This is a genomic window from Streptomyces sp. NPDC085927 (assembly GCF_044540975.1).
Classification (GTDB): Bacteria; Actinomycetota; Actinomycetes; order Streptomycetales; family Streptomycetaceae; genus Streptomyces; species Streptomyces hirsutus.
This window is the reverse complement of record NZ_JBITSN010000021.1, coordinates 1-57259: the sequence shown is the minus strand read 5'-3', so window position 1 is coordinate 57259 and position 57259 is coordinate 1. Positions and strand designations below refer to the sequence as shown.

The 57259-nt window shown below is 71.8% G+C and carries 49 protein-coding genes and 2 pseudogenes (1 of these 51 cut by a window edge); 22 read left to right on the top strand and 29 right to left on the bottom strand.

All coding sequences use genetic code 11. The annotated features are described in order from the left end of the window. From ACIF80_RS34140 to ACIF80_RS34075, 14 genes are all read right to left on the bottom strand, one after another. Nucleotides 1-46, bottom strand: partial view of an amino acid adenylation domain-containing protein gene (locus tag ACIF80_RS34140; protein ID WP_399811998.1) — the beginning only. The gene continues 2291 nt to the left of window position 1, outside the view; the window shows 46 of its 2337 coding nt (coding positions 1-46); its start codon is at nt 44-46; its stop codon lies beyond the left edge, outside the window. Between the two features lie 26 nt (nt 47-72). Continuing rightward, nucleotides 73-1161: a 3-deoxy-7-phosphoheptulonate synthase gene (locus ACIF80_RS34135; RefSeq protein ID WP_399811995.1), complete on the bottom strand. Its 1089-nt coding sequence runs from the start codon at nt 1159-1161 to the stop codon at nt 73-75. Between the two features lie 21 nt (nt 1162-1182). After that, a complete protein-coding gene (locus tag ACIF80_RS34130) occupies nt 1183-2211 on the bottom strand; it encodes a 3-oxoacyl-[acyl-carrier-protein] synthase III C-terminal domain-containing protein (protein WP_399811993.1) in 1029 nt (342 codons plus the stop codon). Continuing rightward, nucleotides 2201-2704, bottom strand: a complete 504-nt coding sequence (locus ACIF80_RS34125; protein WP_399811990.1) for an SRPBCC family protein — start codon at nt 2702-2704, stop codon at nt 2201-2203. The genes ACIF80_RS34130 and ACIF80_RS34125 overlap by 11 nt, the downstream gene beginning before the upstream one ends. A 15-nt stretch (nt 2705-2719) precedes the next feature. Beyond that, on the bottom strand, nt 2720-4288 hold the full coding sequence (locus tag ACIF80_RS34120; protein ID WP_399811987.1) for an aldehyde dehydrogenase family protein: 1569 nt from the start codon (nt 4286-4288) through the stop codon (nt 2720-2722). Between the two features lie 126 nt (nt 4289-4414). Further along, the gene (locus tag ACIF80_RS34115; RefSeq protein ID WP_399811985.1) at nt 4415-5479 is read right to left on the bottom strand and encodes a methyltransferase; all 1065 of its coding nucleotides are present in this window, start codon (nt 5477-5479) and stop codon (nt 4415-4417) included. A 170-nt stretch (nt 5480-5649) separates the two neighbouring features. Beyond that, nucleotides 5650-6957 carry a phenylacetate--CoA ligase family protein gene (locus ACIF80_RS34110; protein WP_399811982.1) on the bottom strand — a complete coding sequence of 436 codons (1308 nt, stop codon included), beginning with the start codon at nt 6955-6957 and terminating at the stop codon, nt 5650-5652. 74 nt (nt 6958-7031) lie between these two features. Then, entirely contained in the window at nt 7032-7628 is a 597-nt protein-coding gene (locus ACIF80_RS34105) for a YdeI family protein (protein WP_399811979.1), read from the bottom strand. 89 nt (nt 7629-7717) lie between these two features. Then, entirely contained in the window at nt 7718-9652 is a 1935-nt protein-coding gene (locus ACIF80_RS34100) for an anthranilate synthase family protein (RefSeq protein ID WP_399811976.1), read from the bottom strand. Next, nucleotides 9649-10296 carry an isochorismatase family protein gene (locus tag ACIF80_RS34095; RefSeq protein ID WP_399811974.1) on the bottom strand — a complete coding sequence of 216 codons (648 nt, stop codon included), beginning with the start codon at nt 10294-10296 and terminating at the stop codon, nt 9649-9651. The genes ACIF80_RS34100 and ACIF80_RS34095 overlap by 4 nt, the downstream gene beginning before the upstream one ends. A 31-nt stretch (nt 10297-10327) precedes the next feature. Continuing rightward, entirely contained in the window at nt 10328-11098 is a 771-nt protein-coding gene (locus ACIF80_RS34090) for a 2,3-dihydro-2,3-dihydroxybenzoate dehydrogenase (RefSeq protein ID WP_399811972.1), read from the bottom strand. Nucleotides 11099-11101: 3 nt separating this feature from the next. Continuing rightward, nucleotides 11102-12586 (bottom strand): amidohydrolase family protein, encoded by a 1485-nt coding sequence (locus ACIF80_RS34085; RefSeq protein ID WP_399811970.1) that lies wholly within the window; start codon nt 12584-12586, stop codon nt 11102-11104. Nucleotides 12587-13792: 1206 nt separating this feature from the next. Continuing rightward, nucleotides 13793-14221 carry a VOC family protein gene (locus tag ACIF80_RS34080; RefSeq protein ID WP_399811967.1) on the bottom strand — a complete coding sequence of 143 codons (429 nt, stop codon included), beginning with the start codon at nt 14219-14221 and terminating at the stop codon, nt 13793-13795. A gap of 359 nt (nt 14222-14580) precedes the next feature. Next, a complete protein-coding gene (locus tag ACIF80_RS34075) occupies nt 14581-15447 on the bottom strand; it encodes a polysaccharide deacetylase family protein (RefSeq protein ID WP_399811964.1) in 867 nt (288 codons plus the stop codon). A gap of 145 nt (nt 15448-15592) precedes the next feature. On the opposite strand from ACIF80_RS34075, the gene ACIF80_RS34070 reads away from it, so the two are divergent. Together ACIF80_RS34070 and ACIF80_RS34065 are read left to right on the top strand one after the other, a co-directional pair. Continuing rightward, a complete protein-coding gene (locus ACIF80_RS34070; RefSeq protein ID WP_399811961.1) occupies nt 15593-15991 on the top strand; it encodes an ArsR/SmtB family transcription factor in 399 nt (132 codons plus the stop codon). After that, the gene (locus tag ACIF80_RS34065) at nt 15988-16476 is read left to right on the top strand and encodes an SRPBCC domain-containing protein (RefSeq protein WP_399811959.1); all 489 of its coding nucleotides are present in this window, start codon (nt 15988-15990) and stop codon (nt 16474-16476) included. The genes ACIF80_RS34070 and ACIF80_RS34065 overlap by 4 nt, the downstream gene beginning before the upstream one ends. Before the next feature lie 58 nt (nt 16477-16534). On the opposite strand, the gene ACIF80_RS34060 is transcribed toward ACIF80_RS34065, so the two are convergent. The 3 genes from ACIF80_RS34060 to zapE form a co-directional block, all read right to left on the bottom strand. Continuing rightward, the gene (locus ACIF80_RS34060) at nt 16535-17935 is read right to left on the bottom strand and encodes an alkaline phosphatase PhoX (RefSeq protein WP_399811958.1); all 1401 of its coding nucleotides are present in this window, start codon (nt 17933-17935) and stop codon (nt 16535-16537) included. Nucleotides 17936-18069: 134 nt separating this feature from the next. Next, complete coding sequence (locus tag ACIF80_RS34055) at nt 18070-19077, bottom strand: slipin family protein (RefSeq protein ID WP_399811955.1); 1008 nt, start codon at nt 19075-19077, stop codon at nt 18070-18072. 116 nt (nt 19078-19193) lie between these two features. After that, nucleotides 19194-20297: a cell division protein ZapE gene (gene zapE, locus ACIF80_RS34050; RefSeq protein ID WP_399811952.1), complete on the bottom strand. Its 1104-nt coding sequence runs from the start codon at nt 20295-20297 to the stop codon at nt 19194-19196. A 37-nt stretch (nt 20298-20334) separates the two neighbouring features. On the opposite strand from zapE, the gene ACIF80_RS34045 reads away from it, so the two are divergent. From ACIF80_RS34045 to msrB, 4 genes are all read left to right on the top strand, one after another. Next, a complete protein-coding gene (locus tag ACIF80_RS34045; RefSeq protein ID WP_399811949.1) occupies nt 20335-21204 on the top strand; it encodes a pyrimidine reductase family protein in 870 nt (289 codons plus the stop codon). A 239-nt stretch (nt 21205-21443) separates the two neighbouring features. Then, nucleotides 21444-21917, top strand: coding sequence for an indole-3-glycerol phosphate synthase (locus ACIF80_RS34040; protein WP_399811947.1), 474 nt, complete (start codon nt 21444-21446; stop codon nt 21915-21917). Nucleotides 21918-22018: 101 nt separating this feature from the next. Beyond that, nucleotides 22019-23434: a UDP-N-acetylmuramate--L-alanine ligase gene (gene murC, locus ACIF80_RS34035; protein ID WP_399811944.1), complete on the top strand. Its 1416-nt coding sequence runs from the start codon at nt 22019-22021 to the stop codon at nt 23432-23434. 82 nt (nt 23435-23516) lie between these two features. Further along, complete coding sequence (msrB, locus tag ACIF80_RS34030) at nt 23517-23924, top strand: peptide-methionine (R)-S-oxide reductase MsrB (protein ID WP_399811942.1); 408 nt, start codon at nt 23517-23519, stop codon at nt 23922-23924. Nucleotides 23925-24074: 150 nt separating this feature from the next. Here msrB and ACIF80_RS34025 read toward each other — a convergent pair whose 3' ends face one another. Together ACIF80_RS34025 and ACIF80_RS34020 are read right to left on the bottom strand one after the other, a co-directional pair. Continuing rightward, complete coding sequence (locus ACIF80_RS34025) at nt 24075-25598, bottom strand: sensor histidine kinase (RefSeq protein ID WP_399811939.1); 1524 nt, start codon at nt 25596-25598, stop codon at nt 24075-24077. Next, nucleotides 25595-26287, bottom strand: coding sequence for a response regulator transcription factor (locus tag ACIF80_RS34020; protein ID WP_399811936.1), 693 nt, complete (start codon nt 26285-26287; stop codon nt 25595-25597). Before ACIF80_RS34020 ends, ACIF80_RS34025 begins: the two co-directional genes overlap by 4 nt. A gap of 288 nt (nt 26288-26575) precedes the next feature. Between ACIF80_RS34020 and ACIF80_RS34015 the strand changes: the two genes are divergently transcribed. The 4 genes from ACIF80_RS34015 (at nt 26576) to ACIF80_RS34000 (ending at nt 30127) form a co-directional block, all read left to right on the top strand. Continuing rightward, on the top strand, nt 26576-27700 hold the full coding sequence (locus ACIF80_RS34015) for an ABC transporter ATP-binding protein (protein ID WP_399811934.1): 1125 nt from the start codon (nt 26576-26578) through the stop codon (nt 27698-27700). Beyond that, nucleotides 27697-28404: an ABC transporter permease gene (locus ACIF80_RS34010; RefSeq protein ID WP_399811931.1), complete on the top strand. Its 708-nt coding sequence runs from the start codon at nt 27697-27699 to the stop codon at nt 28402-28404. The genes ACIF80_RS34015 and ACIF80_RS34010 overlap by 4 nt, the downstream gene beginning before the upstream one ends. Then, nucleotides 28401-29066 carry an ABC transporter permease gene (locus ACIF80_RS34005; protein ID WP_399811929.1) on the top strand — a complete coding sequence of 222 codons (666 nt, stop codon included), beginning with the start codon at nt 28401-28403 and terminating at the stop codon, nt 29064-29066. The genes ACIF80_RS34010 and ACIF80_RS34005 overlap by 4 nt, the downstream gene beginning before the upstream one ends. A gap of 104 nt (nt 29067-29170) precedes the next feature. Next, a complete protein-coding gene (locus ACIF80_RS34000) occupies nt 29171-30127 on the top strand; it encodes an ABC transporter substrate-binding protein (protein ID WP_399811927.1) in 957 nt (318 codons plus the stop codon). Nucleotides 30128-30317: 190 nt separating this feature from the next. Here ACIF80_RS34000 and ACIF80_RS33995 read toward each other — a convergent pair whose 3' ends face one another. The 5 genes from ACIF80_RS33995 to ACIF80_RS33975 form a co-directional block, all read right to left on the bottom strand. After that, the gene (locus tag ACIF80_RS33995) at nt 30318-30914 is read right to left on the bottom strand and encodes a GTP-binding protein (RefSeq protein ID WP_399811924.1); all 597 of its coding nucleotides are present in this window, start codon (nt 30912-30914) and stop codon (nt 30318-30320) included. After that, nucleotides 30901-31260 (bottom strand): DUF742 domain-containing protein, encoded by a 360-nt coding sequence (locus ACIF80_RS33990; RefSeq protein WP_399811921.1) that lies wholly within the window; start codon nt 31258-31260, stop codon nt 30901-30903. The genes ACIF80_RS33995 and ACIF80_RS33990 overlap by 14 nt, the downstream gene beginning before the upstream one ends. Nucleotide 31261: 1 nt before the next feature. Beyond that, entirely contained in the window at nt 31262-31690 is a 429-nt protein-coding gene (locus ACIF80_RS33985; RefSeq protein ID WP_042164166.1) for a roadblock/LC7 domain-containing protein, read from the bottom strand. A gap of 36 nt (nt 31691-31726) precedes the next feature. Continuing rightward, nucleotides 31727-34231, bottom strand: a complete 2505-nt coding sequence (locus ACIF80_RS33980; protein WP_399811918.1) for a nitrate- and nitrite sensing domain-containing protein — start codon at nt 34229-34231, stop codon at nt 31727-31729. Between the two features lie 186 nt (nt 34232-34417). Then, nucleotides 34418-35431: a substrate-binding domain-containing protein gene (locus ACIF80_RS33975; protein WP_399811916.1), complete on the bottom strand. Its 1014-nt coding sequence runs from the start codon at nt 35429-35431 to the stop codon at nt 34418-34420. Between the two features lie 689 nt (nt 35432-36120). Between ACIF80_RS33975 and ACIF80_RS33970 the strand changes: the two genes are divergently transcribed. The 5 genes from ACIF80_RS33970 (at nt 36121) to ACIF80_RS33950 (ending at nt 42456) form a co-directional block, all read left to right on the top strand. Further along, nucleotides 36121-36768 carry a ScbR family autoregulator-binding transcription factor gene (locus tag ACIF80_RS33970; protein WP_399811914.1) on the top strand — a complete coding sequence of 216 codons (648 nt, stop codon included), beginning with the start codon at nt 36121-36123 and terminating at the stop codon, nt 36766-36768. A gap of 119 nt (nt 36769-36887) precedes the next feature. Beyond that, on the top strand, nt 36888-38066 hold the full coding sequence (locus tag ACIF80_RS33965) for a damage-control phosphatase ARMT1 family protein (RefSeq protein WP_399811911.1): 1179 nt from the start codon (nt 36888-36890) through the stop codon (nt 38064-38066). A 163-nt stretch (nt 38067-38229) separates the two neighbouring features. Then, a complete protein-coding gene (gene cyc2, locus ACIF80_RS33960) occupies nt 38230-40425 on the top strand; it encodes a germacradienol/geosmin synthase Cyc2 (protein ID WP_399811909.1) in 2196 nt (731 codons plus the stop codon). 75 nt (nt 40426-40500) lie between these two features. Then, on the top strand, nt 40501-41178 hold the full coding sequence (locus tag ACIF80_RS33955) for a PDZ domain-containing protein (RefSeq protein WP_399811907.1): 678 nt from the start codon (nt 40501-40503) through the stop codon (nt 41176-41178). Between the two features lie 333 nt (nt 41179-41511). Continuing rightward, nucleotides 41512-42456, top strand: coding sequence for an aminoglycoside phosphotransferase family protein (locus ACIF80_RS33950; RefSeq protein ID WP_399811904.1), 945 nt, complete (start codon nt 41512-41514; stop codon nt 42454-42456). Between the two features lie 139 nt (nt 42457-42595). On the opposite strand, the gene treZ is transcribed toward ACIF80_RS33950, so the two are convergent. Further along, a complete protein-coding gene (treZ, locus tag ACIF80_RS33945; RefSeq protein WP_399811902.1) occupies nt 42596-44338 on the bottom strand; it encodes a malto-oligosyltrehalose trehalohydrolase in 1743 nt (580 codons plus the stop codon). Nucleotides 44339-44519: 181 nt separating this feature from the next. Between treZ and ACIF80_RS33940 the strand changes: the two genes are divergently transcribed. From ACIF80_RS33940 to ACIF80_RS33925, 4 genes and pseudogenes are all read left to right on the top strand, one after another. After that, a complete protein-coding gene (locus ACIF80_RS33940) occupies nt 44520-45071 on the top strand; it encodes an FHA domain-containing protein (protein WP_399811899.1) in 552 nt (183 codons plus the stop codon). A gap of 135 nt (nt 45072-45206) precedes the next feature. Beyond that, nucleotides 45207-45407: pseudogene (locus ACIF80_RS33935) on the top strand (dehydrogenase); the annotation flags it as partial. Beyond that, a pseudogene (locus tag ACIF80_RS33930) lies at nt 45403-45639 on the top strand (dehydrogenase); the annotation flags it as partial. The pseudogenes ACIF80_RS33935 and ACIF80_RS33930, both read left to right, overlap by 5 nt. Then, nucleotides 45636-46076, top strand: coding sequence for an SSI family serine proteinase inhibitor (locus ACIF80_RS33925; RefSeq protein ID WP_399811897.1), 441 nt, complete (start codon nt 45636-45638; stop codon nt 46074-46076). The pseudogene ACIF80_RS33930 and the gene ACIF80_RS33925, both read left to right, overlap by 4 nt. Nucleotides 46077-46095: 19 nt before the next feature. Here the strand turns inward: ACIF80_RS33925 and ACIF80_RS33920 are convergent, their stop codons facing one another. From ACIF80_RS33920 to glgX, 3 genes are all read right to left on the bottom strand, one after another. Continuing rightward, nucleotides 46096-47382 carry a M14 family zinc carboxypeptidase gene (locus ACIF80_RS33920; protein ID WP_399811895.1) on the bottom strand — a complete coding sequence of 429 codons (1287 nt, stop codon included), beginning with the start codon at nt 47380-47382 and terminating at the stop codon, nt 46096-46098. A gap of 155 nt (nt 47383-47537) precedes the next feature. After that, nucleotides 47538-49952: a malto-oligosyltrehalose synthase gene (gene treY, locus ACIF80_RS33915; RefSeq protein ID WP_399811892.1), complete on the bottom strand. Its 2415-nt coding sequence runs from the start codon at nt 49950-49952 to the stop codon at nt 47538-47540. Between the two features lie 103 nt (nt 49953-50055). After that, nucleotides 50056-52212, bottom strand: a complete 2157-nt coding sequence (glgX, locus tag ACIF80_RS33910; protein WP_399811890.1) for a glycogen debranching protein GlgX — start codon at nt 52210-52212, stop codon at nt 50056-50058. 336 nt (nt 52213-52548) lie between these two features. On the opposite strand from glgX, the gene ACIF80_RS33905 reads away from it, so the two are divergent. Both ACIF80_RS33905 and ACIF80_RS33900 read left to right on the top strand, forming a co-directional pair. After that, a complete protein-coding gene (locus tag ACIF80_RS33905; protein WP_399812054.1) occupies nt 52549-53817 on the top strand; it encodes an SAV2148 family HEPN domain-containing protein in 1269 nt (422 codons plus the stop codon). A 193-nt stretch (nt 53818-54010) separates the two neighbouring features. Then, nucleotides 54011-54814 (top strand): 3'-5' exonuclease, encoded by an 804-nt coding sequence (locus ACIF80_RS33900; protein WP_399811887.1) that lies wholly within the window; start codon nt 54011-54013, stop codon nt 54812-54814. Nucleotides 54815-54913: 99 nt separating this feature from the next. Here ACIF80_RS33900 and ACIF80_RS33895 read toward each other — a convergent pair whose 3' ends face one another. Then, complete coding sequence (locus ACIF80_RS33895; RefSeq protein ID WP_399811885.1) at nt 54914-55780, bottom strand: phosphotransferase enzyme family protein; 867 nt, start codon at nt 55778-55780, stop codon at nt 54914-54916. A gap of 188 nt (nt 55781-55968) precedes the next feature. Here ACIF80_RS33895 and mgt point away from each other — a divergent pair, with 188 nt between their 5' ends. Further along, entirely contained in the window at nt 55969-57168 is a 1200-nt protein-coding gene (mgt, locus tag ACIF80_RS33890) for a macrolide-inactivating glycosyltransferase (RefSeq protein ID WP_399811882.1), read from the top strand. Nucleotides 57169-57259 lie beyond the last annotated feature (91 nt).

Genomic DNA, 57259 nt, shown 5'->3' with positions numbered 1-57259 from the left:
CGGGGGGACGGGCGAGGGGGAGGGTCGGACTTGTGGACGTGGCCACTACGATCGTTCCTCTCGGTGCGGGGCCTATACGACAAGTGCCGGGGGGCGGGCGGCGCGCCGGGTCTCGACCGACTCGGCGAGTTGCTGAACCATGGAGACGGTCGCCTCCCATCCCGCGCAGGCGTCGGTGATGCTCTGTCCGTAGGTGAGGAGGTCCGCACGCCCCGGGACGAGGTCCTGCCGTCCGGGAACCAGGTAGCTCTCGAGCATCACGCCCGCGATTCCCTTCTCCCCGGTGGCGATCCGCCCGCCGATGTCCGCCACGACGTGGGGCTGGCGCTCGTGGTCCTTGCCGCTGTTGCCATGGCTGGCGTCGATGACGAGGTGCTCGGGCAGGCCCGCGGAATCCAGCAGGTCGAGGGCCGCCGCCACGTCGAGCGGCCCGTAGTTCGGTCCGGAGCTGCCCCCGCGCAGAACCACATGGCAGTCAGGGTTGCCGCTGCTGGTGAGGGCGGCCGCGGTGCCGTCGTCGGTGATGCCGGGGAAGACGTGGCCGTGCCCTGCGGCGATGACGGCGTCGACGGCGTCCTCCACCCGGCCGCTCGTCGCGTTCTTGATCCCGACGGGCATGCTCAGCGAACTGCTGAGCTGGCGGTGAATCTGGCTCTGCACGGTCCGTGCGCCGATCGAGGCCCAGGAGACGGCGTCGGAGAGGTAGCGCGGAGTGAGCGGGTCGAGAAACTCGCAGCCGATGGGCAGACCCGTGCCGAGGACCTCCCGGAGCAGCTCGCGCGACATGCGCAGACCGAGGTTGAGGTCGTGCGTTCCGTCGAGGTGCGGGTCGTTGACGAAGCCTTTCCAGCCCAGCCGGGTGCGCGGCTTCTCCACGTACACGCGCATGACGATCAGGAGGGTGTCGCCGAACCGCTGTGCCAGGCCGGCCAGCCGTCTGGCGTACGCCAGGGTCGCGTCGGGGGAGTCCACCGAGCACGGGCCCACGATCACGGCGAGGCGGTCGTCCTCGCCGCGCAGCACGCGGGCGATGTCCTCCCTGGCACGGACGACGACGCCCCGGGCTGCCGCGGAGATCGGGACCGCGGCTCTGAGGGAGGCAGGTGTGATGAGTTCGCCGACCGCGGTGATGCGTGAGTCGGCGGTCCGGAGGAGGGTCATGTGGGATGGAGTCCTTCCCGGTCAGGCGCTGTCCGCCGAGATCACCGCCGCGGAGAACGTGAAGCCCATGCCGGTGCCTATGACGAGCACCCGGGCTCCCGGCTCCAGCAGGTCCCGCTTCAGCAGATGGTCCAGCGCGTAGATTTGGTCGGAGGCACCGAGGTGTCCCCGCGTCAGGCCGAGGTCGAGAAGGTTGTGCCGGGGGGTGAAGCCCAGGGGCAGGACAAAGCTGTCCCGGTAGAGGGTCCGGCCCACGAACGGCGTCACGAGCCAGTCGACCTCGTCTTGGGCCACCTCCGCCTCGGCCAGGGCCCTCGAGACGACGCTGCGGATCCGCTCGGTCGTCCTGTGCTGCACGTCGCGCAGGGACACCCGGCCGCCGGCCAGGAACTCGCGTGTCCGGCGCCGCATGTCCGGCTGCGCTGTGGGGTCGGGAGCGTCGCGGAAGGGCTCGTCACCGCGCGACAGGCCGCCCAGGACGGTGTCCGTCTCCGCGACGCAGGACACCAGGCGCAGCCGGCCGCCGCCGCGGCAGACGACGGCCGCTGCGGCGCCGTCGCCGAAGACCATGCCGGGGGAGGTGTGGAAGCGGTCCGCGGGAGGACCGAACTTGTCCGCGAGTGTGATCAGGGCATTGGGGATGTCGGGCTGGAAGGACAGTTTGCTCGCCGCGATGTCCAGGCAGGCGAGGGACCCGTTCGACCAGGCGGCGACGGTCGTCGGCATGGTGGTCAGCTCGGGCCCCAGGAGCTCTCCCGCGAGCCAGCATGCGGCGGACCACATGTCGATGCCCTGGAAACTGGCGTGGCTGTGCAGGTGCAGCGTGTCCTGGCCGGTCTGCACTCCCCTCTCCTCGGCGGCCTTGAGCGCCTCCTGCGCCGCGGTCAGGGCCATCTCCGCGGGAACCTGGCCGGCTTCGGAGAAGGTGCGCATCCCCGTGCTCTCCATGGCCATGGACGAGTACGAGCCGTCGGCGACCGCCCTGTCGATCGGCACCAGGTCACCATGCGTGCTGCCGGTTCCGGCGATCCAGACGTCGTCAAAGCGCATCGATCGGCGTCCTTCTCGCGAGGAGTTCCTCCGGCAGGTCGCGCAGGTGGTGGCCGCCGGACGTGATGCGGACCGGCCCGCCGACCGCGGTGAGGATCCGGTGCGCGCTGCGCACCAGGACCCGGCCGACCGCCGAGTCGACGGCCCCCGCCAGGTGCGGGACGCTGGTGCGGAAGCGCACCTCGAACGACACCTCGCAGCCGCCGGGGGCGTCGGCGCAGCTCCAGGCCCCGGCGAATTGCTGGAAGTCCCCTTCCACTTGTTCGAAGTCGATGCGGTGTGCGGGGCCGTCCACGGCCCTGCGGCTCCGTTGGACCCACTGGGCGGTGCTCTTCCGGAAGGCCAGGGTCCACCGGTAGAGGTCCTTGCCTCCCGCGTCCTCGACGGAAACGATGTCCGCCGCGTGTGCCGGGAAGGCCCGTTCGTCATGGAGCCGTTCCATCAGCTCGGCGGCCGGGCACGGCAGTGTGCCCTTCAGGATGCGCGTCGTCATGGCAGTCACCTCGGGTCAGTTCGCCGGGCGGATGATGCTGACGCCCTGCAGGTGCGTGGTACGCAGCATGGGGTGGCTCGCCTCACCGAAAACACCACCGGTGAGACCGGTCCCCCCCTGGTTGGGCAGGAACGGGAGGAAGCCGCTGTGGGAGTCGTTGATCTTCAGGTTGCCTCCGTTGGTGACGCCTTCGAGGAAGCGGCGGATCGTCTCAGAACCGGTGGACCACACGGAGTTGCGCAGGCCGTAGGCGTTGCTGTTGACGAAGGCCAGCACTTCGTCCAACAGGTCGCTGTCCGGGGCGGCGTCGGGCACGATGACCGGCAGCAGCGGGAAGAACGTCTCGTCGCGCACCACGGACAGCGCCCGAGCCCCCCTGAGCCCGTCGACGCGAACGACGGTCGGCTCGACGAAGAAGCCGGTGTCGGACGCGGATCCGTCGACCTCGAGGCGGCGCCCGCCGTGCACCAGCTTCGCGCCTTGCGTGAGCGCCTCGCTGAGGCAGCCGAAGAACCAGTCGGCGCCGAGGACCGGGGTGAGCACCACGCCGGGCTCGTCGGGGAAGCCGGGCCGGATGTCCTGCGTTGCGGCGACCAGCCGGTGGAGGAGTTCGTCGGCGACCGCGGGATGGACGACCACCTGGTTGGGCACATTGCATATCTGGCCGGAGTTCATGAAGAACTGCGTGATGGTTTCCACGGCGGCATCCAGATCGGCGTCGTGCCACACCACACAGCAGTCGTTGCCGGCGAGTTCCAGGATCGGCTTCTTGCCGGCCGCGACGCAGTCGCGCTCGAACTCCAGGCCCTTGCGGCTGCCTCCGAAGTAAATGATGTCGTCGACGTTCTCGCTGGCAAGCCAGGCGTCGAGCATCGGAGCTCCGCAGTAGGCGTTGAGTGTCCCCGGGGGCGCCCCCGCCTCCTCCAGGACGGGCGCCACGATCTCCTGCATCGTGTACATGCAACTGAGGGCGACGCCCCTGGGCGCCCGCACCACCGTGGTGTTCCCGGACAGGAGGGCCGTGAGCCCGTTCAGCGCGTTGACGGTCGCCGCGTTCTGGGGCGGGTTGATGCAGACCACACCGTCGGGGACGCGCCGCAGGATCATGTCGCGGCCGCCGCTGTGCCGGCTGAACTCCATCTGCTCGGCGCACCACTCGAGGGTCTCCCGGCTCCAGCCGGTCGACGGGATGCCGTCGACCATGGCCTCGGCCAGCATGCGCGGCTGTCCTTCGGCGACCAGGATGTCGACGAGGGGGGCGCGGTGTTCCTGGAGCCGCCGCGCGATGCGCTGTCCGATGTCCAGCCGCTCGGAGAGCGGCACCCGGGCCCAGAGGGGCGCCGCCCGGGCCGCCGCCTCGAGCGCCTGTGCCGCGAGGCCCTCGTCGGCGACCGCACATGCTCCCACCACGGCGTCCCCGGCTGTGTCCGGCTCGGCCTTCCCCGAGTCGAGGTCGCGCTTGAGCCGCAGAGTCGGAAAGGTGTCCTCGATGATGGCCCGGGCGGTGACGGTGTACACGTACCCCCCGCTGTCGCCGGTGGTGCTTCGGCCCCCGATGTAGGCGGGATAGACCCTGGTCGTCACGTGCTTCCCTTTCGAGCGCTCCGGCATGTTCGACGCTGTTTGCTACCGGTGAAAACGGTATGCAGGTATCCCGCAGGGAGCAACGGACCCTTGATAAGGGTTGCTTTTCGGGTGGGCTGTCCGGGATCACCGCCTGAAGGGAACGGCCTCGATCAGGGAGAATCTGGCCGGCGCCAGGGAGACGACGTCCGCCAGTTCGAAGCCCGCCGAGGCACACAGCGCGGAGAAGTCGTCCCGGGTGCGCTCCCGGCCGCCAAGGTTGACGAGCATGTTGAGGTCGCTCAGATACGCCAGCTCGGACGAGGGGTCCACGACGGCGGGAAGGACCGGCTCGATGATCAGCAGGCGCCCCTGCTCTCCCATCGCGGCGCGGCAGTTGCGGAGGATCAGCTCAGCGCGCTCGTCGTCCCAGTCATGCAGGATGCTCTTCAGGAGGTACGCGTCGGATCCGGCCGGCACCTCCCGGAAGAAGTCGCACTCCCGCGTTGTGCACCGATCGGCCACTCCCGCGGCGGACAGGGTCGGCTCCGCCTGCGCGAGTCCCGCGGCGCTGTCGCAGAGGACACCGTGCAGACCGGGGTGGGTGCGCAGTATCGCCGCGAGCAGCGTGCCGTCGCCGCCCCCGACGTCGGTAACCGTGCTGAACCGGCCGAAGTCGTAGGCCATGGGGAGGGCGCGTGCTGCGAGCCGGGTTCCCTGCCGCATGGCGGCGTTGAACCGCTCGGACAGTGCCGGGTCATTCGCGAGGTGACCGAAGAAGTCGGTGCCGAAGACGTCTGCGAAGACGCTGCGTCCGGTGCGTACCGCCGTGTCCAGGTCGCGCCAGGCATCCAGCATCGCGGCATCCGTGCACATGCCGGCGAAGGAATGCATCGAGCCCGGGTGGTCCGTGCGAAGCAGCGTGCCGGTGGGTGTCAACCGGAAGTGCCCCGGCCGGCACTCGGTCACCAGTTCCAGCGCCGTCAGGGCACGCAGCAGGCGCTCCGTGGCGCCAGGATGGCATCCAGCGGCCTCGGCGATCTCGGCGGCAGGACGCTCGGCGTCACCGAGCAGGTCGGCGATGCCCAGGGAGGCCGCCGCTCCCACCACGCGGGTTGCCATGTGACCGCACACCAGGCGTGCGATCCGGTCCCGGTCCGGTGCCGGGGAGGCGGCCTTCGGGCCGCTGTGGACGCTGTCCGTTGCCGACATGCTTTCCTCCGTCTCGCGGAGCACGACGACTCGCCGCGCCGACCGCTTCGCTTCCTGATTGGCCGGAAGGTCGTGCCGCCCCGGGACGGGCCCGCCGGCCACCGGGCCCGCCGCCGTGGGGTCCGGGCGTGCGGAGGACCCGCCTCTGGTGCGGGCCGGTCCAGGAGCCGTCAGCGGTGCAGTGCGGCCTGGCTCCAGTCCTCGTCCGGTCCCAGGAGGGTGCGTGGCTTGACCACGTCGGGGACCGCGGTCAGTACCTCCCGCGGCACCAGGGTTCCGGGCTCGAGCGGGGTGACCTCGCAGGGAACACCCAGCTCTCGGGTAATCGCAGCGGTGAGTTCCGGGACGGCCCCGGCCCGGTGGGCCTCGGCGACCTCGATGTGGACGTGGAGTGTGGAGGATTCCGCCCTGGCGCGCCAGAACATCACCTCGTACGTGGCTGGAAGGCCGAAGACGATCTCTTCCAGGGCGTACTGGGTGACCGGTCGCCCGCCGACCGTGCGTTCGAGGGCCGGGCGGCCCAGGACCCGGATGGTGGGCAGATGCCAGCCGCAGCCGCACGCCTCGTAGGAGATCTCGACGTCGTCTTCGAGGTTGTAGCGCAGCAGCGGCATCGCCTCGCGAAACAGCGGCGTCACCACGAACTGGCCCCTGCCCTCCGGGCTCAGCCGCCCGGTCCGCGGCGAGTACACCTCGCACAGGAGGCGGTCGGCCCACAGGTGCATGCGCCCCTCCGGGCATTCACCGGCGAGGCTGCCCGTCTCGGTGGAGCCGTACTCCTCCACGACCGGCACTTTCCAGGTGCTGCTGATCCGCTTGCGGCGGGCCGGGGTGAGCGGCTCGCCGCCGAGAAACAGGGCACGCAGGTGGGGGAAGTCCTCCCCGGGCCGGTAGCCGGCCTCCCGGGCGGCGGCGGCCCACATCAGGGGTTCGGTGGGGATCGACCAGGTGAGCGTGACGCCCAGGTCGTGCAGTGCCCGGATCACCCGCGTGTACGGCATGGCGAGCGACCGGTAGTCGCCGGGGACGACCGTGGCGCCGCGCGAACGCGCCGCGGCTTGGGCGAGGTGCCCGGTGATCATCAAGGCGTACGGGGTGCGAACGAAGAGGGTGTCATCGGCCGTCAGCCCGACCCACTTGCGCGCGAACCGGTCGGCCAGGTCGATCCAGTCCTCGGCGGTGTAGTACGACGGTGTGGCCGCGCCGGCGGTGCCGCTGGACTCGTGGTAGGTGGCCAGCCGGCTCCGTTCCACCGCCAGCATGCCGAACGGGTACCGGTCGCGCAGGTCCTGTTTGCCGGTCAGCGGGAGGGAGGCCAGGTCCTCGGGGGTGGACGGTGGCGCGCCGGAGCCGAACCGTTCCCGGTAGAAGGGCGCGCGCGCCGCCCAGGCCAGCACCTGGGGCACCTGTTTGAGCTGGAGGTCGCGCAGCTCGTCGAGACTGTGCCAGTCGCCCAGCTGCGGCAGTGTGTGCTGCATGGTGTCTCCCTGACTCGTGACGTCCGGATGTGTTCTGGCCACTGCCGCGGCGGGGCGTTCCGCCTAGCGGTCGGTCACTTCTCCTTCGTCCTCCGCGGCGGGTGGGGCGGCTCTCCGGCCGCGAGGCGTGACACGTACTCCGCGATCCTGCGCGCCTTGGTCTCGGGCTTCTTGGCCTTCTGAAGGGAGAGCAGGATGAGGTAGCTGCTGCTCTTGGAGAGGGCGGCGTAGGCACTTTCGGCAGCCGGGTTGGCGGCGAGTGCCTTCTGCAGGTCCTCCGGCATCTGGGCCGTGCTCGGCGGGTCGTAGGCGGCGTCCCACCGCCCGTCGGCCTTGGCCAGCTCGATCTGCTCCAGACCGGCCGGCCGCATCCGGCCGGTGCGGATGAGTTCCTCCACCTTCGTGCAGTTGACCTTCGACCACGAACTGCGGGGCCGCCGCGGTGTGAAGCGCTGGGCCCACCAGCCGTCCGGTGTGCCGACCGAGCTGGCCTTTCCGTCGATCCAGCCGTAGCACAGGGCGACGTCCAGGGACTCGGTCCGGGTGACGGAGGGCACGTCCGTGCCCTTCTTCGCCAGGGCGACCCACACCTCGCTCGCGGTCCGGTGATGCTCTTCCATCCATTGTGCGAACTCGTCGACCGTGGCGAAGACGAGGGGCTGATCGGTCATCTGGTGCCAGTGCTCCTTCTGAAACTTTCGGAAACGACGGTAGATCGCCGATCACCCTGGTGGAACGCGCTGCCGATGAAAAGACGTTCTCAGGCCGATAGGCCGGAATCGGCCGCTCCCACCGGCTCCCGGGGCAGGATGCCGTCGATGATGTCGTGGAGGATCTCCACGCCGTTGCGGGTCAGCACCGACTCCGGGTGGAACTGCACCGATGCGAAGCCGGGGCCGCGCAGCGCGTGCACCTCGTGGCTCGTGCTCTCCCGGAAGACCTCCACCGCACCTCCGCGGAACGGACAGGTGAGCAGGTCGGTGGCGCAGACCGCGGCGAAAGTGTTGTAGAACCCCACCAGTTCGGTCCGATCGAGGACGTCCACCTTCCGCTGCATCCCCTGGTGGGGGATCGGCTTGCGCACGATCTCCAGGCCGAGCACCGAACTGAGGACCTGGTGCCCCAGACACACCGACAGGAAGGGGACGTCCAGTCCGAGCAGCCGCAGTGTGATCTCCCGCAAACGGGAGATCTTCGGATGTTCCGGGTCTCGGGGGTCTCCGGGGCCGGGGCCGACGATGACCAGATCATTTCCCTCCAACGGCTCGTCCTCGTCGAACCGTCGTACTGTCACCTCGCATCCCAGGGCGGTCAGGATGTGCCCCATCATCGAGGTGAAGGCGTCCTCGGCGTCGATGATCAGGACGCTCCGGCCCGCAAGCCGCGAGTCGAGGCCTCCGCGTTCCTCCGGGGACCGGAACCAGAAATCGGCCAGCTGGACGTTGCGCTCCGCCAGGGCCCGCCGTATCGGGAGACTCACGCCGAGGTCCGGGATCGCCGTCGGCTCCCCACCGTCTCCACCGGAGGAGGAACCGCGCAGCGCCTCCAGCAGCCCAGCGGCCTTGGCCTCGGTCTCGGCCGCCTCCGAGGCCGGGTCGGAGTCGCGCACCAGTGTGGCGCCGACCGGGAGCCGCAACAGCCCCGAGGCATCCACGTCCGCGGTCCGAATCATGATGGCGGAGTCCAGGGCCCGGCCCCCGGCGGCATCGTGGCCGATCAGGGCGAGCACCCCCGCGTAGTAGCCGCGCCCCTCGGGTTCATAGCGGGCGATCACCTCGCAGGCGCTCTCCAGCGGGCCGCCGGTGACCGTGGGGGCGAACAGCGTCTCCCGGAGGATGTCCCGCACGTCCAGCGAGGTGCGTCCCTCGATCAGGTACTCGGTGTGAGCCAGGCGCGCCATCTGCTTGAGCGCCGGGCCGATCACCCGGCCGCCGAGGCCGCACACGCGGCCCATCATTTTCAGCTCCTCGTCCAGCACCATGGAAAGCTCGTTCGCCTCCTTGGGGTTGGAGAGGAACTCCAGCACCTCGTCCTGGTCCGGGCCTCCCGGGGGGTAACGGTAGGTGCCACTGATCGGGTTCATCACCACGGTGCCGCCGGTGAGGCTGACGTGCCGCTCCGGCGAGGCCCCTATGAAGGTCCGCTCCCCGGTGTGGACCAGAAAGGTCCAGTAGGAGCCGGGGTCGCGGCCCAGCAGCCTCCGGTAGAAGGAAAGCGCGGTGCGGTTCGACCAGTTGGTGATCTCGGCGGTGAAGGAGCGCTTGATGACGAAGTTCGCCCCCGTGCCCCGGCCGATCTCCTCGTCGACCAACCGCCGCACGGTGGCCGCGTACTGTTCGTCGCCGGTCTCGAAACCCGCCTCGCCGAGCTCGGCCGGCACGTCCGGCAGGCTGCCGAGGACGTCCTCCAACGGCAGCACGGCCTGGCCCTCGACCGTCAGCACGACCAGGGGAGCGAAGTCCTCGGGGAAGCTGTAGCCGCGTTCGCCGATCTGGCGGTAGGGAAGCAGCGCAAGCACCTCGTGCTGTTCCCGCAACGGGGCGTCCGGCAGGGGGATGTCGGCGATCCGGTCGACCCGGCCGGTGCTCCCGACGAGCAGGTCGAGACGACCGGGGCCGATGGCGCCGGGACGGTACAGCAAAGCGAAGGGCGGCGGGTCGTCCCTCAGGACGCTCTCGAGCAGTGTGTGGCTCACAGGTCGTCTTTCTCCAACATCGCCAGGGCCGAGCGTGTGGAGACGACCGCCGAGCAGCGGGACGCGGCGTACTCCAGCGTCATGCGGTGGTATTCGGGGGTGAAGTCGGCGATGGCGTCGGCCACCACAAAGGTCTGGATGTCGTGGGAGAAGCCCTCGTGCGCCGTCATCAGAATGCCGACGTGCGCGTATACCCCGCAGATCACCAGTTGGTCGCGGCCCTTCTCACGCAGCAGGTCGAGCAGGCCGGTGCGGTGGAAGGCGCTCGGCCTCCACTTCGTGAACACGGGGTCCGAGGGCGAGGGAGCGACGGGAGCGGCGATCGCCCGGTGTTCCGGGTCCGTGCTCATTCCCGGACCCCAGAAGTCCGCGAGCAGTCCGCGCTCCGCCTTGTTCATCCCACCGGGCTGGGCGGTGTAGGCGACCGGTGCGCCGAGCTCGGTGAAGCGGTCGCGCAGCGAGGCGGCGTTCTCCAGGAGGGTGGTCAGCGGCGCGCGTCCGGTGCCGAAGGGCCGGAGGAAGTAGTGCTGCAGGTCGTGGACCAGGAGCACCGCACGCCGGGGGGAGATCCTCCAGTCCACGACGTTCGCCGGGAGTCCGTCCTCGGTCGGCATGGGATAGGAGTCGATGGCCGGGATTGCCATGGCCCTCTCTTTCTTCGGGGGCAGCGGGAGTTCACGCGCCCAGCGCGGCACCGCCGTCGACCGTGAGGTCGTGCAGGGTGATGTGGGAGGCACGGTCGGAGAGCAGGAACAGCACCGCCGACGCGACGTCCTCGGGCTGGGCGAGGCGCCCCGTCGGGATGCCGAGCCGGAAGTTCTCCAGGACGCCTTCGATGGACGCCCGTCGCGCGTCGCCGTCGGCCCACAGGGACGTCAGCATGGGTGTGTCGGTGGACCCGGGGGCGACGATGTTGCAGCGGATGCCGTGCCGGGCCAGTTCCAGCCCGAGTGTCTTGGTGAAGCTGACGGCCGCTGCTTTGGAGGCGCCGTAGGCGGCCATGCTCCAGCGCGGGGTACGTGCCGCGTTCGAGGCCACGGTCACGATGGCGCCGGACCGGCGCGGGATCATGCGGGCGGCCACGGTCCTGCTGACATGGAACACGCCGGTGGTGTTGACCGCGAACACGGCGTTCCAGTCGTCGTCGCTCAGGGAGACGACCTCTCCCGTGCGCAGCACGCCGGCGGCGTTGACGAGGTGGTCGATCGGCCCCAGTTCACTCTCGATCCGGTCCACCACCGCGTCCACTTCGGCGCTGGAGCACACATCGGCCCGGTAGCCGCTGACCCGGTGGCCGGCCTCCCGCAGGTCCTTGACCACCGGGGCCAGCGCCTCGGTGTTGGAGTCGACGGCGGCGACCGTGGCTCCCTCGGCGAGCAGGGCGCGCACCACCGCGGTCCCGATGCCTCCGGCCGCGCCGGTCACCATGGCTGTCTTGCCGGTCATGTGTCATCCCTCCGAGTTCGCGGATCGCCGGATGCGTGCGGCGACGAGATCGGGATCCACGCCGAGGCAGCGCACCGAGAAAGCTCCGAGCGCCTCCAGGTAGTCGGCCTCGAGCCGGTCCTCGTCCAGGCCCGTGGACCGGCCCCCCTCCAGGACCACCCGGCCGGCGACCAGCACGGTGTCCACATCCATTGAGCCGCCCAGGGCCAGGAAGCCCTCCAGGGGACGGGGGTTGAGCAGGTAGCGCCAGTCGGTGGCCGGAATCAGCAGGAGGTCCGCCTGCTTGCCGGGCTCGATGCTGCCGATCTCGTCGGCCCAGTCCAGACCGCGGGCCGGAAGCCTGGTGGCCATGGCCAAGGCATCGGTGGGGAGAACCTCGGTCGGGTCGGCGTACATCTCGTTGTAGAGCTGCCAGACGATCCGCATGGCCTCGGCCATCCCGCCGACGGGCATCGGTCCGCCATCGGTGGACAGCGACACGTCCACGCCGGCGCGTCTGAACTCCGGCATGGCGCGGGTCTCGGTGAGTGAGGATTCGCCGGCCGGTCCGTACTTCGCGGGCGAGTGGTTGATGTGCGTGTTCGCACCGATGAGGAGCTTGCGCTCCTCGTCGTCGGCGAAAGCACAGTGGATCGCCATGAAACGTTCGGACAGCAGGCCGAGTTCCGCGAACCGGCGGACGGGGGTGGTGCCGTAGTAGGCGCGCATCACCTCCACCTCGTTGCGCAGTGCGCCGACATGGGTGGCGAACGGCACGCCGTACTGGTTGCAGAGTTCGGCGAGGCCCGCTCCGAGCTCGTCGGTCATGTTGGTGCCGTAGACAGCGGTCGGCCGAGCTCGTACCAGGCCGTCCCGGTCCCCGCCGAACTCCTGGAGGACGGATTCGACGCGCAGCAGTTCCGTGTCGGTGTCACGGGTGCGGCGGAACCGCGTCTCGCCGTGGGCGCACACCGCGTCGCAGACCCAGGCGCTGACCACACAGCGCATGCCGAGGTCGTGGGCGGCCCGGGCCATGGCCCGGGGGTGGTTGAAGGAGCCGACGTCCCCGAGCGTGGTCACTCCCGATCGCAGCTGGGTCCACATCGAGTAGCGGGCGATGGCGAGCGCCTCGTCCGGGGTCAGCAGGTCGATTTGCTCGCGGAACGCGTCGAAGGCCGTTGAGATGCCCTGGATGTCGCCGCCCAGAGCCATGAAAGCGGGCTTGTCGCCGCGGTCGGCCGGAGGCCGCAGCGCCCCCTTGAACGGGAACCGCGTGGCGAACATTTCGTGCCAGTGGGGGTTGACGAAGCCGGGCAGGACCAGCTTCCCGCTCGCCTCGATCGTCCGCAGGCCATTCCGCTGTCGGGACGTCAGTCCGGCCTCGATCTCGGCTGTCGGTCCGGCGGCGGAGATCCGCCCGTCCTCGATGAGAACGGCACCGTCGGGGATCACCTGTGCGCGGTCGTCGGCCGGATAGAGGTATCCGTGCCGGATCAGTAGCGCCGTCACGGCGCGGTCCCTCCGAGTGCGGTGGCCGGGGCGGAGGCCGCTGTCGGCGCGTTGTCCGATGACCTCCGTAGAGGTCTACCTGTGTATGAGGTTGACTGGTTGAGAGCATCGGGTGAGAGCTCGGTGGTAAAGCTTCTCATTAGGCTTTCCTTCTCGGTTCTCCAGCAGAACGAGGGCGCGAAGCTTCCGGTGAAAAAGTTACGCAGGTAACTCCGGAGAGGCCATGGGAAAGTGATAAGGGGATCTTTTCGGAACGCGAAGCCCCGTGCCGGCCGTGCGGTCCGGGCGAGGGCGGCCCTTGCCGCAACCGACGCCGAAGCGGGTGTGAGACGCAGGAACCGGAGCATCCGTCCTCGCCATGTCCCGGGGGTGCTCGGTCGGGAGGGTGCCGCGATCGGAGAACCGCTGCCGCGGTGGGCGCGTGCGACCGGGCATGAAGCCGGTCACCGAAGTGCCCGTGGCGGAGCCGTGGCTGATCGTGGTGGAGGCGGCGGCCGCCGATGAGGCACGGCGTCCGCGTTCCGGAAGGTGAACGCCGTGCGGTGGGGACCACGGCTGCGGACCGTAGGACGCGGCATGCCGGCGGGCCTCGTGCGGCTGCGCCGCAGAGGCCGTATGCCACGGCGTGACCGGCCCGGCAGCGGGTCATCGAGGTGCCGAGTCCTTCGGTGGAACGCCGTTGCTGCGGCCTCGCGCCCGGCACTCCCGGTCGCCTCGGTCGATGAATCGCTGAAGGCCGCGTGGGAGGGTGTCGTCGATGTGCGCCGGCCGGGCCGAGAGGACCGTCTCGGCTTGTGGCTCACGCATCCTCGCTCGAGGCCGGGCACGTCTCCGGGGCGGCCGTCCGGCAGGGAGGTGATCACGCCGAAGCAGGCGGTGCCCAGGAGACGGGCCAGGTCCCGTGCTTCCCGGGGCCTGGCCCGCCCAGCCTGGCCGCCGAGCAATCCGGCGACGGCGTGCCCGGGGAGGCACTGTCATCGACAGCGATCCCTTTTCGCGATGGCCTCGTGCCGGTCGTGGTCCGTCGTGTCGAGCGCGCCGTGGTCGCCGCGTATCTACCGGTGGGTGCGCAGGGGCTGTCCGTCGGGAAAGGGTGTGGTGATGGTCACCGGGCCGGCTGCGGTGACCCCCCTGGCGCGGTCGACCGGCCACGCGCGCGCCGTTCCGGGGCAGCGGTGATGTTGTCGAAGCGGGGGCGGCCGCGGATCACGCCGACCGCTCCAGGATCTCCAGGTAGTGCGGGTTGTGCATGATGCCGAGGATGTTGCCGAATGGGTCGACCACGGATGCGGTGACGAAACCCTCGTCGCGTTCGGTCAGCGGCTCGTACACCTCGGCCCCCATGGACATCAGCTTCTCCAGGGTTCCCTGCACGTCGTCGACGTGCCAGAACACCACGGCTCCTCCGGGACCACCCGACGGGCTGCCGGGGGCGTGGCGGGTGTGAATGAGCCCCAGCTCCTGTTCCTGGTCCCCCAGCCGGAACTCCCTGTAGCCAGGCTCACCCCGGTCGTCGAGTACCTCGTAGTAGGGAGGCCTCCCGAGGAACTCGGTGTACCACTCGGTCGCCGCGTCCATGTCGTCCGCGAAGAAGGTGACGGTCGCCATTCCCCGCAGTGTCTGTGTCCTCGCCATGCATCGGTCCTTCCTGGGCTGATTCTCTCCGCGCCGAGCCGGAGCCTTCCGACCGCCCGGGTGTCACTTCGCACACCAGCCGTCCACCGCTTCGAGTGGAACGACGAGCCTCGCCGCCCCGTCCTCGCGGCAGTGCTCCGGACCAGCACGGTCGCCGCCCGCGGCCGCAACGCTTTCCGGGCGGACGGCGACCAGTGCAGGGCATCCCCCGCCAGTGCATTCACACAGCGTGTCAACGAGCCGAAGCGGCAACGGTTTCGGATCAGTCGGATGTTCACGTTCCCGGTGGGCCGCATCCTGCAGCCCGGCGACTGCGTCCAGTTCCGTGGAGGCCGCGGCACCGACCGTGCCCGCGTTCTTCAGGCTCCCGGTCCGTCCGCCAAGGCTCGTCCGTTCGACGTCGCGATCAGGTCGGAGACCTTCACGAAGCGGTAGCCCCGGCGGCGCAGCTCCGGGACGACCGTCCGTACCGCGCGCTCGGTCGCCGGGGCCGCGCTGCGGGTGCAGTGCAGGACGACGACGGAGCCCGGGCGCACTCCGTCCAGGACCTGCCGGGCCACCGCGTCGGCGTCCGTGGCGAAGGCGTCCCCGCCGACCACGTCCCACTGCACGGCGGTGACACCGGCCGGGACGAGTGCCTTCAGCGCCTCGCGGTCGTAGCAGCCGCCGGGGAAGCGGAAGTACGGCATCGGGTGTGCCACCCCCACCTCGCGGAAGGCGGTGTACGCCCGTTCCACGTCCGCGCGCATCCGGTCCCGGCCGACGGCCGGCAGGCCGTAGCAGTCGTCCGTGAACGCGTAGTGGCTGTACGAGTGGTTGGCGACCTCGAAGAGCGGGTCCCGGCCGATGGAACGGGCCTGGTCCGGATACTCCTCGGCCCAGCGCCCCGTCATGAACACGGTGGACGGCACCTTCAGCGCGCGCAGGGTGGCGATCAGCCGGGGGTGGTCGAAGCGTTCGCCCGCCGCCGCACGCGGGCCCTGGCCGGCGGTCATGTCGGCGTCGAAGGTGAGGGCGACGGTCTTCCCGGCGTTTCGGGGGGCGTTCTCGAAGACCGGGGTCAGGCCCGCCGGTCCCGGGGCCAGGGTGGGCAGGCGCGGGGCCGGTGTCGCGGGGGTGGTGGAGGGGGCGGGACGTGGCCGCTGCGCGGGGTGGGGGTCGGCGCAGGCGGCGAGCGCGGTGGTGAGGGCGCAGACGGCTGCTGCCCGGCGTACCGATGTGATCACTGTATGAAGATATGAGTGATGTTGGGGCATTCCTCCGTGTTCGCGGTGGGTGCGCCGTGGTGCCACCCGGACGGCTGAGTCCCGGTGCGGCACTTTCCCGCCCTCCGCTTGCGGCGCGGGGCGGGCGGGGCTAACGTACAACCAAATGGTTGTAGATGGATTGACCGACGAGACCGTGGACCGGTTGTTCCACGCCCTGGCCGACGCGACGCGTCGCGACATACTCCGCCGCTGTGTGCGGAGTGAGCTGTCCGTGTCACGTCTGGCCGAGGCGTACCCGATGAGCTTCGCCGCGGTGCAGAAACACGTCACGGTGTTGGAGCGGGCCGGTCTGGTCACCAAGCAGCGCCGCGGCCGGGAGCAGCTCGTGCGTACCGACCCCGACGCGGTGGACAGGGCCCGGCAGGCCCTCGACGAGCTGGAGACGGCCTGGCGGGCGCGGGTGGACCGGATGTCCGGTCTGCTGGCGGACGACGCCGGAACCGGGGCCGGAACCGGTGCCGGATCCGGCGACAAGGAAACGACGGAAGGACAGGACCGATGACTGTCACGAGCGTGGACAAGGATCTCGACCGGCTGACCCTCACCGTGATCGCGGACTTCACCGCACCGGTCGAGAGGGTCTGGCAGCTGTGGGCCGACCCGCGGCAGCTGGAGCGCTGGTGGGGGCCGCCGACCTACCCGGCGACCGTGGAGGAGCACGACCTCACCCCGGGCGGAGAGGTCAGGTACTTCATGACCGGTCCGGAGGGCGAGAAGTTCGGCGGCTGGTGGCGGGTCGCGACGGTCACCGCGCCCACCGCCCTCGAGTTCACCGACGGCTTCTCCGGCCCGGACGGCACACCGAACCCCGAGATGCCGACCACCTCGGTGCGGATGACCCTCAGCGAGCGCGAGGGCGGGACCAGGATGGAACTGCACTCGGTCTTCGACACCCGGGAGCAGATGGAGCAGCTGGCCGAGATGGGCATGGTCGAGGGGCTGCGGCAGTCGATCGGGCAGATGGACGGCCTGCTGGTGGCCGCCTGAGCCGCGTACGGACCGCCGGGGCCGGCCGGGGCGTCCTGTCCCGGCCGGCCCCGTGCCGTCACCGCCGCCAGGGCCCCGTGACCGCGAACGTCGTGCCCGGGGAGTAGCAGTTGACGTACATCGTCCGGCCGTCGGGGGAGAAGGCGACGCCCGCGAACTCGCCCCACTCCGGTTCCTCGGGTGTCCCCACGTTCTGCCGGTTGCGGGCCAGCGCGTACACCTCGCCGCGCCGGGTCACGCCGTAGACGTGCTGCGCGCCGCCGCCGTCCTCGCAGACCATCAGGCCGCCGCTGGGGGCGAGGCAGATGTTGTCCGGTGACTCGCCGGGAAGCTGTACGTCGGTGTCCGGCCCGAAGACGATCACCAGCGTCAGCCGGCGCCGGTCCGGGTCGTAGCGCCAGATCTGCCCGTAGTGGTCGCCGGCCGAACCCTCCGCGCTGCGGGCGAAGGACGACACGAAGTACACCGACCGGCCGCCCCAGTAGCAGCCCTCCAGCTTCTGCGCGTGCGTGACGCCGCCGGTGCCGAAGTCCTGGAAACGGATGGGCGTCCCGGCGGCCAGCGGGTCCGGTACGTCCACCCACTCGATGCCGTCGAACCGGGCGCCCGTCTCCTGGACCGAGGACAGGTCCGGCACCCCGGGCACCCGCATCGCCTGGAGCCGGCCGCCGGCGCGCAGCGAGCCGGTGCCGCCCAGCGGTTTGTTCGGCAGGAACCGGTAGAAGAGGCCGAAGGGCCGTTCGAAGGCGTCCTCCGTCTCGTAGACGACGCCCCGCTTCGGGTCGACCGCGACCGCCTCGTGCTGGAAGCGGCCCATCGCGGTCAGCGGTACGGCGCCCGTACGGCGCGGATCGGCGCCGTCGACCTCGAAGATGAAACCGTGGTCCTTGGTGTAGCCGTTGGTGCCCGCCTTGTCCTCGGTCTCCTCGCAGGTCAGCCAGGTGTTCCAAGGAGTCGGCCCGCCCGCGCAGTTGACGGCCGTACCGGCGATCGCGACCCGCTCCGAGCGCACCCGGCCCCGGGAGTCCAGGGTCAGCGACGTACAGCCGCCCTTGCCCTCCGGGTCGTAGGTCAGGCCCTTGACCACCGGGACCGGGATTCTGCCGCCGGCGCGGTTCTCGTGGTTGCGGACCAGATGGACGCGGCCCTGACCGCCCGCGAAGGCGGCCATGCCGTCATGGTTGGAGGGGACGGGACCCTCGCCGGAGCGCAGTGCGTCGCCCTCGCGCGACAGCACCTGGTAGCGGAAACCTTTCGGCAGGTCGAGCAGCCCGTCGGGGTCGGGGACGAGGGGGCCGTAGTCGTGATGGCCGAGCTGTTGCGCGGCGGCGGCAGCGGGGGTGAAGAGCTCGGAGAGGGCGCCGGAGAACGCGATCCCGATGCCCAGAGCGCCGGAACGGGCGAGCAGCTGACGTCGTGTCGAGGGCAGGAATCCGGTGTCGGACCCTGTTTCGGGCATGCCTGTTTCTGACATGGAGGAACCTTCCTGCTGGCGGACAGGAACTGTGGTCCCGCCGTGTCTATCACCTGCCGTGAGTCACGGGAACCACGCGCGGAGCACGTGTCCCGCGCCTGCCCGTGGGCGGTCTCACGTCACGCGTCCGGGGTCGCGGGCGGGGCCGGAGCCGGGACCGGAGTCGGTGCGGGACCGGAACCGGAGCCGGTACCGAGGCCCGTGTTGGTGTTCGTGTCCGTGGCCAGACGGCCGAAGTCCGGGACCGGGCGATCGGTTTCCGGGGGCCGGTTCCTGTCCTTGTCCCCGTCCACGGTTGCGGCGAGGCCCTCGCCCCGGCCGGTCTGCGGTCCGGGGTCCTCGAGGGCGCGTTCCTGTTGCGCCGGCGGCTGGGCGGCCCGTTCCAGAAAGCGCAGCAGTTCGACGGGGAAGGGCAGGACCAGTGTGGAGTTCTTCTCGGCGGACACGGCCACGATGGTCTGCAGCAGCCGCAGTTGCAGCGCCGAGGGCGTGTCCGCCATCTGCTGGGCCGCCTCGGCGAGTTTCTTCGACGCCTGGAATTCGGCGTCGGCGTTGATGATCCTGGCGCGGCGCTCGCGGTCGGCCTCGGCCTGGCGGGCCATGGACCGCTTCATGGTGTCGGGCAGCGAGACGTCCTTGATCTCGACGCGGTCGATCTGTACGCCCCAGCCGACCGCCGGGCTGTCGATCATCAGCTCCAGGCCCTGGTTCAGCTTCTCGCGGTCGGACAGCAGGTCGTCGAGATCGCTCTTGCCGATGATCGAACGCAGCGAGGTCTGTGCCATCTGGGAGACGGCGAACCGGTAGTCCTCCACGTTCACGAGCGCCGCCGCCGCGTCCACGACCTTGAAGTAGACCACCGCGTCGACCCGCACCGTCACGTTGTCCCGGGTGATGCCCTCCTGCGCGGGCACCGGCATCGTGACGATCTGCAGATTCACCTTGTGCAGCCGGTCCACGAAGGGGACGATCACCGTGAATCCCGGCTGACGTGCCTCGCCGTACAGCCGGCCGAGGCGGAAGACCACCCCGCGTTCGTACTGCTTGACGACCCGCGCCGCCGCGGAGAGATAGACGACGCCCGCGGCACCGGTGGCGACGGCCGCGGTGAGCAGTTCCTCGACCATGACGACCTCCCGTCAGAGGTCTGCTTCACATGTTTACGGACACTTCTGTCACGATATGCCCGCCGCCCCGGTCGGGGCCACGGGTGAGGCCGCGCGGCCGGTGGGGGAAGAAGCGGCTACGGGGTCTCCGTGAGCCGGCCCGCGTCGCGGGCCAGGGCGGTGAGGCGGGAAATGGCCCGGAAGTACTTCTTCCGGTAGCCGCCCTCCAGCATCTCCTCGCTGAACAGCTGGTCGAACGACAGCCCCGAGGCGAGGACGGGCACCTCGCGGTCGTAGAGCCGGTCGGCGAGGACGACGAGACGCAGCGCCGTCGACTGGTCCGGTACCGGCCGGATACCGGTGAGGCACACGGCGGCGAGTCCGTCGGTCAGGGCGCCGTACCGGCTGGGGTGCACCTTCGCGAGGTGGTCCAGCAGGTCCGCGAAGCCGTCCAGGGAGGCGCCCTCGGTGGCGTACGCCGTCTTGGACACCAGTTCGTCGGTGTACGGCGGCGGCGCCTTCGGCAGGCCGCGGTGACGGTAGTCCTCGCCGTCGATGCGCAGGGCGCGGAAGTGGGCCGACAGGCCCTGGATCTCGCGCAGGAAGTCGGCCGAGGCGAACCGGCCCTCGCCGAGCTTGCCCGGCAGTGTGTTGGAGGTGGCGGCGAGTGCGACGCCCGCCTCGACCAGCTTGCCGAGCAGGGTGGAGACGAGCACGGTGTCGCCGGGGTCGTCCAGCTCGAACTCGTCGATGCACAGGAGCCGGTGGCCGGAGAGGGTCCGCACCGTCTGCTGGAAGCCGAGGGCGCCGACCAGGTTGGTCAGCTCCACGAAGGTGCCGAACGCCTTCAGCGCCGGCTCGGCCGGGGTGGCGTGCCAGAGGGAGGCCAGCAGGTGGGTCTTGCCGACGCCGTACCCGCCGTCGAGGTAGACGCCGCGGGGGCCGGCCGGGGCGGGCTTCGCCGTCTTGCCGAAGCCGAACAGCCTGCGCTTGCCGGAGCCGCCGGCCCCGGGTCCGCCGAGACCCGTCGCGAAGCCTTCGAGGACACGCACGGCCTCGGTCTGGCTGGGCTGGTTCGGGTCCGGTATGTACGTGCCGAAGCGGACCGCGTCGAACCGCGGCGGCGGCACCATCTCGGCGACGAGCCGGTCCGCGGGGACATGCGGCTCACGGGCGCACAGGGACAGCGGGACGGCTTCGGCCGCGGCACCGGGCCGGGAGGCGGGGGAGGAGGACGACACGCTTCCTCATACTACGGGGCGTGGAACACTGCACGTCATGCGACGCCTGTTCCCTGTGACCGACGAAACAGCAGCTCCCGGCGGGAGGCCCGGTACCTCCGGAGGCGGCCGTGGTGGCCCTGGAAGCGGTGGAGGCGAGGACGGGGGCGGCCGGGAGTGGAGCCTGGCCGAACTGGCGGCCGCGTACGCCTACCCGGCGGCGGAGGCGGAGGCCGGGGCGGGCCCGGGGCCCGGCGAGGGCCGGGAGCCGTGGCTGCGGGCCAACATGGTGTCCACGCTCGACGGTGCCGCCCAGCACGAAGGCCGCTCGCAGCCCATCTCCTGCTCCGCCGACATGCGGATCTTCGGCACGCTGCGGGCACTGGCGGACGTCGTGCTCGTCGGTGCGGAAACGGTTCGGCAGGAGGGCTACCGTCCGGCACGCGCACGTGCCGAGTTCGCGGCGGCGCGGGAGGCGGCCGGGCAGGGGCCGGCGCCGGCGGTCGCGGTCGTGTCCGCGCGCCTGGACCTGGACTTCTCCCTGCCGCTGTTCGCCTCCCCGCTGGTGCCCACCCTGATCCTGACCGGCTCCGCCGCGCCCCCGGACCGGGTCGCGGCCGCCGAGGCGGCCGGGGTCCGGGTCGTGACCGCCGGGGAGGGGGCGGGTGTGGACCCGGGGCGTGCGGTGCGGGCCCTCGCGGAGCGGGGGTACACCCGGTTGCTGACCGAGGGCGGCCCGCGACTGCTGGGGCAGCTGGTGGCGGCCGGGGTGCTGGACGAACTCTGTCTGACCGTCTCCCCGATGCTCACCGCGGGTGACGCTCAGCGCATCGCCGGGGGGCCCTCTGTGACACTTCCGCGGCGTTTCACGCTGAAGTCGATGCTGGAGGAGGACGGCTTCCTGTTCACGCGGTACGCGCGGTCCTGATGCCGGTGTGACCGGAGGGGACCGGGCGTGGCCGAGCTTCGCGTCCGGACATATACGGAAACGGGTTCGACGGTTACCGCTGGTCCGGTAATCGGCGGAATGTTCTGTTCCGCTTGATGTCGCGACGGGCAGACTGAATCCGGCAGCGCCCGTGCGAACACGGGGCAGGATGGTTTCCGCAGGGCCTGGCTCGGCCAGGGAAAGAGGGCCCGTGGCCCTCCGAGGAGAAGAGGCGCCTGGTGTTCACAAGCGTACTGATGATCGAGAAGGCCCTGACGTCCGCCGACGTGGACTTCGTCACCACCTTGCACGGCGACGAGGGGGTCACCTTCCGGGTGCTGCTCCAGCCGCGCGGAGAGCAGGCGGACCGGCTGCTGCGGGCCATCGACGACGTGGCCCTCGGCGAGCTCGACGACGCCGTCCGTGAGGGGGAGACCCCCGAGGGCGAGGAGGCCAAGACCATGGGCGAGCGGGCCCTGGAGGTGTCCCTGCAGGCGCTGCGTGCCGCCGGTCACGTGGCCGAGGGCCGGCTGATCGAGAACCACCCGCTGGACGCGCTGAGAACGATGGTCCAGGAGGCCGGAGCCGACGAGGTGATCGTGCTCACCGATCCGCACTACGTGGAGGAGTTCTTCCACCGCGACTGGGCCTCCCGGGCCCGGCACAAGGTGGGGGTGCCGGTGCTGAAACTGTTCTCGCACAGCAAGGCATAGGCTGGGGCGGCGCCTTCGCACGAGGGCGCGTGGACCCTCGTCCCGCTGGTCGCACCACTCGTACGACTCGCACCACTCGTCACCACTGGGGAGAAACACGCATGGCACCCGGCCTTCCTACCGCCATGGACCGACCGCACTTCATCGGCATCGGCGGCGCCGGGATGTCGGGCATCGCGAAGATCCTCGCGCAGCGCGGCGCCAAGGTGGCCGGCAGCGACGCCAAGGAGTCCGCCACCGCCGAGGCGCTGCGCGCGCTGGGTGCCACCGTGCACATCGGACACGCCGCCGGGCACCTGGCCGACGACGCGAGCTGTGTGGTCGTCTCGTCGGCGATCCGCGAGGACAACCCGGAGCTGGTCCGTGCGGCCGAACTGGGCGTGCCCGTGGTCCACCGCTCCGACGCGCTGGCCGCCCTCATGGACGGCCTGCGCCCGATCGCGGTGGCCGGCACCCACGGCAAGACCACCACCACCTCCATGCTGGCCGTCTCCCTGACCGAGCTGGGCCGCCGGCCGTCGTACGCCATCGGCGGCGACCTGGACGTGCCCGGTTCCAACGCGCTGCACGGCGACGGCGAGATCTTCGTCGCCGAGGCGGACGAGTCCGACCGCAGCTTCCACAAGTACGTGCCCGAGGTCGCGATCATCCTCAACGTGGAGCTGGACCACCACGCCAACTACGCGTCCATGGAGGAGATCCACGAGTCCTTCGAGACGTTCGTCGCCCGGATCGTGCCCGGCGGCACACTGGTGATCTCGTCGGACCACGAGGGCGCGCGGGAACTGACCCGGCGCCTGCGCGACGCGGCGGGCTCCGCCGGCGGGGCCGGTTCCGTGCGGACGGTGACGTACGGGGAGTCGCCGGACGCCGACGTGCGGGTGACGTCGGTCGTTCCGCAGGGGCTGAAGAGCGAGGTGACCGTCGAGTTCGAGGGCACTCCGCTCACCTTCACGGTGTCCGTCCCCGGCCGCCACTACGCGCACAACGCCGTGGCCGCGCTCGCCGCGGGCGTCGCGCTCGGCATCCCGGCCGCGGAACTGGCCCCGGCGCTGGCCGCGTACACCGGTGTGAACCGGCGCCTCCAGCTCAAGGGCGAGGCAGCGGGCGTCCAGGTCATCGACTCCTACGCGCACCACCCGACCGAGATGACCGCCGACCTGGAGGCGATGCGCGCCGCCGCGGACGACGCCCGCATCCTGGTCGTCTTCCAGCCGCACCTCTTCTCCCGCACCCGGGAGCTGGGCAAGGAGATGGGCGAGGCCCTGGCCCTGGCCGACTCCTCGGTCGTCCTCGACATCTACCCGGCCCGCGAGGACCCGGTCCCCGGCGTCACCAGCGAGCTGATCATCGACGCGGCGCGGGCGGCCGGCGCGGACGTGACGCCGGTGCACGACAGGACGGAGATCCCGGAGGCCGTCGCGGGAATGGCGAAGCCCGGTGATCTGGTTCTCACCATGGGAGCGGGCGACGTCACCGACCTCGGCCCGCTGATCCTGGACCGTCTGTCGAAGTAGGAACGTCGAAGTAGGAACGTCGAGGCGGGAACGTCGGAGACGTAAGAGAAGCGGCAAGAAGAAGCGGAAGGGCTGGAGGCTCATGTCGTACGACGTGGAGAAGCCGGACGAGCAGTGGCGCGCGGAACTGTCGCCGTCCGAGTACGCCGTGCTGCGCCAGGCGGCCACGGAGCCGGCCTTCACCGGTGAGTACACCGACACCAAGGCCGAGGGCGTGTACGCGTGCCGCGCCTGCGGTGCCGAACTGTTCACCTCGAAGACCAAGTTCGAGTCGCACTGCGGCTGGCCTTCGTTCTACGACCCGCGGGACTCCGAAGCGGTCGAACTGATCGAGGACCGGTCGCACGGCATGGCGCGCACCGAGGTGCGCTGCTCCCGCTGCGGCTCACACCTCGGGCACGTGTTCGAGGGCGAGGGGTATGCGACGCCCACGGACCAGCGGTACTGCATCAACAGCATCTCGCTGAAGCTGCGGCCCGCAGAGGGCTGATCCGCACACTGCTCCGATGCCGGAGGGCCGCAGGGGATGCGTCGTCCCCGGCGGCCCTCCGGCGTCTCCGTGTGCCTGTGTGGTTGTGTGGCCGTGCGCCCGTGAGGGGTGGCTGCCCGCCCCGCCGGCCGGTGCGCCGTCGTGGTGTTCTCAACGGTCCGGGGCGCCCTGCCCGTGGAGGGGGAGCCGCACGGTGAAGACCGTCGGCCCCGGTCCGCCGGTGCTCAGCTCGATGTCGCCGCCGTGCGCCCTGGCCAGGGACCTGGCGACCGCGAGGCCGAGACCGCTGCCGCCCCGGTCGCGGCTGCGGGCCTTGTCGACCCGGTAGAACCGGTCGAACACCCGCTCCCGGTCCTCGGCCGGGACACCGGGTCCGTCGTCGGCGACCCGTATCCGCGCGTCGGTGCCGGTGTCGGTCACGGACACGTCTACGCGGGTGCCGGGCGGGGTGTGCACGGCGGCGTTGGTCAGCAGGTTGTCCAGCACCTGCCGGATGCGCTGCGGATCGCCCCGCAGCCGGAGACGCCGCCGCTGCCCGTCACCGTCGCTCCCCGGGCCCGTCCCGCGCGGCCCGGCCGCGGCCGGCAGCGTCACCGTCAGGGGGTGGTCCGGGTGGCTCGCGCGGAACGCGTCGGCGGCCTGCCGGACCAGCTCCGTCAGATCCGCCTCCGCCGTCCGCGGCGGGGTCTTCGCCTCCGCCGCGTCCAGCCGGGCGAGCAGCAGCAGGTCGTCCAGCAGCACGCCCATCCGGGCGGCCTCGGCCCGCAGCCGGGCCAGATGCCGTTCGCGTTCCCCGGGGGCGTCGGCCGCCGCGTACTGGAACAGGTCCGCGTAGCCCCGTACCGACATCAGCGGGGTGCGCAGCTCGTGCGAGGCGTCCGCGACGAAGCGGCGCAGCCGCTGTTCGGCCTCCGCGCGGACGGCGAGGGCGTCGTCGATGTGCTCCAGCATGCTGTTGAAGGCGGTGCGCAGCTCCGCCACCTCCGCGCCGCCGTCCCGGCCGTCGGCGCGCAGCGGCAGCCGGGACGCCGACTCGGTCAGATCGTGCGAGGCGATGCCGTGCGCGGTGTGCGCCATGTCGCTCAGCGGCTTCAGCCCGCGCCGCAGCATCCGCCGCCCCGCCACCACCAGTGCCAGCAGGGCGAGCGCGAACACCACGACCTGTACGGTGATCAGCCGCTCGACGGTCTCCTCGACCCCCGCCACCGGCGCGGCGCTCACCAGCACCACCCCGGGTTCGACCTCGCAGCCCCGGAGCCGGTAGGTGCCCTCGCCGTCGATGCGGGCGGTGTCCAGCAGCTCGGTGTCCGAGCGGGCCATCCTGCGCGCGAGTTCGGAGAAGGCGCGGATGTCGCCGGGGACGTCGGCGGGCCGGCGCAGGGCGACCGAGCCGTCCGAGACGTCGTACACCGCCGTGTACCAGCCGTAGTAGGGCTTGCGCCGCACCGTGCCGTGCGCGGCCGCGTCCTTGGCCTGCACGGTCTGCACCAGCTTCAGCTGCGTGCCGAGCTGATGCTCCAGATAGTCCTTCATATACATGGTCAGCGTCGCGCCGACGACCGCGAACACGACCAGCGCCAGCACCCCGACGCCCAGCGCCAGCCGGGTGCCCAGCCGCAGCCCCCGGTAGCTCCCCGGCAGCCGCCCGAACGCCTCCCGCGAGCGCCGGATCACTCCGCGGCCCGCCGGATCGCGTAGCCGAAGCCCCGTACGGTCCGGATCAGCGGTTCCCCGGTGTCGTCGAGCTTGCGGCGCAGCCGGCTGACGACCAGCTCCACGACATTGGACCGGCCCCCGAAGCCGTACTCCCAGACGTGGTCGAGGATCTGGGCCTTGGTCAGCACGGTCGGCGAGCGGCGCATGAGATAGCGCAGTACCTCGTACTCGGTCGGGGTGAGCGACAGCAGCCTGCCGTCGCGCCGTACCTCGCGGGTGTCCTCGTCCATCGTCAGGTCCGCCACCCGCAGCACCGGACGGGCGGCGGACTCCGGGCCCGCGGTGCGCCGCAGCACCGTCCGCAGCCGTGCCATCAGCTCCTCCACGGCGAACGGCTTGACCAGGTAGTCGTCCCCGCCCCGGGTCAGCCCCGCCACCCGGTCGGCGACCCCGTCACGGGCGGTGAGGAACACCACCGGCAGCATCGCCCGGGAACCGCGCAGCCGGTCCAGTACGCCGAAGCCGTCGACGTCGGGCAGCATCACGTCGAGCACCACGATGTCCGGCCGGAACGCGGCGGCCCGACGCAGCGCCTCCTCACCGGAGTGGGCGGTGACGGCCTCCCAGCCCTCGTACCGGGCAACGGTCGCCACCAGGTCGGCTATCGGCGGATCATCGTCCACGACGAGCAGTCGTACTTTCTCCACCCGCCCATACTGAGGTACCCGGCTCCGGAGGTGGTTCGAACAGCGGGTCCAAAGAGGGGTTTCCCGTGGTGGGCGCTGGGCAGGTGGCGGCGTGGGACGGCCCGCCGAGCGGTCGGGGCGGCCCGTCCGGCGGCCGGTCGTGCCGGGGGCGAGGGGCGCGAGGACGCCGGAGGCGCGGACGACGCGCTCTCCGGGGGATGTCGGAGCCGCCGTCTACACTCGACCGGCGGCAGACCGCGCGGCCGTCTCGGCCAGAAGTTTCCAGCCACCCGAAGGGCATTCGGCGTCTTGATACGGATCGAATCAGTCACGAAGCGCTATCCGGACGGCACGGTGGCGGTCGACCGGCTCTCCCTGGAGATTCCCGACCGCTCGATCACCGTCCTCGTCGGACCGTCGGGCTGCGGCAAGACGACCACCCTGCGCATGATCAACCGCATGGTCGAACCCACCGAGGGAACGATCCTGCTCGACGGTGCGGACATCCAGCGGCAACCGGTCACCACCCTGCGCCGGTCCATGGGATACGTCATCCAGAACGCCGGACTGTTCCAGCACCGCACCGTCGTCGACAACATCGCCACCGTGCCCCGCATGCTCGGCTGGGGCAAGCAGCGGGCCCGGGAGCGGGCGGCGGAGCTGATGGAGCGGGTGGGCCTCGACACCGCCATGGCCAAGCGGTACCCGTACCAGCTCTCCGGCGGCCAGCAGCAGCGCGTCGGAGTGGCGCGGGCGCTTGCCGCGGACCCGCCGGTGCTGCTGATGGACGAGCCGTTCTCGGCCGTCGACCCGGTGGTCCGCAAGGGCCTCCAGGACGAACTCCTGCGGATCCAGGAGGAGCTGGGCAAGACCATCGTCTTCGTCACCCACGACATCGACGAGGCGGTCAAACTCGGCACGATGGTCGCCGTCCTGCGCGAGGGCGGCCGGCTCGCCCAGTACGCGCCGCCCGCCGAGCTGCTCTCCGCCCCCGCGGACGCGTTCGTCGAGGACTTCCTCGGCGCCGACCGGGGCATCCGGCGGCTCTCCTTCCTCACCACCACCGCGCTGGAACTGGCCACCGACACCGTGATCCCGCCGGACGCCACCGCCGAGCGGATCGGCGCGGCCGACGCCGCCCACCTCCTGGTGACCGACGACGAGGGGCGCCCCCTCGGCTGGTCCGAGCCGCGCCGGCTGACCGCCGGGGACATCCGGCCCGACCAACTCCTTCCGTACGGACGGCCGTTCGTGCCCGGCGTGGACTCGCTGCGGGTCGCGCTCGACTGCGCCGTGCTCTCCCCGACCGGCTGGGCCGTCGCCGTGGACGACACCGGCCGGGTGCGGGGAGTCGTCTCCCAGCAGACCATCGGCGACGCCATCCGCACCGCGCACCGAGGCGGCCGCGCCGGCGACGAGAAGGTCGCCGGATGAGCGGCTTCTTCGACATCCCCAGCGACCTCCAGCACAGCTGGGCCGGCCTGATCGGACTGCACTTGAGGGAGGCGCTGATCCCGGTCGCGGCCGGGCTGCTGCTCGCGCTGCCCGTCGCCCAGCTGTGCGGCCGCTTCCGCTGGCTGTACCCGCCGGTGCTCGGCCTGACGACCGTGCTGTACGCCATCCCGTCACTGGCGTTCTTCGTCATCCTCATCGACTACACCGGCCAGACCGAACTCACCGTGATGATCCCGCTGGCCCTGTACAGCCTGGTGGTGCTGATCCCGGCGATCGTCGACGGCGTGCGCTCGGTACCGGACGAGACCCTGGCCGCCGCCACCGCCATGGGCTTCGGTCCCGTACGGCGCTACACCCAGGTGCAGCTGCCGATCGCCGCGCCCGCCATCATCGCCGGCCTGCGGGTCGCCACCGCGTCCAGCATCTCCCTGGTCAGCGTCGGCGCCCTGATCGGCAACCAGGGCGCCCTCGGCAACCTGCTCGCGGCCGCGCAGAAGTACGACCGGCCCGAGCTCGCGGTCAACGCCGTGCTCACCATGGCCGTACTGGCGATCCTGTGCGACGTCCTGCTGGTCCTGCTCCGGGTCCTGCTCACGCCCTGGATGCCCCGCGGGACGCAGCCCCGGACCAGACCCGCCGTGGTTCCGGTGCCGTTCGAAGAGACGAAGGCCGAGACGCTGTGAACATCTTCGACTTCGCCCACGCGTTCTTCAGCGACAGCGCCCACTGGCAGGGCTACGACGGCATTCCGCAGCGCTTCCTCGAACACCTCCAGTACTCGCTGCTGGCGCTCGCCGTCGCCGCCGCGATCGGCCTGCCCGTCGGCCTGCTGACCGGGCACACCGGCCGCGGCGGGAACGCGCTCGCCTTCATCGCCAACGCCGCCCGCGCCCTGCCCAGCTTCGGCCTGCTGGTCCTGGTGGTCCTGCTGATCGGCTTCGGCCTGCTGCCCGTGATGATCCCGCTGGTCGTCCTGGCCGTCCCGCCGATCCTGGTGACCACCTACGAGGCCGTCCGCACCGTGGACCCCTCCCCGGTGGACGCGGCCCGCGGCATGGGCATGCCCGAGTCACGGATCCTCTTCCAGGTCGAGGTGCCGGTGGCGCTGCCGCTCATCCTCAGCGGACTGCGCTCGGCGGCCATCCAGATCGTGTCGACGGCCACCATCGCCGCGTACGTCAGTCTCGGCGGCCTCGGCCGGTACATCATCGACGGGCTCTACCAGCGCGACTACGAGAAGGTGGTCGGCGGCGCCACGCTGGTGGCGTTCCTGGCGCTCGTCACGCTCGTGCTGTTCTGGGCGGCGGGACGATTCATGGTGTCACCCGGGGTGCGCAGGCGATAGGAGCGGGAGGACCGTGCGAAGGATTCCCGCGCACGGTCCGCCGAGTGACAACCGTGATCCGGCCGCGCTTGACGGAGAGTGAAGCGGCTGGATTGGATCGGTGGATGACTTCTACCGCGAAGAGCAGCTGGTCCAGGACGAGGCACACCGGTGCGGCGGTCGTCGCGCTCACCGCCGCGACGGCCCTGCTCGCGGGCTGTTCGTCCGGCGACACCTCCGACAATCCCCTCGAGGAGGAGAAGGCGGAAGCCGGCACCGTCGTCGTCGGCTCCAACAACTTCGCCGAGAGCACCCTGCTCGCCGACATCTACGGCGAGGCACTCAGGGCCAAGGGCCTCAAGGTCACCTACAAACACAACATCGGCAGCCGGGAGACGACCTACGGTCTGATGAAGAACGGCTCCATCACCGTTCTGCCCGAATACAACGGCTCCCTGCTCGCCTACCTCGACCCCGAGGCCGAGCAGGAGTCCACCGAGGCCGTCAACACCGCCGTCAAGGCCAAGCTCGACAAGAAGCTGACGCTGCTGGACCCGTCGCCGGCCGAGGACAAGGACTCCGTCAGCGTCAACGCCCGGACGGCGAAGAAGTACAGGCTCACCGCGTCGTCCACCCTCGCCGACCTCAAGGACGTCGCACCGGAGCTGGTGATCGGCGGCTCGCCCGAGTTCCAGACCCGGCGCCAGGGACTGGAGGGCCTGAAGTCCGTCTACGGGCTGGAGTTCAAGTCGTTCAAGGCGCTGGACGCGGGCGGTCCGCTGACCCAGGCGGCACTCGCCCAGAACGAGGTGCAGGCGGCGGACATCTTCACCACCGACCCGACGATCGTGAAGGAGAAGTTCGTCGTCCTGGGGGACCCGGAGAACCTCTTCGGTTTCGCCAACGTGACCCCGCTGGTCAACAAGGACGCCCTCTCCCAGGAGGGTGTCGACGCGCTCAACGAGGTCTCCGCCAAGCTGGACACCGAGACCCTGCTCGACCTGGACGCCCAGGTCCAGCTGGACAAGAAGGACCCGCTGGACGTGGCGAAGGCCTGGCTGGAGTCGGCCGGACTGGCCTGACGGGCCGTCCTCCGGACGCTCCGTCAGCCGACGGTTCCTCCGGGGTGACGATTCTTCTCCGAGGAGGCGGGGCGCGGTCCGCGAAGGGCCGCGCCCCACCTGTGTCCCGACCGCACCCACCCGTGTCCCGGCCGCACCCAGCCGCGCCCCGACCGCGCCCGGCCGTGCCCTCTCGCGCCCCGACCGCGTCTCACCCCGCCGGCGTGGCGGCGGCGATCAGCCGGTCCAGCAGGGCGATCAGCACATCCCTGGACGACGTCCGGTCCCGCGCGTCGCACAGCAGCACCGGCACGCCCTCGGGCAGCGTCAGCGACTCCCGGATGTCCTCGACCGGGTACGGGTGCTCCCCGTGGAAGCCGTTCACGGCGATGACGAACGGGATGCCCCGGCGCTCGAAGAAGTCGATCGCGGCGAAACTCGACTCGGGCCTGCGCACGTCGATCAGGACCACCGCCCCCAGCGCACCGAGGGACAGGTCGTTCCACATGAACCAGAACCGCTGCTGGCCCGGCGTGCCGAACAGATACAGCACGAGGTCGTCGGAGACGGAGATCCGGCCGAAGTCCAGTGCCACGGTGGTGGCACGTTTCTCCTCGATGCCGTCGAGGTCGTCGACGCCCAGGCCGGCCATGGTCAGCGGTTCCTCGGTGCGCAGCGGGGCGATCTCGCTGACCGAGCCGACCATGGTGGTCTTGCCCACGCCGAAGCCCCCGGCGATCAGGATCTTGACCGTGTCGGGTGCCGGACGCTCGGTGGGCGCCGGAACGGTGATGTCAGAGCCGGCCAAGGCCGTCCCTCACTTTCTGCAGCAGATCCAGGTCCGGTTTGGTGCGGGTGACGTGATGCGGCGGGCGGACGGTGATCCGGCCCGCTTCCAGCAGGTCGCAGAGCATGATCACGACCACGCTCACCGGGAGGTCGAGGCGCGCCGCGAGTTCCGCCACCGCGAGGGGCTCCGCGCACAGCCGCAGGATGCGGGTGTGCTCGGGCTGCGGCCGGGCGGCCTCCACGGGCTGGGGCTCGACCGTCGTCACCGTCGTGATGAGCGTGAAGTCGGCGCGGCTCGGCCGCGTCCGGCCACCGGTCAGCGTGAACGGCCGGACGAGCCGGCCCGCGAAATCGCCTCCGCCCACCTCACACGCCGGAGTCGGAGGGGCCTGCCGTGCCCCGGGGCGCCGCGCTGAGGTGCTCACCGATCTTCTTCACCAGCATGTTCATCTGGTACGCGACCACACCGACGTCCGCACCCGGGCCGGTGAGCACCACGAGATGGGCGCCGGGCCCGGCCGAGGTGAGGATCAGATAGCTGTTGGCCATCTCGATGAGCGCCTGGCGCACCGGGCCGCCGCGGAAGTCCATGCTGACGCCCTTGCTGAGGCTCATCAGCCCGGACGCGGTGGCCGCCAGACGTTCCGCGTCGTCGCGCAGGAACCCGGTGGACTTGCTGACCACCAGCCCGTCCTCGGACAGGACCACGGCCTGGTTCACGTCGGCGACCCGCTCCACGAGTCCGGTCAGCAGCTGATCGAGCTGGGTGTGAGTGGCGGGTATGGGGCGCGTCATGACTGTGTTCCTTCTTCGGCGTTCGGCGTTCGGTGTTCAGCGGTCGGCGGGCGGTGTCGAGAACTCTCGGGAGGCGGCCGGCACCTCGGCGGGCACCTCTGTGGGTACCCCGGAGGATGCCGTCGTGTCGTCATCGGCGGCCGGCCGCACGGCATCGGTGTCGGCCCCGGCGTCGTCGCGTGCCTCGGACGTGCCGCGCTGGAAGCCGGCGAGGGAGGAGGCGGCGTGCTCCGCCGTGAAGTTCTCGGCGTCCTCCTCGACGGCCGGCGTCGCCTCCTCACGGAGTTCGGCGGCCAGGCTGGTCTGCGGCACGCGGCGGGGGAGCGGGGTGAGCCCGTTCGGCCGGGACGCGGGGGCGGCGGTGGCCGGGCGGGCGGCGGTCCGTGCGGCGGCCCCGGAGCGGGGCGGCAGCGGCGACGGCCCGTCCGAGGGAGCCTGTGTGCGCGGGGCGCTCCCGGTGTCCGGAGCGTCCGGGGCGGTTGCCCTGCCGGCGCCGCCGGCCCCGGCCGCCGTGTTCGCCTCGCTCGTGGCGTGCGGGACGTGCGCCGGGTCGCGGTCCGTGACGCCGGTGGCGTCACCGGCGAGGGCGGGCGCGGCCTCCTGGGGGGCGGGCGCCGCGTCCCGCACCACGATCGCGTGCGGGATCAGCACGATCGCCGCCGTCCCGCCGTACGGCGACGGGCGCAGGGTGACGGTGATGCCGTGCCGGTGGGCCAGCTGGGAGATCACGAACATGCCGAGCCGGAGGTCGTCGGCGAGCGCCACCACGTCGAACTGCGGGGGACTGGCCAACTGGGCGTTGATCGAGGCGTAGTCCTCCTCCGACATGCCCAGGCCCCGGTCCTCGATCTCGACGGCGAGACCCTTGGCCACCAGCGCGGCACGCACCCCGACGGGGCTCGGCGCCGGCGAGTACACCGTCGCGTTGTCGATCAGTTCGGCCAGCAGGTGGATGACGTCGGCCACCGCGGGCGGAGCCAGCGCGACCTCCTCGTCGGTGTGCACGTCCACCCGGTGGTACTCGGCGACTTCACCGACGGCGCTGCGCAGGATGTCGATCAGCGCGACCGGCTCGCTCCACGAACGGCCGGGCCGCTCGCCGCTGATGATGACGAGGTTCTCCTCGTAGCGGCGCAACTGGCTTGCTGTGGAGTCGAGTTCGTACAGTCCCTTGAGGACCTCGGGGTCGGTGTGCGTGCGTTCCAGCAGGTCGAGCTTGCTGAGCTGGAGGTTGACCAGGTTCTGGCTCTGCCGGGCGATGCCCAGGATGACCTTCTGGAAACCGCGCCGGGTGTCGGCGAGTTCGACCGCCGTGTGCACCGCGGTGCGCTGCGCCGTGTTGAACGCCTGGGCTACCTGTCCGAGTTCGTCGTGGCCGTAGTCCAGGGGCGTGGTCGCCGACTCGGCGTCGACCTTCTCGCCCCGCTCCAGCCGGGCCACCACGTCGGGCAGCCGTTCCTCGGCCAGGCTGAGGGTGGCCACCCGCAGACCGCGCAGCCTGCGGGACAGCGAACGGGTGATCCGCCACGACATACCGACGCACAGCAGCAGGGCGACCAGCCCGCCGGCGCTGAGCGACGCCGCGGTCAGCAGCATGCCGCGCGCCTCGTCGGCGCTGCGGGTGAGCAGCGCGCCGGTCTGTTCCTCGATCAGGGCGGCGAACCGGGTGGCGACCTTGTCCAGAGCGGCGTCCCACCGCTTCTGCGCGTCGGGCAGGCCGATGCTCCGGTCCTCGGCCGTGGGGCGGGAGTCGCGGACCTCGTCCTCGATCTCCTGCAGGGTCTGCCACTCGGGGCTCTGCAGGATCTGCTCGGCCTGTGTCTTGGTGCTGCCGCGCAGGGACGGCACGATCTGGTCCTCGATCAGCCAGCGGCGGGTGGTGACCAGCTCCGCGAAGGCGGCCCAGGACTGGTCCTCGAGCTCTCCGGACGGCCAGGCCAGGGTGAGGTGCGCGTTCTCCTGGGAGAGCACTTCGGCCACCTGCTCCAGCGAGACCAGCGGTCCGGCCTGCGAGGTCAGGTCGCCGTCGTCGACCTGCGACAGCTGCTGGAAGGCGTGGATCTGGTCCTGGACGATCGAGGAGTACTGGTCGAGCGCCTGCTCGGCGGTGATGTCGCTCGGCGCGTCCACCTGGTCCCGGTAGTACTCCAGGCTGCCCACCGAGCCGAGCACCGAGTACAGCGGGTCCGACACGCGGGCCGGCGCCTCGGCGATCGCGTCGGCCTGTCCGACCAGCCGTGCCACCGCCTCGTCGGTCTTCTCGCGCTGCGCCTCGAGGGCTGTCCGGGAGCTCTTCGGCGAGGCCAGCCATGCGGCGGTCAGACGCCGCTCACGCTGCAAGGCGAGAGTCGCGTCGGTACCCATCGCGCCGGTCGACCGGCTCAGTTCCGTCTGGGAACGGAGCCGCAGCCCCTCCGAGAACATCTGGATCGTCGTCACGCCCCACATGGCGGTGAGGGTGACGGTGGGCACCAGTGCCAGGAGGACCAGCGAGAGACGTATGGAGCCGAGACGGCGCCGGGCACCTGTCCGTGGAGACATCGTCGTCCTAGAGCGGTCGGATCATCGGAAAAGCGGGCGGAGAGTGGCGGGGGAACGGGCCGGGGGCGCGCAAGGAGGACGTGCGTCCGGTACGTCACAGGTGATGCGCAGGATGCTATCCGTACACATGACCGTACGGCCCGTTCGTAACCGAATCTTTGGGTACGTCCTCACCGGATGGGTCCGTCACCGGGTTCCGTTGGCGGCGAACCCGGCGACCGAGGCGGCGTTGGTCTTCGTGACGAACGCCGGCCCGGTGAGGACGGGCGACACCCCGCCGCCGCTGACGTTGCCGTTGGACCGGTACAACCACAGCGCGTCCACGGAGAGATAGCCCTGGAGGTAGGGCTGCTGGTCCACGGCGAACTGGACGTCACCGCTGCGGACGGCCCCCACCAGTTCCTCGTTGAGGTCGAAGGCGGCGACATGCGCCCCGGTGTCCGCCTCCTCGGCGGCTTCCGCCATGGCGAGGGCGTACTGAGCGCCGTTGGCGACGACCTCGTCGATCGTCGGGTCCTGCCGCAGCGTGGCGGTGACGATGCCGGAGACGGCACGCTGGTCGGAGCCGTCCACGTAGAGGTTCTCGAACTTCCCGTCGAACGTCTTCCGCATACCGGCGCAGCGCGCCTCCAGCCCGACGTTGCCCCGCTCGTGGATGACGCACAGGGCGTTCTTGGCCTTCAGCTCGTTGAGCTTGTTGCCGACGGCCTGCCCCGCGACGCCCTCGTCCTGACCGAAGTACCCCAGCAACCCCGCCGACTTCCAGGCGTCGATGCCGGAGTTGAGGCCGACCACGGGGATTCCCGCCCTGCGGGCCTCGTCCACCGGGCCCTTCATCGCCTGCGGCTTGGCCAGCGTCAGGGCGATGCCGTCCACCTTGTCGCGGACGGCGTTGCGCACGAGTTCGGCCTGTCCCTGCGGGTCCGCGTCGCTCACGTACGTGAGGTCGATGCCGTCCTTCGCGGCGGCGGCCTCGGCACCCTTCCTCACCCGGTCCCAGAAGGAGTCCCCTTCACCGCCGTGCGTGACCATCACGACGCTCATCCTGCCGCCGGCCGCGCCCGCGTTCCCCGAGTCCGAGGAGTCGTCGGCCGCGTCGAGGACGGAACAGCCGGTCACCATCAGGACGACGGCTGACGCCAGGGCTGCGAGGCGGACGGGCCGTCTCGGGAGGCGACGGGCGGGTGGACGAGTGTTCATGAGGAAGCGGACCTCGCTGTACGCCGGGCTGGAGGAGTGCGGAGGGGACGTGAGCAGGGGCGGAGCCGCGGCGTGTACGCCGATCGGATGACTCCCACTGGGACGGGAGCCAATCGCGTCATACCGCCGGTAGTCAAGTGATCAGCCACGTGACGTGAGAGGAAGCTGCCGCATTGTGATGAACGGTGAGTTCCGCGGCGGCGTAGGCGGATGGAGTTCCTGAGCGTCCAACCGCGTGGACGGTACGGAACCGGCTGTGCGACGTACACGCGTGCGTACGGGTCGGCCGAAGGCCAACGTCCGGTGGATTCAGGGGCGTTCGCGGGCGCACGCGGGTGCCACGCGGGCTCCGGGGGCCCGGGCCGGTCGTGCGGGGCCCCGGTGGCTCCGTACCTGCCTCTCTTCGCGGTTCACCGCCCGGTGCCCGCCGCCCGCCGCCGTCCCCAACGGCCCTTCCGTTCGTGACGCGTTCCCCTTCGGGCGGCCCCCGTTCCCTTTCCTCGGCGCGACTGCCACACTCAGATACCGGACGCGCTGTTTTCTTTGGGTGTCCGCACCTGAATTGCCGGATGTGCACCGTGTCGCGGGGTGAATCCGGTGTGATGAGTACGGCCACGGGGTGAGTTATTGTGTACGCGCAGTGAAAACAAACAGCATGACCCGTTCCTTTCCGGCTCAGGAGTCAGTCGATGGCGAGGCAGGTACGCGCCGAGCAGACCCGCGCGACGATCATTACGGCCGCCGCCGATCTGTTCGACCGACAGGGCTATGAATCGACCAGTCTCAGCGACATCGTCGAGCACGCCCACGTCACCAAGGGAGCCCTGTACTTCCACTTCGCGGCGAAGGAGGACCTGGCCCACGCGATCCTGGAGCTCCAGTCCGCCACCTGCCGCAAACTGGCCAGGGACACCGAGATCCGGGGCCATACCTCCCTGGAGGCGCTGATGCGCCTCACCTTCGGCATAGCCCGCCAGTCGGCCGAGGACCCCGTCCTGCGGGCCGGGCTCCGCCTCGCCACCGGTGGCACCCGGCCGCGCCCCCCGCTCAGCCACCCGTTCACCGAGTGGATGGACCTCGTCACCGCCCGACTCGCCGGCGCGGTCAAGGAGTCCGACGTCCACCCCGAGGTCGACATCGACGTCGTGGCCCACTCCCTCGTCTGCTTCTTCATCGGCACCCGGGTCGTGGGCCGCTCCCGGGAGCCCGTCGCCCGGCAGCCCCGCCGCACCGCCGAAATGTGGCAGATCCTCATCCGGGGCCTGGTCCCGGTGACCCGCAGGGCCCGCTATCTCAGCCTGGCCGCCCGGCTGGAGCGGGAGATCGTCCCCGTCTGACACCCGGCCGCCGCTTCCGCCGGCCCGCCGGTGTCCCCGGCCGGGCGGTCCCCCCGGCCCCTCCGTCCCGTCGGCGGGGCCGATCTCGCCGCCCGGCGCCGCGCGTTACGGTGAGCCGCATGCCCGACACCCCCACCGCTCCCGTGATCCTCGGCAACCGGCCCGGCTCGTTCCCGCACAGCGTCCTCGCCGAGCGGCACCCCGCGATCATCCGGCAGGTGCGCGACGCCTTCCCGTACGACCCCGGGCGACAGCACGCGCTCGACGCCCTGCTGGCCAACTGCACCGAGGGCACGATCGAACCCCTCCCCGCCGACGCCCACGACCGGGAGCGCTGGGAGGCCTGGGGGATGGACGCGTACGCCGGACAGTCCTGGTACGACGTGCCCTGGCTGTGGTCCGAGAGCTGGTTCTACCGTCAACTGCTGGAATCCGTCGGCTACTTCGGCCCCGGCCCCTGGCAGGGCATCGACCCCTTCCGTCCCTCCAAACGGGCCGAACTCGACTCCTCCGCGACGGACGAGGAACTCGCCGCGCTCGACGGCCTCGCCGACCGGTCCGCGGACGAACGGGGGCGGGCCCTGCTGCACGGCTCCCTGTGGGGCAACCGCGCAGACCTCGGCTTCCGGCTCTCCGCCGGGGGAACCGAGCTCGCGGCAGCCGTCCCCGCGCTGGTCGCCGACGACAGCGAGAGACTGTGGTCGCTGCTGGACGCCTCCCGCGCGGGCACCCTCGTCCTGGTCGCCGACAACGCCGGACGCGAACTCGTCCCCGATCTCCTGCTCATCGCCCACCTGCTGGACCACGGAACCATCGGCCGGGCGGTGCTGCACGTCAAGCCGTACCCGTACTACGTCTCCGACGCCACGACCGCCGACGTCGTCGACGCGCTGCGCCGGCTGGCCGGGGCCCAAGGAGCCGCGGCCGGTTACGGACGCAGGCTCTGGGACGCCCTGTCCGACGGCCGGCTCGTCCTCCGCGCCCACCCGTTCTCCTGCTCCCCGCTGCCGTACGAGGGGATGCCCGACGACCTCCGCGCCGACTTCGCCCGGGCCGCGGTCACCGTCGTCAAGGGCGACCTCAACTACCGCCGCCTGGTGGGCGACCGGACCTGGCCGCCCACCACCCCCTTCACCGAGGTCACCGGCTATTTCCCCGGCCCGGTCGCCGCCCTGCGCACCCTGAAGTCCGACGTCGTCACCGGACTGGCTCCCGCAACGGAGGAGGCACTGGTCGCGGCCGAGGAACAGCGCTGGCGCACCGGCGGCACCCATGCCCTGATCCAAGTACGGGCGTAGCGACCCGCACGTCCGTACCGGAGTGGCGGCGGCGCGCAGCCGGCCCTCCCGCACCGGCATTCCCCGCTTCCGGCATTTCAGCATTTCGGGGAGGGTTCACGCGATGGTGTGATCATGTCCGGGCCGGTGGATGCCGTCACGGGCCCACGGGTAGTGCCGGGCCATGACCCAGCCGTTCGTACTTCCGCACTTCTACCTGCCGCACCCCGCGCGGCTGAACCCGCACCTCGAGGAGGCCCGCGCCCACTCGTCGGTGTGGGCGCGCGAGATGGGCATGCTGGAGGGATCCGGAGTCTGGGAGCAGGCCGATCTCGACGCGCACGACTACGGCCTGCTCTGCGCCTACACCCACCCCGACTGCGACGGGCCCGCCCTCTCCCTGATCACCGACTGGTACGTGTGGGTCTTCTTCTTCGACGACCACTTCCTGGAACTGTTCAAACGCAGCCAGGACCGGGAGGGCGGCAAGGCCCACCTGGACCGGCTGCCGCTGTTCATGCCGCTGGACCCGGCGACCCCGGTGCCCGAGCCGCACAACCCGGTCGAGGCGGGACTCGCCGACCTGTGGGCGCGCACCGTGCCCGCGATGTCCGAGGACTGGCGCGCCCGGTTCGCCGTCGCCACGGAGCACCTTCTCAACGAGTCGTTGTGGGAGCTGTCCAACATCAACGAGGGGCGGATCGCCAACCCCGTCGAGTACATCGAGATGCGCCGCAAGGTGGGCGGCGCCCCGTGGTCGGCGGGGCTCGTCGAGTACGCGACCGCCGAAGTGCCCGCCGCCGTCGCCGGAACCAGGCCGCTCAGGGTGCTGATGGAGACGTTCTCCGACGCCGTGCACCTGCGCAACGACCTGTTCTCCTACCAGCGCGAGGTCGAGGACGAGGGCGAGAACAGCAACGGCGTCCTCGTCCTGGAGACCTTCTTCGGCTGCACCACCCAGCAGGCCGCCGACACCGTCAACGACATCCTCACCTCACGGCTGCACCAGTTCGAGCACACCGCGTTCACCGAGGTGCCCGCGGCCGCCCTGGAGAAGGGCCTCGCCCCCCACGAGGTCGCGGCCGTCGCGGCGTACGCGAAAGGGCTGCAGGACTGGCAGTCCGGCGGCCACGAATGGCACATGCGCTCCAGCCGGTACATGAACGAGGGCGCGCGGGAGACCACCCCGTGGGCGGGCCCGTCCGGGCCGGGCACCTCGGCCGCCGACGTGCGCGGACTGCTCGCCGCCGCGGGCGCGATGGGGGCACCTCCCACGCCGTCCAGGCAGTGGGGGAGGCTGCGGGCGCACACCCACGTGCCGTACCAGAAGGTCGGCCCGTCCCTGATCCCCGAGATCCGCATGCCGTTCCCGCTCACGCTCAGCCCGCACCTCGACGCCTCCCGGAGCACCCTCGTCGACTGGTGCCACCGGACGGGCATCCTGAGCGAAGGCGTGTGGGACGAGGACAAGCTGGACGCCTACGATCTCGCGCTGTGCTCCGCCGGAATCGACCCGGACGCCACCCCCGAGGCCCTCGACCTCAGCGCGCAGTGGCTCGCCTGGGGCACCTACGGCGACGACTACTACCCGCTCGTCTACGGCCACCGCCGCGACCTGGCCACCGCCCGGCTGACCACGGCCCGCCTGTCCGACTGCATGCCCGTCGACGGCGAACCGGTGCCCCCGGCGGCCAACGCCATGGAACGGGCCCTGACCGACCTGTGGGCCCGCACCACTGCGGCCATGACACCGGAGGAACGGGTCCCGCTGAAGAACGCCGTGAACGTCATGACCGAGAGCTGGCTGTGGGAACTGGGCAACCAGATCGTGCACCGCGTGCCCGACCCGGTCGACTACCTGGAGATGCGCCGGCAGACCTTCGGCTCCGACCTCACCCTCGGCCTGTGCCGGGCGGGCCACGGCCCCGCCGTCCCGCCCGAGGTCTACCGCAGCGGCCCGGTCCGCTCCCTGGAGAACGCGGCGATCGACTACGCCTGCCTCCTCAACGACGTCTTCTCGTACCAGAAGGAGATCGAGTTCGAGGGCGAGATCCACAACGCGATCCTCGTCGTGCAGACCTTCTTCGGCTGCGACTACCCGAGGGCGCTCGGCATCGTCCACGACCTGATGAGCCGGCGCCTGGAGCAGTTCGAGCACGTCGTGGCACACGAACTACCCGTGCTGTACGAGGACTTCGGACTGTCCCAGGAGGCACGCGCGGTCATGCGGGACTACGTGCTGGACCTGCAGAACTGGATGGCGGGCATCCTGCACTGGCACCGCAGCGTGAACCGCTACAAGGACGCGTGGCTCTCGGGCCGGGCCCACGGCTTCCTGCCGCAGCGCACACCCGCGGTGCCCATGGCCACCCGTACCTGAGGGGAAGTCAGCATCACTCTTTCGTGGCTCGTCGGCCTGCGTCGATCCGGGTAGCACTCCGGGCGGAGGCGATCCATGGAACAGACTGCGTTGCGACCCAAACCGATGCCCGGCCGTGAGACGGCCGGTCCCGGAGACGCGGGCGGGGGTGCGGACCGGAACGGAAACGGGAGCGGGGAGGGGAGTGGGGGTGGGGCCGGGTCCGGGACCCGGCGCGGTTCCGGCCGGCCGCGTCCGCATGCCGCGCGGCGGCGGGGGCGGCGGCTGAGGACCACGCTGCTCGCGATGCTCCTCGGCACCGTCCTGGTGCTGTCCGGGGTGGGCGTCGGGGCGATGGGGGCCACGGTCGTCGGCGTGGACGCACTGGCCGGGCTGCAGCACCGGGCGGGATTCGCGGGCACTGCCGCGCCGTCCGGGTCGCCCGGGGCGTCCGGGCCGTCGGTGGCGTCGGGGCCGGGGGCCGCTCCCTCCCCGGCGTCCGCGCCCGTCGTCGCCAGGCTCGGCGTGGAGGTCGTGGACGACAGCGGGCCGGGGGCCCTGGTGGTCGGCGTGCATGTGCCGGGTCCGGGGTTCTCGGCGGGCCTGGTGCGGGGCGACGTGCTCCTCGCCTTCGGCGACACCCGGACCGACACGGCCGCCGACCTGGCGCGCGCGGTCCTCCGGGCGAGACCGGGTGCCGGGGTGACCCTCACGGTGCGCCACAGCAGCGGCGGCTTCCAGCAGCTCACGGCCGTCCCCGGCCTCGTCACCTGAGCACCGGGAAACGGCGTCGCCGGAGCCGGCACGACCCGGAGTGCCTCGTCCGGACGGACACGGCACACCGGCTCGCGCCGCCCCCGCCCGCCGGGCAGGATGCTGCACACAGCCCTTGCACACAGCCCTTGCACACAGCCCTTGCACCCGCCCCGGGAGGCCCGGATGACCGGCAGTACGTCCGCGTCCCGCACCACGCCCGGTGCCGCGTCCCGCACAGCCGTCGCCAACGCGGCTCGTCCCCGTACGGAGCGTGCGGCGGGGGACACGGTCATAGTGGGCTGAACGGCCCCGACGCCCCCTCCCCGCCCACCGAACGACAGCGGCGCGACCATGACCCAGGCACCGACACCCACCACGGACACCGTCCGCCGGCTGGTCCGTACCCTCCTCAAGGACGAGATGGACGGCGAGACCGCCGACGGACCGGAGGTGCGACCCGTCGGCGAGGACGCCGAACCCGCCACCTGGTGGGTCGGCACCCGGCAGGTGCTGCGCCTCGCACGCGACCGGGAGATGAGCACCCGTCGGCGCCGCGAGCTGCGGCTGCGGGAACTCGTCCGCCCGCACATCCCGGTCGCGGTGCCGTCGAGCGTGGCGCACGGCGAATGGGCACCGGGCCTGATCTGCACCCTGGACACCAGGCTGGCCGGCGGTTCGGCGGAGGAGCACCGGGTGTCCGCCGTCGGTGAGACCGATCTGGCCGGGCTGCTCACCGGGCTGCGCGAGGTACCGGTGCGGCAGGCGGAGACGCTCGGCGTGCCGCGTGTCCCCCCGCGTCCCCTGGAGTCCCTGCGCCGGGCCGCCGGAGAGGCCGCCGAACGGCTGGCCGCCGCCGACGAGTTCGCCCCCCACCGCATGCGGCAGCTCACCCCCTCCGCCGCCGTCCAGCTCACCGCCCAGTCCGGCTCACCGGTCCTCGTCCACCACGCCCTCACGGGCGCGCATCTCGTGGTCAGCGCCGACGGCCGGGTGCGCGGGGTCCTCGGCTGGGCCGGGGCGGTGGCCGGCGACCCCGCCGAGGACATCGCGGGCCTGGCGCTCGCCGTGGGCTCCCCGGCCGCCGTACGCGCCGCCACCCTCGCCGGCTACGGCGCCCGCCCCTGCCTGCGCGGCCTGTGGCTGGCCCGCTGCGACGCGGTCCTGCACCTCGCCGAGGCGCTGGGCGGCGGGGACACCGGCCCGCTGCCGCTGCTGCGCGTCCGGCTGCGCCGGGCCTGGGAGGCGATCCTGCTGGAGCGGGTGACGGACCTCCGCGGCGCGGACGACATGCCGTAGCCAGGCGCCCGAGCCGCGTGCCCCGGCCGGGTGCCCCGACGGACGAGATCCGTTAAAAGCCTCCGCCGGAAGCACTCCGCCGGACGTGCCCCGCCGGAAGTCCTCCCGGCCGTGTGCCGCGGGCCGGTGCCCCGGGCGCTCACTGCAGCAGCACCACCGCGGACTCGCCGGGCAGGTGCAGCACTCCGTCCGCACCCGGCGCCCCGACGGGCTCCCAGGCGGCGAGTACGCGCGCGTGCGGGACGCCCAGCGCGATCGCGGCCGGTTCACCGGCCAGGTTCACGGCCACCAGCACGTCCCCGCGCCGGAAGGCGAGCCAGCGCCGGTCCTCGTCGAAGACCACCTTGATGTCGGCGAGGTCGGGGTCGGTGAGGTCCGGCTGCGCGTGACGCAGCGCGACGAGCTGCCGGTACCAGGCCAGCACGCGCGCGTGGGGCTCGCGTTCCGGCTCCGACCAGTCCAGGCAGGAGCGGTCCCGGGTGGCGGGGTCCTGCGGGTCGGGCACGTCCGCCGCGGCCCAGCCGTGCGCCGTGAACTCCCGCCGTCTGCCGTCGCGCACGGCCTCGGCGAGTTCGGCGTCGGTGTGGTCGGTGAAGAACTGCCAGGGTGTGCCCGCCGCCCACTCCTCGCCCATGAACAGCATCGGCGTGAACGGGGCGGTCAGCGTGAGGGTCGCCGCGCAGGCCAGCGCGCCGGGGGAGACCAGCGCGGCCAGCCGGTCGCCCTGGGCCCGGTTGCCGATCTGGTCGTGGGTCTGGCTGTAGCCGAGGAGGCGGTGCCCGGCGATCCGCGTACGGTCCAGGGGCCGCCCGTGCCGCCGGCCGCGGAACGAGGAGTACGTGCCGTCGTGGAAGAAGCCGCCGGAGAGCGTCTTGGCGACCGCCGCGAGCGGGGCGCGCGCGAAGTCGGCGTAGTAGCCCTGCGACTCACCGGTCAGCGCGGCGTGCAGGGCGTGGTGGAAGTCGTCGTTCCACTGGGCGTGCAGCCCGTGACCGCCGTCCGCGCGGGGCGTGACGTACCGGGGGTCGTTCCGGTCCGACTCGGCGATCAGGAACAGCGGTCGGCCGGTGTCGGCCGACAGGGCGTCCACGGCCGCCGCCAGCTCCTCCAGGAAGGGGTAGGCCCGCGTGTCCGCCAGCGCGTGCACCGCGTCCAGACGCAACCCGTCGATCCGGTAGTCCCGCAGCCACGCCAGCGCGCTCTGAACGAGATACGTCCGCACCTCGTCCGAGCCGGGGGCGTCCAAGTTGACGGCGGCGCCCCACGGAGTGTGATGGGTGTCGGTGAAGTACGGGCCGAACCGCGGAAGATAATTCCCGGAGGGCCCCAGATGGTTGTGCACCACGTCGAGGACGACGCCCAGCCCCAGGGAGTGCGCCCGGTCGACGAACCGTTTCAGCGCCTCGGGTCCCCCGTACGGCTCGTGCACCGCCCACAGCGAGACCCCCTCGTACCCCCACCCGTGACGGCCCGGGAAGGGACACACCGGCATCAGCTCCACGTGGGTGACGCCCAGCCCGGCGAGATGCTCCAGTCGCTCGGCGGCGGCGTCGAACGTGCCCTCGCGCGTGTACGTGCCCACGTGCAGCTCGTACAGGACGGCGCCGGGCAGCGGACGCCCGTCCCAGGCCGCGCGCCAGGCGAACGTGTCGTGGTCGACGACGGCGCTCTCCCCGTCGGGCCCGTCCGGCTGCCGGCGCGAGCGCGGATCGGGCAGGACAGGCCCGCCGTCCAGCGCGAAGCCGTACCGGGAGCCGTCCCGCGCGTCCGCCTCCCCCCGCCACCACCCCTCCCGTTCCGGATCGCGCGTCAAAGCGCGCGTGACGCCGTCGCACCGGAGCGTCACGTCGTCGGCCTGCGGTGCCCACACCTCGAACTGCACGGACGGTTCCCCTTCGTCTGCTCACCGTGATGTAGCTCGTACATCGTGCTGCATCGGAGATCGATCCGCCGGTGAATGTGCCCTTTGCGGCGGGTGTCGCCGCGTCAGGAGCGGGGACGGCCGTGCGGTGCTTCCGTCGTCTCCTGGACAGTCCGGCCCGTACTGGCCGACAATCAGCAGCGTGACGTCGTCATTCGAGTTCAACACGTACCCCGCGCGGCTCTCCGACGTGGAGCGCGACAAGGCGCTGAAGGTACTGCGGGACGGCGCCGCGGTGGGGCGGCTGTCCCACGACACGTTCATCCGGCGCATGGAGCTGGCGCTCGCGGCCCGGTGCCCCGAGGAACTCGTCCAGCTCACCGCCGACCTGCCCACCGAGGGCCGCTTCTCGCGCCTGCTGTTCTCCTCCGTGGAGGCGGTATCCGGGTTCACGGTACGGCTGCGCGGGGCGTGGCAGGCCGAGCGGCTGCCGAAGCTGCTGCTGCCCCATCCGGCGACCACCCACCCGTTGCGCATAGGGCGCGACCCCGCCAACGGGCTGAGGCTCAACCACGAAACGGTCTCCCGCGTGCACGCGGAACTCCACCGGCAGGGCGGCCTGTGGGTGCTGCGGGACCTCGGTTCCACCAACGGCACGACAGTGAACGGCCGTCGGGTGGTCGGCATGGCCGTCGTCCGGGAGGGCGACCAGATCGGCTTCGGACGGATGACGTACCGGCTCACGGCGAACTGACCGTCCCCGCACGGCCGGACGGACCGCGGCGTCCATGGACGTCACGGAAGATCGTCGAACTCCTTTTGTCTTCGACGGTGTTGACGCATCACCCAAAGCCGTGAATTGCTGTGAGCATCCCGCGTACTCCCCGTGATGGCGAGTCGACGGACCGACGGCGCCACTTCGCGGAGGTGTGCCCCGCCACCCCTCCTGCGCTGCCCGACCGCCGACGAACTGGGCGCGCGGGCCGCCGCCCTCGTGGCCGGGAACCCCCGGCACGCACGACTGCGCCGTGTCGGAACCTCCCGTGCGGGCACGTTCCCGCCGCTCCTCACCGTCGGCCACGACCGCCGGCCGCGATCCGGCGGGGGCGCTGCCGGAACCGGACCGGCTCATCGACGCGCGGTGCGCCGACCACCGGGACGTCTGCGGGACACGCCGGCTCCCGGTCGCACGTCAGGTCGAGTACCAGGCGCGGGGCGTGGTCGCCGCGTTCGAGCCGGCCGTGCGGCACCCGGGCACACCTTCCCGTTCGGGTGAGCCGGGCTGGGGTTCCGGCACCGTCGTGCCGATGCATCTGGCATGACGTACACCTCACTGAAAGCGGTACGGGGCGCGCTGCTGGTGGCGACCGCCTTCCTCGCCTGTCTCGCCCCCGTCCCCGCGCAGGCGGACCCCGGCCCCCGGGGCACCGACACCTCCGACACCTGGCTCGTCCTCGGCGTCGAGCAGGGCGAGACCCGGACCGGCACGGCACCCGGCAGCCTGCTCCGGTGCGACCCGCCCCAGGGCCACCCGCGCGCGGCCGACGCCTGCGCGGAACTCGCCGCGGCGGACGGACGCATCACCGCCATCCCGGCCCGGGACACGTACTGTCCGATGGTCTACGCCCCGGTGACCGCACACGCGCACGGGCAGTGGCGGGGACAGCCGGTCGAGTACACGGAGACCTTCTCGAACCGGTGCGTGATGGAGGCCCGGACCGGCTCCGTGTTCGCCCTGGACGGGCCGCAGCCCTCATGAGGCCGTGGGAGCGGGCGGTTCAGCCCGCTCCCGTGCCCGTCCCCGTCCCCGTACCCGTGCGGGCGTGCAGCGCCGCCGCCACGACCGTGCGGACCTGATGCTCCACCTGGTGCGCCACGGACACCCGGCGGGCCCGGAAGTGCACGGCGAACGAGTCGCTCCACAGGGCGACCAGGTGCTCCAGCCGCGCCGCCGCGTGCGGGTCGCTCTCCCACAGCTCCCGCCGCAGCATCGCCGCCGCCCGCAGCGGCACCCGGCGCGTGAACGCGTCCACGCTGCCCACGTACGCCCTGGTGCCGTCGGGCGGCCGGGTGCGGACCAGGTCTCCGGCCAGCCCCGGTACCAGCTCCAGCCCCCAGGTGGCCGCCCGCAGCAGCGGACCACCGGCGGTACCGGCGCCCTCCATGGCCCCGGGCCGGACCTCCTCCAGCACCTGCCGCACCTCGCGCGCGTCCCGCAGCAGCCGGTCCGCCAGATGCCGCAGCGCCTCGGCCGGAGCCGGATGCGGCTCCGGATCGTCCACCAGACCACCGGCCCACATCGGTACCTCGACGACCGCCGTCAGACCGCCGTACCGGTGGGGGCGGTACCAGGTGCTGTGCCGCGCGTCGTCCGGCAGGCTCGGATACACCGGACCGGCCTCCGCCGCGGGCATCACCCGCACCCCGGGACCGGACACCGGCCAGCCCGCCGCGTCCGAGGCGCCCGTCTCCACCGGGATGTGCAGTTCCGCGGCGGACTTGCCGAACGGCTCGGCGAGCCCCGGCACGTCCCTCGTCAACTGGACCCAGCTGCCGCCCAGATCGGTCCCGTGCAGCGACACCTGGAGGTAGGGCCGCAGCTCGTCGATGACCCCGGTCAGGGCCAGGGTCTCGGGCGGCAGCAGGTCGGGCGGCAGGACCGAGGGGGCCCACTCCGGCTGTTCCCGGCCGGCGGGACGGAAGAAGCCCAAGTGATAGTCGTACAGGCTGTCCGGTTCCGTCGCCGTGTGGAGGCTCGCCCCGTCGGGGTCCGCGCACAGCAGGAAGTGCCAGGACGTGTCCTCCCGCAGTTCCCGCTCCGCCACGACCCGCCGGGCCAGCGCGAGCAGGGTGCCCCCGCCGGCCGGCTCGTTGGCATGGGCGCCCGCGACCACCAGCACGGCACGCGGGGCGTGACCCACGGACAGCAGGTGCAGCGGCCGCCCCGCGCGGGAGAGTCCCACCTGCCGCAGGACACACAGGCCGGGCCGCCGGACCGTCAGTGCGCGGGAGGAGGAAACGAGTTCGGCCACCGTCGGGTGGCGCAGCTCCGGCAGGAGACTCACCCCCCGTCAACCACCCGTCGTCGCACACCGCAGTACCCCACGGCCACGGACCGGTGTCAAGAGTGCGACGGGGGAGGCCCCAGGGGGCGTACACGGCACGTACGACCGGCATCCGCACCGCGCCCCGCACCCCCGCGTCCCACCGGGGCGGGGCCCTACGCCCCGCCCGGCTCCCCGGCGCGTTCCAGCAGTGCCACCGGTGACCGCTCGAACAGCTCCGCCACGCGCGCGAGCCCGGTGAACTCCCGTCCGGGCTCCAGCACGTCGGTCCACCGGCCCGGCGGCAGTGCCAGCCGGGTCTCCCGCCAGCCACCTGCCTCCGTCAGCCGCAGCGACAGCCGGGTCACGGCGGTCAGCACCGCACCGGACCGCACGAACGCCACGCAGTGCGCCGCCCCGGGCCCCTCGGCGGCCAGCGGCTCGTACGACGCCGTCTCGCCGAACACCCCGGGCCGCCGCCTGCGCAACCGCAACGCGGCCCGCGTCAGCGCCGCCTTGCCGCTGCCGTTGCGGCCGTCGGCATCGCCCGCGCCGTCCCTGCCGTCCGTCCCCCCGGCCGGGAAGCCGACCGTGCGCCGGTTGTCCGGGTCCACCAGGGTCCGGCACTCGAACTCGGTGCCCTGGTAGACGTCGGGCACGCCCGGCATCGTCAGATGGACCAGAGCGGCACCCAGCACGTTCGCGCGGATGTACGGCTCCAGCGAGGCCCGGAACTTCGCCATCCGCTCGCCCGGCGCCCCGCACGGTCCCGCCGCCACGAACCGGGCCACCTCCTCCTCGTACGCCGGTTCCTGCTCCGTCCAGCCCGTCCGCAGGCCCGCCTCGCGCACATGCTTGAGCAACGCCCCCGCCACCCGCTCCGGGCCCGCCGGCCCCAGTCCGAACACCGTCTGCCAGGCCGCCCACGCCGGCTGCGCGTCCGGCACGCCCCCGCCGGCCCGGGTCACCTCCGCCAGAACGTCCGCCCAGCGCCCGGGGCACTCGGTGAGCACATGGAGCGCGGCCCGCACATCGGCGCTGCGCTTGGTGTCGTGCGTGGAGACGACGGTGCCGCCCGCCGGCCAGTCGCGCTGCACGCGCGCGCAGTACGCGTGGAACCGCTCCGGGGACAGCGCCGGAGCGCCCGGGTTCTGGCCCACCTCCGTCGCCGACAGCAGCGGCACGTAGCGGTAGAACGCCGTGTCCTCCACCGACTTGGCCCGCAGCGCCGACGCCGTCTGCGCGAACCGCGTACGGAACTCCACCTGCCCCGGCCCCTCGCCGTACCGCCCGAGCACCAGATCCCGTACGACGTCCACCGCCCCGGCCTCCTCGGGGACGGCGAAGGCACGCCGGGCACCGGCCGCGGCCTCCTCGGTGACCACGCCGGCCGGGTCCACGGACGCGTAGGGCCGGTACACCTCGAGCCGGACCAGCAGTTCCCGGAGCGCGGTGCGCAGGGCCCAGGGCGCACGGTCGCGCAGCACGGGTTCGGGAGAGGCCGCGCACAGGCGGTGGACCACCCGGGTCAGCCGGTCGACCTCGGTGGCCAGCTCGTGCGTGAGCACCTTGTACGCGGCCCGCCGCACCGTCGCCTCCCACTCGCCGCCCCGGTCCGGCTGCGGTGCCGCGAACCGCCGGTACTGGCCGAGCAGTTCCCCGGCCCCCGCCGGATCCGTGAACAGGCCGTCCACGTGCCGCAGGGCGTCGTAACCGGTGGTGCCCGCGACCGGCCAGGAGGCGGGAAGCGGCTCGCCGTCGGCGAGGATCTTCTCCACCACGGTCCAGCGGCCCCCGGTCGACTCGTGCAGCCGCCGCAGATACCCGTCCGGGTCGGCGAGCCCGTCCGGGTGATCGACCCGCAGCCCGTCGACGACCCCCTCGCGCAGCAGCTGGAGGATCTTGGCGTGGGTGGCCTCGAACACCTCGGGGTCCTCCACACGCACGCCGATCAGCTCGGAGATGCTGAAGAACCGGCGGTAGTTGAGCTCGGTGCGGGCCAGCCGCCACCACGCGGGGCGGTACCACTGTGCGTCCAGGAGCTGCGGCAGCGGCAGGTGGGCGGTGCCCTCGCGCAGCGGGAACGCGTGGTCGTGGTAGCGCAGCACATCGCCGTCCACCTCCAGACGGCCGAGCTCGGCGCCCAGCGGTCCGCCCAGCACCGGCAGCAGCACCTGGCCGTCCTGCGCCTCCCAGTCGATGTCGAACCACCGCGCGTGGCGCGACGAGGGCCCCTCGCGCAGCACCTCCCACAGGACCCGGTTGTGGCGCGGGGACATCGCCATGTGGTTCGGGACGATGTCCACGACCAGGCCGAGACCGTGCTCCCGCGCGGTGCGCGACAGGCCCCGCAGCGCCTGCTCGCCGCCCAGTTCCCCGCGCACGCGCGCGTGGTCCACCACGTCGTAGCCGTGCCGCGAGCCCGGCACCGCCTCCAGGACCGGCGACAGGTGCAGATGGGACACGCCGAGCGAGGCCAGGTACGGCACGGCGGCCGCCGCGGCGGCGAACGGGAAGTCGGGCTGCAGCTGCAGCCGGTACGTGGCGGTGGGCACCGACGGCTCGGATCGCTCAGGTCGCTCAGAGGTCATGCAGACCTACGTACCCGCCCCGCGGCCCTTCCTGTCAACCGTCCCTCCGCTGCCGCGCCCCGTCCGCGCCACCGTCCGCGTCACCCCTCCACGCCGCCGTCCGTCACGCCGGCCGCTGAAGCACCGTCAGGCTCCGGTCGGTCAGGGTCAGCCGGGTGCCGGCCCGCACCTTCGGGCCGGTGCCCGGCGGTACGCCGTCCTCGCGGGCGGTGTCGACGACCACCTGCCACTGCCGGCCGTGGTCGACGGGCACCACGAACTCCAGCGGGCCGGGGGAGGCGTTGAACATCAGCAGGAACGAGTCGTCCGTGATCCGCTCCCCGCGCTGGCCGGGCTCCGAGATCGCGTTGCCGTTGAGGAACACCGTCAGCGCCGAGGCATGCGTCCGGTCCCAGTCCCGCTGGGTCATCTCCGCCCCCTCGGGGGTGAACCAGGCGATGTCGGACAGGTCGTCGTGGGTGCCCTCGACCGGCCGCCCGTGGAAGAAGCGGCGCCTGCGGAAGACGGGGTGGTTCTTGCGCAGCCCCACCATCGCGCGCGTGAAGGCGAGCATCCGCAGGCGGGCGTCGTCGCCGCCGTCCCCGCCGGTGTCGCCGCCGTGCTTCTCCCGCGCCGAGGGCCAGTCGAGCCAGGCCAGCTCGTTGTCCTGGCAGTAGGCGTTGTTGTTGCCGCGCTGGGTGCGGGCCACCTCGTCGCCGTGGCTGATCATCGGCACGCCCTGGGAGAGCATCAGCGTGGCGATGAAGTTCCGCATCTGCCGGGCCCGCAGCCGCAGCACGTCCGGGTCGTCGGTGTCGCCCTCGGCGCCGCTGTTCCAGGAGCGGTTGTGGCTCTCGCCGTCCCGGTTGTCCTCGCCGTTGGCGTCGTTGCGCTTGTCGTTGTAGGAGACGAGGTCGTGCAGCGTGAAGCCGTCGTGGCAGGTCACGAAGTTGATGGAAGCCAGCGGGCGGCGCCCGTCGTCCTGGTAGAGGTCGGAGGAGCCGGTGAGCCGGGAGGCGAACTCGGCGAGCGTGCGCGGCTCGCCCCGCCACAGGTCGCGCACGGTGTCCCGGTACTTGCCGTTCCACTCGGTCCACAGCGGCGGGAAGTTGCCCACCTGGTAGCCGCCCTCGCCCACGTCCCACGGCTCGGCGATCAGTTTCACCTGGGAGACCACCGGGTCCTGCTGCACCAGGTCGAAGAACGACGACAGCCGGTCCACCTCGTGGAACTGCCGCGCCAGGGTCGCCGCGAGATCGAAGCGGAACCCGTCGACGTGCATCTCGGTGACCCAGTACCGCAACGAGTCCATGATCATCTGGAGGACGTGCGGGGACCGCATGAGCAGGGAGTTCCCGGTGCCCGTCGTGTCCATGTAGTAGCGGGGGTCGTCGGTCAGCCGGTAGTAGGAGGGGTTGTCGATGCCCTTGAAGGACAGCGTCGGGCCCAGGTGGTTGCCCTCGGCGGTGTGGTTGTAGACGACGTCGAGGATGACCTCGATCCCGGCCTCGTGCAGGGCCTTCACCGCCGACTTGAACTCCAGCACCTGCTGACCGCGGTCGCCCCAGGACGCGTAGGCGTTGTGCGGGGCGAAGAACCCGAGGGTGTTGTAGCCCCAGTAGTTGTTCAGGCCCATGTCCACCAGGCGGTGGTCGTTGACGAACTGGTGAACCGGCATCAGCTCCAGTGCCGTCACGCCGAGTTCGGTCAGGTGCTCGATCACCGCCGGGTGCGCGAGGCCCGCGTAGGTGCCGCGCAGCTCCTCGGGCAGCCCCGGATGGCGCATGGTGAGGCCCTTGACGTGCGCCTCGTAGATCACTGTGTGGTGGTACTCGGTCCGGGGCGGCCGGTCGTCGCCCCAGTCGAAGTACGGGTTGACCACGACCGACGTCATCGTGTGCGGGGCGGAGTCCAGGTCGTTGCGCCGGTCGGGCGCGTCGAAGTGGTAGCCGTACACCTCCTCGCCCCACCGCACCGATCCGCTGATCGCGCGCGCGTACGGGTCGAGCAGCAGTTTCGCCGAATTGCAGCGCAGCCCCCGTTCGGGGGCGTACGGCCCGTGGACACGGAAGCCGTACCGCTGCCCCGGCATGACGCCGGGCAGGTAAGCGTGCCGTACGAACGCGTCGCTCTCGCGCAGTTCGACCGCTGTCTCGGAGCCGTCGTCGTGCAACAGACACAGCTCCACTCGGTCCGCGGCCTCCGTGAAGACCGCGAAATTCGTGCCGGCGCCGTCGTACGTGGCACCGAGGGGATACGCCTCGCCAGGCCAGACCTGCATGGACACGACTCTTCCAGGTGTACGGCCCCGGTGGGGGCGCCTTGGCCCGGAGTGTCGGCGTGTCCTCCTGTCGCGGTCCTCTTGTCGTACCGTTTGTCGGTTCGGTGGCCGTGCCGTCACCGCGCCGCTGCCGACGCGCCCCCCCGAGGGGGATTCCGGTTCTCCGTGGACGCGTCACGGCAGCAACCTCTGTGCATGTCCTGTGACTTCGTCCACTTCCGGCGGGCAGGCATACCAGAACAGTGGTGCGGAAGAAGGAAGTTGAGAAACGACACCGCCATCAGGCTGCACCGCACACCGCAAGCGGAGTACTCTCCTTGATCGTTGGGGCTGGGAGTGCTCGGGGGAGTGGAAGGCGGTGCGCGGGTGGGCTCGGGAGGGCTGGAGCTGCCCCCTGGTGGCGAGGGTCACGAGGGGAACTCCACGGACGTCCCGCCCGGTGCGGTGTCCCTGGCGCGGCCGATGGACGCGGGCTCGATCGGGCCGGACCTGGACTGGGGCGTCGACGCCTGGCGCGAGGTACGGACCCGCGCCCAGCGGGCCGGCCGCGCCTACATATGGCTGAACCTCGTCGAGCAGCGGCTGCGCTCGGTGGTGGCCGCCGTGCTGCGGCCCGTCTACGAGCCCGTGCACGGCGACGACTGGGTGGTCGCCGCCGCCGGACCCGCCGGGCAGGAGTGGGTGCAGCGCGCGGTCGCGGTGCGCGAGGTCAGCCGCCGCAAGGGCTATCTGCTCGACCCGGCCGACGACAACGTCCTCTCCTTCCTCACGCTTCCGCAGCTGCGCGAACTGATGGTCCAGCACTGGCCGTGTTTCGAGCCGTACTTCGACGACCGCCGGGACGTCGAACTCGCCCTGGACGAGCTCGAGGTGACCCGCAATGTCGTCTCCCGCAACCGGGCGCTGTCCGAGGCGGTGCTGAACCAGGCCGAGCGGGCCTCCGCGCGGCTGCTGGAGATGCTCGGCGCGGGCGGGGACGTCCCGTCCGCCCGCCGGCTGCCCGTCGACGCGGTGGAGGACCTGGTCGGCGACCGGTACGCGGACGTGGTCGCCGTCCACCCCGACCGGGTGCGGCTGCTGCGCCAGTTCCCGGCCGAGGACATCTTCGGCGGTGCCCGCCGCCTGGACGCCATCGGCATAGGCCTCAACCTGCTGGTGCAGAACTTCTCCGGGCGCCGCCTGGTGCGCCTCGCCGAGGCCGGCTGCCGGGTGCGGCTGCTCTTCCTGAACCCGGCCTCCAGCGCGGTCAAGCGCCGCGAGCGCGAACTCGGTCTCAAGCGCGGGGAGCTGGGCCGCGCGGTCGAGATGAACATCCTCCACATGCGCCGGGTGCGGTCCCGGCTGCGCGACCCGGGCGCCTTCGAGATCCACGTGTACGACGAGACACCCCGCTGTACGGCGTACCTCGTCGACGGGGACGGCGCCGACGGCGTCGGCGTGGTGCAGAGCCATCTGCGCCGGGCCCGGGGGATGGAGGCACCGGTGCTGGTGCTGCGCAACGGCGGCAAGGTGGTCAAACCGGGCGAGGCCGAAGAAGGCGGACTGTTTCCCACGTACCGCGAGGAATTCGAGCAGATGTGGGTGGATTCGCGCCCGGTGTCGTGAACGGTCCGTGACCGTGAACGGAACGCGGCCCCCGGGTTGTCAGTGGTGCGTGCGAAGGTAAGAACCACTGGGGGAACGCACCACACGGAAGGGGGCCACCCATGGGCTGGCACCGGGAGCCGCTGATCGGCTTCGGCCCGCAGGCGACGGGTACCGACCCGCGCGAGGCACGCATCGTCACGGGGGCCGTGCGATGAGCTGGATCACCGGGCCCTTGGTGGCCTTCGACCTGGAGACCACGGGTACGGACATCGAGACCGATCGCATCGTCACCGCGGCGGTCGTGCGACTGGAGCCGGACGGGACCGTTTCCGCGGAGCGGACCTGGCTGCTCGATCCCGGGGTGGCGATACCCGAGCAGGCTTCGGCGATCCACGGCATCTCGACGGACCATGCCCGCGAGCACGGAGTCCCGCCGTCGTCCGCGGTCGAGGACATCGCCCGGACCGTAGCCGAGGTCCTGCGCTCAGGAACACCCGTGGTCGTGATGAACGCGCGCTACGACCTGTCACTGCTGGACCGCGAGTGCCGGCGGCACGGACCGGAGTCGGTCACCGAGCGACTGGGCGGCGCGCCCTCACCGGTCATCGATCCCCTGGTGCTCGACAAGCATGTCGACAAGTACCGGAAGGGAAAGCGCGCCCTGCACGCGTTGTGCGCGCACTACGGCGTGTCGCTCGACGACGCACACGATGCGCGGGCGGACGCGGTGGCTGCCGCCCGTGTGGTGCGACGCATGGGCGAGAAGTACCAGCCCGTCGGGATGATGTCCTTGACGGCCCTGCACGAGCTCCAGGTGCGCGCGGCGGCCGAGCAGGCGGCCTCTCTGCAGGCGTATCTGCGGCGGACCGCGGACCCGGCGGCAGTCGTCGAGCCGGCCTGGCCGGTCGTTCCGCGCGGCCGCCGGCCCGGGCCGGCCGAGGCCCTCCGTGAGCGGGAACCCGGCGGCCGGGCGGCTGCGCCGCTGTCCAGGCCCGCCCCCGGGCAAGCGCCCTAGGGAGAGCGCGGAGCCGTCTTCCCCGGCGGTTCTCCCCGCCGCGATCACCGCGGACGGGCACCTGCCGGCCGGACTCCGGATTCCGCGTGCCGCACCGGATCAGAAGGGGTGCCAGCGGACCGTCGGGTCGCCGTCGCGCAGGGATGCCACACGGCGCTCGAACTCGGCCAGGGCCTTCGGATTGCTCGGGGCGTGCTGGGCGACCCAGGCGCAGCTGGCCGTCTCCCGCGCGCCGCGCAGCACCGCGCAGCCCTCCCACTCACGCACGTCCCAGCCGTAGGTCTCGGTGAAGGACGTGTACGCCTGCGCCGGCAGCCCGTAGCGGTCGTGGGAGAGGGCCATGACCACCAGGTCGTGCTCGCGCAGATCCGCGGAGAAGGTCTCCAGGTCGACCAGGACCGGCCCGTCCGGCCCGACGTGCACGTTCCGGGGCAGCGCGTCCCCGTGGACCGGGCCCGGCGGCAGGTGGGGCGTCAGGGCCGCGGCGGCCGCCGCGAAACCGTCCCGCCGCTCCCGCAGATACGCCGCGTCCTTCGGGGCGATCACCTCGCCCGCGAGCCGCAGCCAGCGTTCCACGCCGCCCAGCAGTTCGCGGGGCGGCAGCCCGAAGGCGGGGGCGGGAAGGGCGTGGACCACTCGCAGCAGTGCGGCCAGGTCCCGGGGCTCGGCGGGCCGCACCGGTTCGGGCAGCCGGTGCCAGACCGTCACCGGGTGGCCGTCGACGAGCAGTGCCTGCGGCGCGGCGGCCCGCACCGCGGGCACGCCCTCCTCGGCGAGCCACAGTGCGATCGCCAGCTCCCGGCGGGCGCGCTCCAGCAGGCCGCTGTCGCGGCCGACCTTGACGACCAGGTCACCGGCGGCGAACACCGCGTTCTCGCCCAGGGCGAGCAGCCGCGCCTCCCCGGCCGCGCGTCCCGGCAGCACGTCCGCCCTCGCCAGGACGTCCCGCGCCCGTGCCTCGTCCATCCGCCCGCCTCCGTGGCTGTGCTTGTTCCCGCGCTCGTGTGCGCCATCGGCCAGTGTCCCATTCGCACAGGTCGGCGACGTGCGCGGTGTCCGCCGGCGGTGGGCTGCGGGCGGGACGACCGCGGTGGGAGCCGTCGCGCACTCCCCATCGATTGCACGATACGTATCGTCTCGCCTAGGGTTCGGGCATGACCAGTCCCGCGCACATCGCCATGTTCTCCATCGCCGCACACGGCCACGTGAACCCGAGCCTCGAGGTGATCCGCGAGCTCGTGACGCGCGGCCACCGGGTGACGTACGCGATCCCCCCGGTCTTCGCGGACAAGGTCGCCGGGACCGGTGCCGAGGTGAAGCTCTGGAACTCCGTCCTCCCCGGGCCCGACGACGACCCGGGGGCCTGGGGCACCACCCTGCTGGACAACGTCGAACCGTTCCTCGACGACGCCGTCCAGGCCCTCCCGCAGCTGACGAAGGCGTACGAGGGGGACACCCCCGACCTGGTGCTGCACGACATCACCTCGTACCCGGCGCGCGTGCTCGGCCACCGCTGGGGCGTGCCCGTGGTCTCGCTCTCGCCGAACCTCGTCGCCTGGGAGGGGTACGAGAAGGAGATCGGCGAGCCGATGTGGGAGGAGCCGCTCAGGACCGAGCGCGGCCGGGCCTACTACGCCCGCTTCCACGCCTGGCTGGAGGAGAACGGAATCACCGAGCACCCCGACCCGTTCGTGGGCCGTCCGGCCCGGTCCCTCGTCCTGATCCCCAGGGCGCTCCAGCCGAACGCGGACCGGGTCGACGAGAGCGTGCACACGTTCGTCGGCGCCTGCCAGGGCGACCGCGGCGCGGAGGGGGAGTGGCAGCGGCCGGCCGGTGCGCAGAAGGTCGTCCTGGTGTCGCTCGGATCGTCGTTCACCAAGCAGCCCGGCTTCTACCGGGAGTGCGTCAAGGCGTTCGGCGACCTGCCCGGGTGGCACCTGGTGCTCCAGATCGGCAAGCACGTCGACCCCGCCGAGCTGGGCGACGTACCGGCGAACGTCGAGGTGCGGTCCTGGGTGCCGCAGCTCGCGGTCCTGAAGCAGGCCGACCTGTTCGTCACCCACGCGGGAGCCGGCGGCAGCCAGGAAGGGCTGGCCACGGCCACGCCGATGATCGCCGTACCGCAGGCCGTGGACCAGTTCGGCAACGCGGACATGCTCCAGGGCCTCGGCGTCGCCCGGCGCCTCCCGGCCGGGGAGGCCACCGCCGGAGCTCTTCGCACGGCCGCCCTCGACCTCACCGGCGACCCGGAGGTCGCCCGCCGGCTGAAGGAGATCCGGGCCGGGATGGCCGAGGAGGGCGGCACCCGCAGGGCGGCCGACCTCATCGAGGCGGAGCTGCCGCAGCGCGGCTAGTGTCCTGCGCCAGAAATCCGTCGGCAGAAGCGGGCGAGGGAATCGAGGATCTCTTCGGCGGTCTTGGTCCAGATGAACGGCTTGGGATCCT

Excerpts from the sequence above, each read along its gene's own strand:
- ACIF80_RS34060 (WP_399811958.1), bottom strand. The coding sequence starts at position 17,935 with ATGCCCGAAACAGGGTCCGACACCGGATTCCTGCCCTCGACACGACGT.
- ACIF80_RS33925 (WP_399811897.1), top strand. The coding sequence starts at position 45,636 with ATGACGTACACCTCACTGAAAGCGGTACGGGGCGCGCTGCTGGTGGCG.
- ACIF80_RS34110 (WP_399811982.1), bottom strand. The coding sequence starts at position 6,957 with ATGCAGCACACACTGCCGCAGCTGGGCGACTGGCACAGTCTCGACGAG.
- ACIF80_RS33985 (WP_042164166.1), bottom strand. The coding sequence starts at position 31,690 with ATGACGCGCCCCATACCCGCCACTCACACCCAGCTCGATCAGCTGCTG.
- cyc2 (WP_399811909.1), top strand. The coding sequence starts at position 38,230 with ATGACCCAGCCGTTCGTACTTCCGCACTTCTACCTGCCGCACCCCGCG.
- ACIF80_RS33900 (WP_399811887.1), top strand. The coding sequence starts at position 54,011 with ATGAGCTGGATCACCGGGCCCTTGGTGGCCTTCGACCTGGAGACCACG.
- ACIF80_RS34000 (WP_399811927.1), top strand. The coding sequence starts at position 29,171 with ATGACTTCTACCGCGAAGAGCAGCTGGTCCAGGACGAGGCACACCGGT.
- ACIF80_RS34135 (WP_399811995.1), bottom strand. The coding sequence starts at position 1,161 with ATGACCCTCCTCCGGACCGCCGACTCACGCATCACCGCGGTCGGCGAA.
- ACIF80_RS33970 (WP_399811914.1), top strand. The coding sequence starts at position 36,121 with ATGGCGAGGCAGGTACGCGCCGAGCAGACCCGCGCGACGATCATTACG.
- ACIF80_RS33955 (WP_399811907.1), top strand. The coding sequence starts at position 40,501 with ATGGAACAGACTGCGTTGCGACCCAAACCGATGCCCGGCCGTGAGACG.
- ACIF80_RS34065 (WP_399811959.1), top strand. The coding sequence starts at position 15,988 with ATGACTGTCACGAGCGTGGACAAGGATCTCGACCGGCTGACCCTCACC.
- ACIF80_RS34095 (WP_399811974.1), bottom strand. The coding sequence starts at position 10,296 with ATGGCAATCCCGGCCATCGACTCCTATCCCATGCCGACCGAGGACGGA.
- ACIF80_RS34010 (WP_399811931.1), top strand. The coding sequence starts at position 27,697 with ATGAGCGGCTTCTTCGACATCCCCAGCGACCTCCAGCACAGCTGGGCC.
- ACIF80_RS34070 (WP_399811961.1), top strand. The coding sequence starts at position 15,593 with ATGGTTGTAGATGGATTGACCGACGAGACCGTGGACCGGTTGTTCCAC.
- murC (WP_399811944.1), top strand. The coding sequence starts at position 22,019 with ATGGCACCCGGCCTTCCTACCGCCATGGACCGACCGCACTTCATCGGC.
- msrB (WP_399811942.1), top strand. The coding sequence starts at position 23,517 with ATGTCGTACGACGTGGAGAAGCCGGACGAGCAGTGGCGCGCGGAACTG.
- ACIF80_RS33950 (WP_399811904.1), top strand. The coding sequence starts at position 41,512 with ATGACCCAGGCACCGACACCCACCACGGACACCGTCCGCCGGCTGGTC.
- ACIF80_RS33975 (WP_399811916.1), bottom strand. The coding sequence starts at position 35,431 with ATGAACACTCGTCCACCCGCCCGTCGCCTCCCGAGACGGCCCGTCCGC.
- treY (WP_399811892.1), bottom strand. The coding sequence starts at position 49,952 with ATGACCTCTGAGCGACCTGAGCGATCCGAGCCGTCGGTGCCCACCGCC.
- ACIF80_RS34130 (WP_399811993.1), bottom strand. The coding sequence starts at position 2,211 with ATGCGCTTTGACGACGTCTGGATCGCCGGAACCGGCAGCACGCATGGT.
- ACIF80_RS34125 (WP_399811990.1), bottom strand. The coding sequence starts at position 2,704 with ATGACGACGCGCATCCTGAAGGGCACACTGCCGTGCCCGGCCGCCGAG.
- ACIF80_RS33895 (WP_399811885.1), bottom strand. The coding sequence starts at position 55,780 with ATGGACGAGGCACGGGCGCGGGACGTCCTGGCGAGGGCGGACGTGCTG.
- ACIF80_RS34055 (WP_399811955.1), bottom strand. The coding sequence starts at position 19,077 with ATGGTCGAGGAACTGCTCACCGCGGCCGTCGCCACCGGTGCCGCGGGC.
- ACIF80_RS33980 (WP_399811918.1), bottom strand. The coding sequence starts at position 34,231 with ATGTCTCCACGGACAGGTGCCCGGCGCCGTCTCGGCTCCATACGTCTC.
- ACIF80_RS34090 (WP_399811972.1), bottom strand. The coding sequence starts at position 11,098 with ATGACCGGCAAGACAGCCATGGTGACCGGCGCGGCCGGAGGCATCGGG.
- ACIF80_RS33965 (WP_399811911.1), top strand. The coding sequence starts at position 36,888 with ATGCCCGACACCCCCACCGCTCCCGTGATCCTCGGCAACCGGCCCGGC.
- ACIF80_RS34105 (WP_399811979.1), bottom strand. The coding sequence starts at position 7,628 with ATGACCGATCAGCCCCTCGTCTTCGCCACGGTCGACGAGTTCGCACAA.
- mgt (WP_399811882.1), top strand. The coding sequence starts at position 55,969 with ATGACCAGTCCCGCGCACATCGCCATGTTCTCCATCGCCGCACACGGC.
- ACIF80_RS34080 (WP_399811967.1), bottom strand. The coding sequence starts at position 14,221 with ATGGCGAGGACACAGACACTGCGGGGAATGGCGACCGTCACCTTCTTC.
- ACIF80_RS34045 (WP_399811949.1), top strand. The coding sequence starts at position 20,335 with ATGCGACGCCTGTTCCCTGTGACCGACGAAACAGCAGCTCCCGGCGGG.
- ACIF80_RS34115 (WP_399811985.1), bottom strand. The coding sequence starts at position 5,479 with ATGTCGGCAACGGACAGCGTCCACAGCGGCCCGAAGGCCGCCTCCCCG.
- glgX (WP_399811890.1), bottom strand. The coding sequence starts at position 52,212 with ATGCAGGTCTGGCCTGGCGAGGCGTATCCCCTCGGTGCCACGTACGAC.